Raw genomic sequence first — 43,611 nt, 5'->3', positions numbered from 1 at the left:
TGTCGTGGCGACGAAGGTCTCGATGGGGTCTTCGGACGCGGTGTCGAATGCCTCGACGGGTTCTTCGGTCGTGGCGACGAATGCCTCGATGGGTTCTTCGGTCGTGGTGTCGAAGGTCTCGACGGGTGCGTCTGTGGACGGCTCCCATGTCTCGGACTCTTCCGGAGCCACCATCTCCGGTTCCGGCGAACTCGCTGCCATCGCAGTGCCCGCTCCGAGGGCGGCGACGCCACCGGTCAGGGCCATGGCGATTGCAGCCGTGGAGGTCTCGTCCGCGGCCTGGTCCTCACTGTCCGATTCGGAAGGCGACTCGGAGGCCGTCTCGTCGGCGGTCACGGATTCGGGAATTTGGGGCGGCGCGACCGACGTTTCGGCAGTTTCCGGCTCGGGCTCTGCTTCCTTCGACTGTGCAACAACTGCGCGAATTCGGGCGAGCTTGTCGGCAATGCTCTCGACGGGCGCTTCGGGCTCGGGCGCGGCTTGCGCAACCGGCTCGGTGATCTCGGGTTCGATGATCTCGGGCTCGGCGACGGCCTCGCGGGGGGCTTCCTCGACCGGGGCTTCCGGAGCGACCTGTTCCTGGGTTTCCGCCGTTTCCGGCAGTTGCGTGGCGTCGGCGTCCGCTGCCTTGAGCGTGATGCCCTGATCGCTGACCCGCGCCTCGACCCGCCGGTGAATCTCTTTCTCTACGATTCGCTGCAGCATTTCTGCGTCTGGTGTCGGGGGTTCAGCGCCGAAGTAACGGTCGTCGGCAGCGAGGCCACGGAAGTACTCCGCAATTGCCTTCATCGTGCCAAAGGAATCGTCAAACCCTTCCAGCGTGCACGAAAACGTGCCGTAGGACACGGTCAGAATCTTGTTGGAGCCTACCATATCGATGCTCGCCTTCTTTCGCTACCTTTTGACCAGATTTACCATGTATTGGTTCCAGAATGAGAACGACCCCAAGGAATCAAGACGATCATTTCCGGGCAAAAATGTGTCATTTCCTTGAAAATCGAGATAATCGAGACATGTCAGGCATCATTGTTCGCAGTTCCCGTGGAATTACCTTGCTTGGCGGGGGGAAAGCTAGACCAGCAGAGCTTAGGGAGGCGTTAACGCTGGCCCCTGTTCTTGTTGCGGCCGATGGAGGCGCGGACTTCGCGCTCCGGCAGGACGTGGAACCGGAGGCCGTGATCGGAGACATGGACTCGCTGAGCGATGCCATTCGGGCTGCGCTCCCGGCCCGGAAGCTGCACAGGATCGCCGAACAGAACAGTACGGATTTCGACAAGGCGCTGCGGTCGGTCGAAGCTCCGCTCGTTCTTGGCGTGGGGTTCCTGGGGCGCAGGGTTGATCATCAACTCGCCAATTTCAACGTGCTCGCCCGCCGCTATGACAGGAATTGCATCCTGCTTGGCAAGCATGACGTGATTCTTGCCGCGCCAGCGCAGATTGAACTCGATCTCGCGCCGCGGGAGCGCGTTTCGCTCTTCCCGATGGCCGAGATGACCGGGCGATCGCAAGGGCTGCATTGGCCGATCGAAGGGCTGACCTTCCGTCCGGATGGGGTGACTGGCAGCTCGAACCGGGTGTCGGAGGGGCCGGTCAAGCTCGAGTTCGACTCACCGGGAATGCTGCTCATTCTTCCGAGGCGGGCGCTTACGGCGACCCTGGACGGGCTTGCGCGCGCAAGGCAATTCGCTCCCGCCAGATGATGTAAAGCCCGGCCGACATCACGACGCCGATCCCGACGAGCGCCAGCCCGTCGGGGAACTGGTCGAAGATCAGCCAGCCATAGAGCGCGGCGAAGGGGATCTCGGAATACTGGATCGGCGCCACCGTGGCCGCGGGCGCGAAGCGCAGCGACCAGGCCATGAGCAGGTGCGAGATCGTGGCGAGGAGTCCGAGCAGGGCCAGCAGGACGATCTCGCGGCGAGTCGGCTCGACAGGGTCGAGTTCGGCCCAGCCGGTGCCGTCGGCCAGCAGGATGACGGGGAAGAGCAGTGCTGTGCCCATGAGACCGGTCAACGCCTGCAAGGGGAGCGGGTCGACATGGCGGCCGAGCTGTCGGGTGACCAGCATGAAGCAGGAGAAGATCACCGCCACGAGCAACGGCAGGGCGGCGGGCCAGCCGACCTCGGCGAAGGAGGGCTGCATGACCATCAATGTGCCGGAGAAGCCGACCATGCAGGCCAGTAGACGGCGGATACCGACATGTTCGCCGAGGAAGAACCATCCCATCAGCAAGAGCAGGAAGGGCATGACATAGGCGATGGCGATGGCGTCGGCGAGCGGCAGGAAGCGCAACGCGAGTACCATGGCGCCGAAGCCGGCGACCTGCAGGACGCAGCGCAGCAGGATCATCAGGTAGATGCGTGGTGAATGGGCGAGGCTGTGTCCGGCGCGTCGGCAGAGCGGCCAGAGGATCAGCGCCTGCACGCCCGAGCGGACCAGCAGGACCTGTCCGAGCGGAATTGCCGCGCCGATGAGCTTGGCCATCGAATCGCCCAGCGGCGCGAAGGCACAAAAGCCGATCATGAGCAGGATGCCGAGGAGGGGGTTGTCGCGGGACATGGCGGGCACGCTATGCTTCGTCAGGAGGATTGGAAAGCGCTCTTCGGCGGGTCTCAGCAATTCGGGACATTGACAGCCAGCCCGCCAAGCGCGGTCTCCTTGTACTTGTCCGACATGTCCTGCCCGGTCTGGCGCATGGTCTCGATACAGGCGTCGAGCGGGACGAGATGGGTCCCGTCCCCGCGCAGGCTCAGCGAGGCTGCGCTCACCGCCTTGATCGCGCCCAACCCGTTGCGCTCGATACAAGGCACCTGCACGAGCCCCTTCACCGGGTCGCAGGTCATGCCAAGATGGTGCTCCAGTGCGATTTCGGCGGCGTTCTCGACCTGTTCGGGTGTGCCGCCCATCACCGCCGCCAACCCGGCCGCCGCCATGGCCGAGGCGCTGCCGACCTCTGCCTGGCACCCCGCTTCCGCGCCCGAGATCGAGGCATTGGTCTTCACCAGACCGCCAATCGCCGCCGCCGTGAGGAAGAATTCCGGCAGACGGGCGGTCGAGGCGCTCGGTACATGGTCCAGCCAGTATCTGATCACCGCCGGCAGAACGCCCGCCGCGCCATTGGTCGGCGCGGTAACAACCTGTCCGCCAGCGGCATTTTCCTCGTTCACGGCCATCGCATAGGTGAGGATCCAGTCATTGACGCTGTGCGGCGGGACGATGTTCATGCCCCGCTCCGCCATCAGCGCGGCGTGGATCGCTGGTGCGCGCCGCTTCACGTTCAGCCCGCCGGGCAGGATGCCCTCGCTGGCAAGCCCACGCTCGATACAGTCCGACATTACCTGCCAGAGCCGCGCGATCCCCTGTTCCAGCCCGGAATGCCCATGATGGGCGATCTCGTTGGCCCGCTTCATCTCGGCGATGCTCTTGCCGGAGGCGCGCGCCATCTCCAACATCTGCGCCGCGCTCCGGAATGGGTAGGGCACGGCGATCTGGGCCGCCGGTTCGACATCGCGGTCCAGTTCCGCCTCGGTCACCACAAAGCCGCCACCGATAGAGTAATAGGTCTCCTGCAGCAGCACGTCGCCCTGCGCGTCCTTTGCCACAAGCTTCATGCCGTTGGAATGGCCGGCCAGCGCGGGGCCGTAGTCGAAGATCAGGTCCAATTTCGGGTCGAAGGCGAGCGGGCCCAGCCCGTCCGGCGCCACATGATGGCTCTGCGAAATCTCCGCCAGCGCTGCCTCTGCCGCATCGGCGTCGTAGCTGGCCGGTTCGAAGCCCGCCAAGCCGAGGATAACCGCCCGGTCGGTGGCGTGGCCAACGCCAGTGAAGGCCAGTGAACCATGCAGAGAAGCGCCCAGCCCGTGAGCACGGAAGGGCGAGCGGCGCAGGGTTTCCAGGAAACGTGCCGCCGCAACCATCGGCCCGACCGTATGCGAGGAGGAGGGGCCGATCCCCAGCTTGAAGATGTCGAAAACGCTCAGAAACATGCCGGCTCCGGTCTGAATGTCCAACCGTTAGCGCTCATCCCGCTGGACCGACAGCCCCGAAACGACGCTTTCGGGTGCAAAGGCGCAATGGACATCAAGCGCTCTTGCACCTGCTCGGCCCGTGACCCTTCTGGTATCTGCATGTCCGGATGCCGGGCGGGGCCGATCGCGTGGCGCGCAAGACCGGATGCAACTATGCCGGGAAGGCCCTTACGAACCTGTCTGAATGGGCATATAAGCGGTGGAAACCAGTTGGAGTCTGTCCGTATGTCCATCGACCTTTCGCCCATCGACAAGGCCAAGTTCGTTGCCGCCCGTCGCGCCTGCGATTATGTCGAGAGCGGGATGCGCGTGGGGCTCGGGACCGGCTCAACGGCAGCCTGGATGGTGCGCTGCCTTGCCGAGCGGGTGCAGAATGAGCGCCTCGATATCGTCGGCGTTCCGACCTCCAGCCGCACGGCGGATCTCGCGCGCAGCCTCGGCATCCGCGTGGCCTCGCTGGACGAGGTGAAATGGCTCGACCTGACAATCGATGGCACCGACGAGTTCGACGCGAACCTGAACCTGATCAAGGGCGGCGGTGGCGCTTCGCTGCAGGAGAAGATCGTCGCGACGGCCTCGGACCGGATGGTGGTGATCGCCGATGTCGCCAAGGAGGTGAAGTCTCTGGGGGCCTTTCCGCTGCCGCTGGAAACGGTGCCTTTCGGTTGGCAGACGACCAAGGCGCTGATCGAAGAGACATTGGTCAACATGGACGTGCTGGGCCGCGAGGCGACGCTGCGGATGAATGACGACGTGCCCTATATCACCGATGAGGGTAACTACATCCTCGACCTGCATCTGCACCGGATCGGCAATCCGCGCCAGCTCAGCCTGGTGATGAACCAGATCCCCGGTGTGGTCGAAAACGGGCTCTTCATCGATATTTGCGACGCGGTGGTGATCGGGCATGGCGACGGGACGGTGGAAATCCGCGATATCAATGCGGGGCTGGTCTCGGAAGAACAGATCGACATCCTGGAAAGCGACAATATCTTCGCAGATCCGGACCAGTAAACGACGAACCATCGGCCGTGGTGAAATCCGATACTCTGAACTCGAAGGGCAGGCTGGCGGGTATAGCTTGACCTGCGGGTCTTGCGCGAAAGGCGGGTGGTTCGACCGTGCCGCGAGTTGCCTGGGTTTGGCGATGCCTTTCCTTTCGGTAACGCGGCTGTACAGCCGCGGATCTCAGTGAAATCGCTTTAGTGTTCACATGAGGCGAAGCCTGAAGCCGAATCCATGAGGCACTCGGGGAGGGCGACGCCCCATGAGTCCAAACAACCAAAGGTTGATTTGCGCCGGGACGTGCTTCAAGCTCGTACGACCAGCATTAAAGGATATTGCCATGAAGACTATTATCACGATCGCTGCCGCAGCTCTCAGTGCAGGTGCCGCCATGGCCGACGGTCATAGTGCAGATGATGTGCATTGGCACATCACCATGACGGTGAATGAAGGCAAGGCGGATGCCGTCCAACCCCTCCTGGATCGTATGGTTGCTGCAACGCAGGAGAACGAACCGGGTGCTCTTGTCTATGACTATATGGGCGATGGCGACCAGGTTCATATCTCAGAACGCTATGCGGACAATGCAGCGGCGATGACCCATATGGGGAATTTCGGTGCGAACTTCGCGGAGGAATTCATACAGACGTTTACGGTCAACTCGGTTGCCGTTTACGGACCGGCCGGCGACGATCTGAAAGAGGTTCTGGCGCCGTTTTCGCCAACATATATGCAGCAGATCAGCGGTTTCGCGCGGTAAGGCGACTAATCGGTTCCGGGAGCGGCCCTGACATGGAGCGAGCATCGCCCCTGCAACGCTCGGGCGCGCGGGATATTGTTTGTCGGAACTCCAGGGGCGGCAGATTCTATAGGGCGTGTTGCCGCCTGATCGTCGGGGTGCCGGAGTGTCTGCGCCCGGTCGCCTGCATCGATATTCTGTTGGTTTCATCTGCGCCAATGCGCAGGGTCTGACCCTTCGAAAAGCGTCATGGACGGCGTCACGCGAGGCTTCGGTCACCGAAATGCGACCGGGAGTGGCTCGTAACCCGGTCAACTGGCCCTATCTTGGGGTGGCGGCTCGCGGCGAGGCGCGCTAGGACTTCTTGGCAGATATCGAGGGCAGACCCATGGAATTCGACTTCGACCTCTTTGTGATTGGCGGTGGCTCCGGTGGCGTGCGCGCCGCGCGCGTGGCCGCTGGCGATGCCGGCGCAAAGGTGGGTCTTGCCGAGGAGAGCCGCATGGGCGGCACCTGCGTGATCCGGGGCTGTGTTCCCAAGAAGCTGATGGTTTTTGCCTCGGAATATGCCGAGGGCATGACGGAGGCCGCCGATTACGGCTGGGATGTCTCCATTGGTGGTTTCGACTGGCCGAAATTCCGCACCCGCCTGGAAGGCGAACTCGACCGGCTGGAAGGCGTCTACAACCGCCTGCTCGACGGGTCCGGCGTACAGGTCTTCGCGCAGCGCGCCACGGTCGCGGACCCGCACACCGTCCGCCTTGCCGACGGCACCGAATACACCGCCAAGCATATCCTCGTCGCCACCGGCGGCTGGCCGTCGCTGCCCGGCGTGGAAAACGAAGAACTTGGCATCACCTCCAACGAGGTTTTCCATCTCGACGCACTGCCCAAGCGGCTTCTTGTCGTGGGTGGCGGTTATATCGCCTGCGAGATGGCCTGTATCTTCAACGGGCTCGGCACGCAGGTGACACAGTTCTACCGCGGCCCGCAGATCCTGCGCGGTTTCGACGGGGAGGCGCGTGGGCATATCGCCGAGCACATGATCCGCCACGGCGTCGATATCCATTGCGGCACCAATATCGCGGCGATGAAAAAGGTCGAGGACGGGATCGAGGTCGCCGCGACCACCGGCGGCACGCAGGTCTTCGACCAGGTGCTCTTCGCCACTGGCCGGACGCCGAACTCCAAGGGGCTCGGGCTGGAAGAGGCCGGCGTCGAGATCGGACGGCGCGGCGAGGTGGTCGTGGACCAGTACAGCCAGACCTCCGTGCCTTCGATCTATGCTATTGGTGATGTGACCAACCGGGTCCAACTCACGCCGGTGGCGATTCGCGAGGGCATGGCCTTTGTCGAGACCGTCTTCAAGGGGAACCCGACCGCACCCGATCACGAGCTGATCCCCTCCGCGGTTTTCACCCAGCCGGAATATGGCACGGTGGGGCTGAGCGAGGAGGAAGCCCGCGACGCGGGGCCCATCGAGGTCTACTCGACCGCCTTCAAGCCGATGCACAAGAGCTTCATCGGCCGCGAGGACCGGGTGCTGATGAAGCTCATCGTCTGCGCCGACACCCGCAAGGTGCTGGGCGTGCATATTGTCGCCGATCATGCCGGCGAGATGATCCAGCTTGCCGGCGTTGCCGTGAAGATGGGCGCGACCAAAGAAGATTTTGACCGAACCGTTGCCGTTCACCCGACCATGTCGGAAGAGCTGGTGACCCTGAAAACACCGGTGCGCAAGGCTTGACCGGGCGGCCCTGGCGCTTGAAAACCGCGCCGGGACAACCATCTGGAAACTGACGCATCCCGCGAGACACGAGAGGGAAGAGAGTACATGGCAGGACATAGCGGCGGACCCTGGGGCGGTGGCTCCGGAGGGGACGGCCAGAATGGCGGCGGCAATCGCGGCAATAATGGCGGCGGCAAACGGCCCGGCGACGAGGGCAGCTCGATCCCCGATATCGACGAGGTGATCAAGAAGGGCCAGGACCAGCTGCGCGTCCTGATGGGTGGTCGTGGCGGCGGTGGGCCGCGCGACCCGCAAGGCGGTGGCGAGGGCGGACCGACCTTCTCGCGTGGTACGTTCGTCATTGGCGGTCTGGCCGCGGTCGTGCTCTGGGGCCTTGCCTCTTTCTATACGGTGAAGCCGGAAGAGCAGTCTGTGGAGTTGTTCCTCGGCGAGTTCTCCGCCATTGGCACTCCGGGCCTGAACTTCGCGCCCTGGCCGCTTGTTACGGCAGAGGTCATCAACGTGACCTCGGAGCGGACCGAAGATATCGGCGACGATTTCAACTCCCGCACCGAATCTGGCCTGATGCTGACCACGGATGCCAATATCGTCGATATCGACTTCCAGGTGGTCTGGAACATCGTCGACCCGGCCAAGTTCCTGTTCAACCTCGCCCAGGGGCCGGAGACGGTTCGCGCGGTGTCGGAATCGGCCATGCGGGAGATTATCGCGGCCTCCGAGCTTGCGCCGATCCTCAACCGGGACCGGGGCCTGATCGCCGAGACGGCGAAGACCTCGATCCAGGGCACGCTCGACACCTATGAATCCGGCATCAACATCGTCCGGGTCAACCTCGACAAGGCGGACCCGCCGCGCGAGGTGATCGACGCCTTCCGCGAAGTCCAGGCAGCCGAGCAGGAGCGCGACCGGCTGGAACGCCGTGCTGACGCCTATGCCAACACGGTTCTCGCCGGGGCGCGTGGTGAAGCCGCGCAGCTGCTGGAAGAGGCCGAGGGCTATCGGGCGCAGGTCGTGAACGAAGCCGAGGGTGATGCAAGCCGCTTCAGCGCGGTTCTGGCGGAATACGACAAGGCGCCGGAGGTGACGCGCAAGCGTCTCTACCTCGAGACGATGGAAAAGGTGCTGGGCGACGTGGACAAGGTGATCCTCGGCGAGACCGGCGGAGAGGGGCAGGGCGTTGTGCCATATCTGCCGCTGAACGAGCTGCGCAAGACGACGGAGGGCAACTGACATGAAACGTCTGACCTATCTTCTGCCCATCGGCATCGTGGCCGTGGCCGTGTTAATGGCCTCCATCTTCATCGTCGACGAACGTGAAAAGGCGCTGGTCCTCCAGTTCGGCCAGATCAAGCGGGTCAAGGAAGACCCCGGCCTCGCGTTCAAGATCCCGCTGATTCAGGAGGTCGTGTACTATGACGACCGGATCCTGGCGCTGGACACCGATACGATCGAAGTTACGCCGTCGGATGACCGTCGTCTGGTCGTGGACGCCTTCGCGCGGTATCGGATCGCGGATGTGGTCCAGTTCCGTCAGGCTGTCGGCGTGGGCGGGGTGGCTGCGGCCGAGACCCGGCTGAGCTCGATCCTCAACGCCCAGATCCGGGAGGTGCTCGGCGCCGACCAGGTGACCTCCGACACCATCCTGTCGGAAGATCGCCGGGGCTTGATGAACCGTATTCGGGATCAGGCCCAGGGCGAAGCGCGTTCGCTTGGCCTCAACGTGGTCGATGTGCGGCTCAAGCAGACCAACCTGCCCGAGCAGAACCTGAACGCCACTTTCGAGCGGATGCGTGCGGAACGTGAGCGGGAAGCGGCGGACGAGATCGCCCGCGGTAACGAAGCTGCGCAGCGTGTGCGTGCACAGGCTGACCGGACCGTGGTGGAGCTTGTCTCCGAGGCCCGAAAGGAAGCCGAGATCGTGCGCGGTGAAGCCGATGCGGAACGCAACGGGATCTATGCGCAGGCTTATGGTGCGGATCAGAACTTCTTCCAGTTCTACCGTTCGCTCTCTGCCTATGAGGAAGCGCTCAAGGGCGAAAACTCGAGCATGGTCATCGCACCGGACAGCGAGTTCTTCGAGTTCTTCAAGAGTTCGCAGCCGGGCGCGGCCGAGTGATGGAGACGATCCTTCTCGGGATCGGTATGGTATTTGTTTTGGAGGGGCTGGTGCTTGCACTGGCCCCTTCGCGTATCGACGAGATCCTGGAAATGCTGCGACAGATGTCGGTGGAGACGCGCCGGCTTCTTGGGCTGCTCGCGATCACGTCTGGGGCGATCCTGCTTTTGCTTGCGGGGTGGCTTGGCGGCTGACCGGAGCTTTGCGGACCTGCTCCTTCGTCGGCCGTGGCTGTGGCGAAAAGGGCGGCTTGCCGCCGAACAGGGTTCGAGCGGCGGTGGCGCCGCTTCGCGGCGGGTTTTTCAAAGGGGCCGTGAGCCGATTGAGGACGTTGGAGCGAAGCGCCGATCGGCCTGCAATCACAGCAACCTTGTCGGTGCAGTGACCGTGCCTTCCGTCCGTACAATCGCCCGATCGGCCCGTTGGCTCCCAACCTATCTTGAGTGTCTGACCCAGCTTGGGCTTGCGAAGTCGCTGACAGCCTGAGACACTTCTCCCAACGGCCGATCACGGAGCTGTGGCAAAGCCCGCGCGCTGTGTCACGGGCTCGTGACAGCTTGCGACGGGTCTTTGAATTGCGACTCCCGGCTGCATGAATTTCTATAGGTGCACAATCGCTGTGCGACGCTGCGCAGCTCCAGATCTTTGGCCCCTCGGAAAGACGGGCCGCAGGAAACAGAAGGAATATCGAGTGACCGTTCATACTCTCACCCTTCCCCGACAGGCCATCTCCGCAAGGCTGATCCCGGCCGTCGTGCTTGGCTTCGCACTGGTGCTGGCCCAGACACTCGGGGCGCAGGCGCGTGGCGCGCCGGAAAGCTTCGCCGATCTGGCAGACAAGATCAGCCCGTCGGTCGTCAATATCACCACCGCGACCACGGTCGCCACCGCTTCCGACCCGCATGGCGAGGGCGGCCCGATCGTGCCCGAGGGCTCGCCTTTCGAGGATTTCTTTCGTGACTTCATGGAGCGCAACGGGCCCGATGGCGCGCCGCAGCGCCCGCGCCGGTCCTCGGCGCTCGGCTCGGGCTTCGTGATTTCCGAGGACGGGTTCATCGTCACCAACAACCACGTCATCGCCGAAGCGGACGAGATCACCATCGAGTTCTTTTCCGGCGACGAACTGCCTGCCGAAGTGATCGGCACGGACCCCAAGACGGATCTCGCTCTCCTGAAGGTCGAGACCGACACGCCGCTGCCCTTCGTGCCCTGGGGCAATTCCGACAAGGCCCGGGTGGGCGACTGGGTCATGGCCATGGGCAACCCGCTGGGCCAGGGGTTTTCGGTCTCCGCCGGTATCGTCTCGGCCCGTGGTCGGGCGCTATCGGGCAGCTATGACGACTTCATCCAGACCGACGCCGCCATCAACCGGGGCAATTCCGGTGGTCCGCTTTTCAACATGGACGGCGAGGTGATCGGCATCAACACCGCGATCCTGTCGCCGAATGGCGGCTCCATCGGCATCGGATTCGCGATGTCCTCGCGCGTGGCCACCAACGTGATCGACCAGCTCAAGGAGTTCGGCGAGACCCGCCGCGGCTGGCTCGGTGTCCGAATTCAGGATGTGACTGACGACGTGGCCGATGCGATCGGGCTCGAAGAGGCCAAGGGCGCGCTTGTGACGGATGTGCCGGAAGGACCGGCGATGGAAGCGGGCGTGCTTGCGGGCGACGTGATCCTGAGCTTCGACGGGACGGATGTCGACGATACGCGCGAGCTGGTGCAGCAAGTCGGCAATGCCGAGGTCGGCAAGTCGGTTCGGCTGACTGTCTATCGCGACGGCAAGACCGAGACGGTCATGGTCACGCTTGGGCGCCGCGAGACCGCCGAGGGCGCCGTGCCTGCTGTTGCCACTCCCGAAGATATCGAAGAGCCGCAGGAATCCGAGGTGCTCGGCCTGACTCTGAGTCCGCTGACGCCCACCATCATCTCGGAGATGGATCTGGACGAGGGGATGACAGGCCTGCTGGTCAAGGAGGTCGACGAGTCGACCGAAGCCTTCGAAAAGGGCATGCGCGCCGGCGATATCATCACCCAGGTCGGCCAGGTCGACGTTGCGAGCATCGAGGATCTCGAAGCCCGCATCGAGGAGGTGACCGAGGCTGGACGTATGTCGATCCTGCTGCTGGTTCGCCGCGCCGGCGAACCGCGTTTCGTGGCGCTGACACTCGACAACTGACACAAACCTCTGGAAACAAGAACGGGCGCCGGAATATTCCGGCGCCCGTTTTGTTTTGTCACGGGTCTGGGGTGTGGGGATCAGTCACCCCGACCGTTGTTGGAAGACTGGATCGACTTCAGCTTGACCAGTTCGGACAGCGAATACTCGGTCGGATTGACGCCCAGAGATGCGGCAAGCTGGGCCTGCCCGGCCGACACACCGCTCTTGGTGGAGGTGGTGACCCCTTTCGTGACGCCACCTGACTCGCGGATGAAATTGGCAGCTGCCTGTTCGTCATCGGATTCGGCACTGCGCAGGGCGGCGACATCGGCCAGGCTGTAGCTGTCATCGACATCGACCGAGGCGGCGAATTGCGCCGGGCTGCCCACGGCCCCCTTCGTCACATCGCCAGAGAGGATTGCTCGTGCCGTGGCCTGCTCGTCATTCTCGAGTGCGCTGCGCAGGGCGATCAGCTCGGAGGTGCTGTAGACGCCCGGTTCGACGCCCAGCGAGCGGGCCAGTTGGTCGGAGGCAAGCGCGGGGCCGGCGAGGGTCAGGGCGAGGGCGGTGGTGAGGAGGATGCGGTTCATGATCAGGTCCTTTTCGTGTCTGGCTCGTTTCTGGTCCGTGGCGCTCGGTTGCGCCGTTGATGATGAACAGGTGGGGATGGTGCGGCGCTTGAAATACTCCTCAAAATGTCGGGGTTTCTGTGCATCCCGGCACATCACGCTTGAAGGAGCGGTCTTGTCTCCTGCGCGGGTCTCTCTGGGTCGGGTTTACTGGGGGGGCTGGCCTGTTCGGGCCGATCTGCCTGCGATCCGGGACCGTGTGAGGAGCGGTCGCCTCGCGGGACCCCACAGGCGCGTGAGTCCGTTTGAACGGGATCGTTGGGTTTTGGAACAAAAAAGGCCCGGTGCGCAGTGCACCGGGCCAGGTCTGCCAAGAGGACAGGGAGGCTGGAGATCGTCTGGTCAGCTTTCGTGTGCGTGCACGAGATCGGCACGGCTGTTGCTCATGGCGTCCAGACCGACGGATTTGCCGAGCTGGATCCGGTATTCCGGGGTGTCGCCGCTATTGGCGGCCGCCTGCGAGGTGATCGCGTTGATCCGGGTCGCGTCATCGTCATCCATCGCCCCCTTCAGCGCCACCAGTTCGGCGCGGCTGTAGTCGGAGGCGTCGACGCCGAGGCTCTTGGCCAGCTGGTCGGAGCTTGCGGAGGCGCCCTTGGTCGAGACGGTCGCAGCAGCGCCACCGCTTTCGAGCAGGAAGTTGATGCGGGCGGCGTCACCATCGTCATAGGCGGCCTTGAGTTGGGTCAGCTCGGAGGTCGAGAAGCCCTGGCCTTCAACGCCGAGCGTGTTGGCCAGCTGGTCACTGGCAAGCGCGGGAGCGGCGATGGCGAGTGTCAGGAGGGCGGAGGTGGCGAGAGCAAAGCGGTTCATGATGCGGTCCTTTCGAAGTGCTCGTTTAATCTCTGTCGGCGGGCTGTCCCGCCTTGGATGAGAGAGATGTGGGGTGTGTGCGAGTGCTTCAAAGACTGCGGGAATCGCCGGGTGATGTGTGATTATGCACAGGGTTTCGCCGACGGAATTCCGTCGGCGCTCCGTAAGGCGACGGTTTAGCGCTCGGAGCTGCTGCCTGGTATTGCGATGGCGACGAGGCCGAGTTGGCGTGCGGCGGTCAGAGACAGCACGGCGCTGTTGAGCCCCTGCGGCTGCTGGTAACGGCGGATGGCGCTGCGGGTTGCGCTGTCCAGACTGCCGGTGATCTCGCCGTCATAGACGCCGCGCGCCTTCAGGGCGCGTTGCAGGGAGGCGACCGTATCGGGGGTGAAACTGTCCGGGCAGGGGGTCTCGAACCAAAGCTCCTGCCGTTCCTCGACGATCTCCTGCCGGGTTTCTGTTGCGGTGACCGCGGGCTTCAGGAGCTTGCCGTCCGCGTCATAGCTGGCCGGGGTGACCACGGATTCCACGGTCACCGTTTGCAGGGTCGCCGGGGTCTCGTCGCGGCCCCAGCAGGTTCCGGGCGCGGCGTCTGGCGGGCCGTCAGCGCCGTGCGAGGCGATCTCGGCAGGTTCCTCCAGCCGGGCAATCTCCGGGATGCCGCTGCAGGCAGAGGTCACGAGCAGGGCAAGGAGCAGGGCGGCGCGGATCATGCGGGTCGGTCACTGTTTTCTGGTCGCGGGGAGCCTAGCCATCGCGGCGAAACGGGCAAGCCCTGCGGCGGCGGGTGGATGCGGTCGCGGCAGGATGTGGCCGATGCGACTCAACCCCACCTGCCCGTGTTCAAACCGGTGTCGACGTCGGTATCGAAGCCGGGGTCGAAATCGGGGCGGAGCAACTCGTCGAGCATGGGCGAGATATCCTCGACATGTTCGGCGATGACATGGACGATTTCCGCCTCGCGCTGGATGCGCCCGGTGACGCGGAGCAGGCGCCCAGCGATGACCGCGCGGCGGAAGCGCTCATAGGTCTTGGCCCAGACGACGATATTGCAGGTGCCGGTCTCGTCTTCCAGCGTCAGGAAGATCACGCCCTTGGCCGTACCCGGCCGTTGCCGGACCAGCACCAGTCCGGCCACGCAGACCCGCGCGCCGCCGGGCGGCAGGCCGAGTTGACTGGCCGTCAGGCAGGCGGGCGGGCGTGGCCAGCTGTCGGGCGGCGGGGTCGGGGCCGGGGGATAGACACTCATGGGAACAAATGTAGAACGAATTGCGGCCTCGTCCAAGCCCCGTTGGCACTGGCAAAGCCGGGTCGATTGGCCTATGTGAGCCTTTGAACGAGCCAACCGGCGACGGCAGCAAGAAGGAACGAGAGGCGTGCCCAAGATTACCTATGTCGAGTTTTCCGGGAAGGAACATGTTGTGGACGTGGCCAGCGGGCTGACCGTCATGGAAGGCGCGCGGGACAATGGCGTGCCGGGGATCGACGCCGATTGCGGCGGCGCCTGCGCCTGTTCGACCTGCCATGCCTATATCGACGAAGCCTGGGTGGAGAAGCTGCCCGGCGTGGAGGCGATGGAAGAGGACATGCTGGACTTCGCTTACGAGACCAAGCCGGGCCTGTCGCGCCTGACCTGCCAGATCAAGGTGAACGACGATATGGACGGCTTGATCGTCCGGCTTCCCGAGAAGCAGATCTGATCGATGCTCCGGATTGTCCTGATCGCAGCGGCCCTGCTGGCCGGCTCACCGGGTCTGGCGGCGGGCTGCGACGGGGCGATCCAGTCGGCGCGCTACGAGGGGCCAACGGGACAGTACCCGCATGGCGTCCTCGGCGATGCGCTGGAATGGGGCCAGCTGCGGATTGATTGCAGTGGCGGCGCGCAATTGGCCGAACTTCCCGAGGCGCTGGTCTTCGAGGATGTGGCGCCGCGCGTTGTGGATCTCGACGGGGACGGTGCGGCCGAGGTGATCGTGGTGGAAAGCCACCGGGACCGCGGGGCGCGGCTGGCGGTCTGGGGGCTAACCTCCGGAAAGCTGGACCGGCTGGCACAGACGCCGTTCATCGGCACGCGATTCCGCTGGCTGGCGCCGGTGGGGGCCGCGGATCTCGACGGGGACGGGGCGATGGAGATTGCCTATGTCGACCGACCGCATCTGGCGCGGATCCTGCGGGTCTGGCGCTACGAGGACGGTCAGTTGCGCGAGGTGGCTTCGGCGCCGGGTTTCACCAACCACCGGATCGGCGAGACCGAAATCTCCGGCGGGATGCGGGACTGTGACGGGCGGCCGGAGATGATTGTCGCGTCGGCGGACTGGTCGCGGGTGCTCGCGGTTTCCCTGTCTGGCCGGCAATTGGTCGAGCGGGATATCGGCCCGCATGAAGGCCCGGAGTCGTTCCGGGACGCGGTGTCCTGCCGATAGGCGGCAGGACCGGACAATACCGAAGAGCAGCTAGCGGAAAGTCGAGTTGAGTGCTTTGGGGCACGGGACAAGGCGTCGCCGCCGTGCCAGCGCCTGCCCGTTCCGGCGGGCTGGCGCTTCGTCGCCCGTGAGCAACGGCTTGATCTTTTTCGGACTTGGTTGGGATTACGTGCGGACCTCGAACGTTGCGGCGCCATCCCACGGGCAGGCGCTTGCACGGCTCGCGAAGGAGCCGCTTGCAACGGCATCGACTGACCGTGCTGTCCTCGATCAATCTGCCGGCCTTCAGAAGTCCACCGTGTCCAGTACGTCCAGCGCTTTGACCTCCACGTCCGGAAGTCCCTCCACGAGCGCCGCAGCAGATTGCTCAAGCAGCGGGAAGGTCTTGTAATGGCAGGGGATCACCGTCTTGAAGTCGAAGAACTTCCGGGCGGCGAAGGCGGCGCGCTTCATGTCCATGGTGAAATGCCCCCCGGCACAGAGGATGCCGATATCGGGCGCGTGCAACTCTGCCCAAAGGCCCATATCGGCTGTGACGTCGGTATCGCCCGAGAAATAGATGACATGCCCCTCGCCCGCGATCATGAACCCCGCCTCGCCTCCGGCGTAAACGGGCCCGGCGTCCGAGCCGAGCGAGGAGGAATGCACTGCGTTGACCATGGTCACGGCGACCGCGCCAAGCGCCACCGTGCCGCCCTTGTTAAAACCGATCGTGGCGACGCCCTCGCTGGCCTCCCAGTGACTCATCAGGTCGTAGATCCCGACCAGCGGCACGTCGAGTTCCCTTGAAAGCGCCAGCGCGTCGCCGGCATGGTCGCCATGGCCGTGACTCAGCAGGATATGGGTCGCGCCGGCGATGGCTTCGGCACGGCGACCCTCCGGAAAGACGGGGTTCCCGGTCAACCAGGGATCGACCAGCAGGACCTGGTCGGCAATCTCGATGCGGAAGCCGGAATGGCCGAGCCACGTGATCTTCATTTCGATTCTCCTCCGAAAAGAGCTAAGGCTTCGAAGAAAGCCTAGCCGGGGAGAGGCGAAATGGAAGGCCTCTTGCGCCAGGTTGACGGATATTGCGAGCGGACCGATTTCAGCTACTGGTCAGAGCCGGTCAACGCCGTCACCAATGTGGCCTTCCTCATCGCGGCCTGGCTGCTCTGGCGTCGGGTGCGCGGAGCGGAGCTGCCGCTTGCGACCGGGATGTGCGTCACACTGGCGGCGATCGGCATCGGGTCCTGGCTTTTCCACACCCATGCGACCATCTGGGGTGCAATCGCCGACACCACTCCCATCGCTGTCTTCATCCTGCTCTATATCTTCGCCGCCAATCGAGACTTTTGGACCATGCGGCTCCCCGTGGCCCTGCTCGCCACCGCTGGCTTCTTTCCGTTCGCCGCACTAACGATCCCGCTCTTTCAGCGGTTGCCCTTCTTCGAGATTTCGGCTGGGTACTGGCCCGTGCCGCTCCTGATCGCGCTCTATGCCGTCGGGTTGCGCAAGCGGGCGCCCGCAACGGCGCGTGGGCTCGCCATCGGGGCGGGGCTGCTCTGCTTGTCGCTCTTCTTTCGGTCCATCGATATGGGTGTCTGCGCCGCCGTCCCGCTGGGAACGCATTTCCTCTGGCATATCCTGAACGGGATCATGCTGGGCTGGATGATCGAGGTGTATCGGCGCCATGTGACGGCCCGGGCGAAACCGCTCAGTTCGTCTTGCGCTTCGGGGTGAAGGGAAGGGGCATCACCGGGACACCATCCTCGATCAGGCCGCGTGCCTCCTGCACATTGGCCTCGCCATGGATCGACCGTTCCGGCGCCTCGCCTTCGTGCATCGCCCGCGCCTCGCGCGCGAAGTCCCGGCCGACATAGTCGCTCTCTGTCTCGACCTTCTTGCGCAGCGTCTCAAGCGCCTTCTCGGCCTCGTTGGCCGGCTTGCTCAACGGTTTTTCCGGAGGGGTCTCGGCGCGGTTGTCGCTCGCTTTCACGGTTGGCGCCATCATCGCCTTGCCAACCTGGCCCGAGCCGCAGACCGCGCAGGTCACCATGCCCGAACCGCGCAGGGTTTCGAACGCATCCGCCGAGGCGAACCAGCTTTCGAACCGGTGACCGTCGGCACATATGAGACTGTATTTGATCATGCGCTTCAAATGTAACGTCTCGAGGGACGAATTCAAAGGGATCAGCGCGTCTGGCGCGGCTTGAAACTGCGCAGGATTTCCCGCAACTCCGGCTCGGCCACTTTCTTGCTCGCCTTTTTCAGGGAGAACCATTTGCGGCGGCGCTGCTTGCTTTCGCGATACTCCTTGGTCAGCGACTTCACCTTCAGCGGAAAGACCCAGACCGCACAGGGAATGTCCGGCCCCTGCCCATCTCCCAGCTTCGTGTAGGTATAGACGCCGATGCAGCGGTCTTCCGTCTTGCCGCGCACGCCGCCTTCTTCCCAGGCCTCGATGCCGGCCGCGCGATGGGGCGACACAGTCTCCATCGGCCAGCCCTTGGGGATGATCCAGCGCCTGCGCGTGCGCGATGTCACGAGGAGGACCTGCGGTTCGCCGCGCACGATCCGATAGCAGAGCGCACCATATTGCGTCCGCACGTCCTTGCCGAGCTTCAGTCCTTTCGGAAGTTTGATCGTTTCACCCAAATGCGCCTGCCTCTCCGGTCCTTCGCTGCTTGACCTGTTGTCATAAAAGTTCCACCTGTTGTACATCAGGTAGCAACTACACACAAATCGTTCAGTTTTTTGCTGATCTTTTGCACTTAATACGTGCCGCCTGAACGGGCAACTCCTTGCTGTTTCTCTGGGGCGACATCCCGCCGGAGGGCGACGTGCCCGCAGTGCCCGGACTTGACGCGCGAGATCCGTTCGGGAGGGTCCCGCGTAGAAATACGAGAAGATGTTCGTCCTGAGGGGGCACAGGTGACAGAACCGGAACAGGCGCGTTTCATCGGCGCGGAGATCTATCGCGGCTCCAGCTATGGCGCCTGGCATCCGCTCCGGGTTCCGCGTGTCTCGACTGTCATGGACCTTGCGCGGGCGCTGGGCTGGCTCTCGCCAGCGCAATACGTGACCTCGCCCAGAGCGAAGCCGGCCGCACTGTCGCTCTGGCACGCGCCCGACTACATCGCAGCGTTGCAACGCGCGGAATCCAAACAGGCGGTGACAGAAAACGAGCGGGACAGGTTTGGGCTCGGCACCCATTCCAACCCGGTTTTCCCGCAGGTCTATCGCCGCCCGGCCACCGCCGCCGGGGGCTCGCTTCTGGCCGGGGAACTGTTGGCAAAAGGTGGGGTGATCCACCATCCGGCGGGGGGGACGCATCACGGGCTGAAGGACCGGGCCAATGGCTTCTGCTATCTCAACGACCCGGTGCTGGGCATGCTGTCTTTACGCCGGGCCGGGATCCGGCGGATCGCCTATATCGACATCGATGCGCATCATCCCGACGGGGTCGAGACCGGCTTTGCCGGCGATCCGGAGGTGCTGATGATCTCGGTGCACGAGGAGCGGCGCTGGCCCTTTACCGGCGGGCTGGAGGAGGTGGCCGGCGGCGCTGCGGTCAACTTGCCGGTGCCGCGCGGCTTCAATGATAGCGAAATGGCGCTCGTGCGCGAGGCGTTGATCCTTCCGCTTGTGGAACGTTTCGCGCCGGAAGCCGTTGTGTTGCAATGCGGTGCCGATGCGGTGGTCGAGGATCCGCTGGCGCGGCTGTCGCTCTCGAACAATGCGCATTGGGAGATCGTCTCCGCGCTGCGCCCGCTCGCGCCGCGCTATCTCGTGCTGGGTGGCGGCGGGTATAACCCATGGTCGGTCGGGCGGCTCTGGACCGGAGTCTGGGCGGTTCTGAACGGGATCGAGATCCCGGATCGGCTGCCGCCTGAGGGCGAAGACCTGTTGCGGGCGTTGCGCTGGGAGGGCGACCGGCGGGGCAAGGCGCCGCCCGAACATTGGTTCACCACGCTGCGGGACCAGCCGCGCCCCGGTCCGGTGCGTGGAGAGATCCAAGAAAGACTGGCTTATCTGCGGCAGCGCGAAGGACTGCTCTGAGGCTCACGGACGAACACAATGCCGCGCATTTTATGCGTCTTCTTGTTCCGGGTCATTTGCGGGAAATCCGAACCGTGCCAAGCTCGATGCAATGAAGGGAGGCAAGCGGCGATGCTTTTCGAAATTGGCGGGCGGAAGACACCATGCGGCTGAACCGGCAGATTGCGGCCTGGTCGCGGCTGCGGCGGCGCAACCGGCACCGGCATTCCGCTGTCGCCTCGCATCGGCGCGGCCCGGTCACCCATGTGCTGATCCTGGACGGGACCCTGTCCACGCTCGATCCCGGCCGCGAGACCAATGCCGGGCGGACCTATCGCCTGCTGGCCGAGACGGGCGTGATTTCCCGGCAATCGCTCTTCTACGAGGCCGGTATCCAGTGGCGCGACTGGGCCAGTACGCGGGATGTTGCGTTGGGGCGCGGCATGAACCGCAAGATCCGTCGTGCCTATGGCTTCCTTGCCTCGCGTTACCGGCCGGGCGACCGAATCTATCTCTTCGGCTACTCGCGCGGCGCTTTCGCCGTGCGCTCGCTGGCGGGGGTGATCGACCGGATCGGGTTGGTGCGCGCGCCCAATGCGACGGTCCGCAATATCCAGCAGGCCTACCGCCACTATCAATGCGACCCGAACAGCGAGGCGGCCGCAACGTTCCGCAGGCGGATGTGCCACGCGGATACCTGTATCGAGATGGTTGGCGTCTGGGACACGGTCAAGGCGCTCGGGCTTCGTCTGCCGCTGCTCTGGCGGCTGACCGAGCCATCTCATGCCTTCCACAACCACGCGCTCGGTGCCCATATCCGCCACGGCTACCATGCGCTGGCGCATGACGAGACGCGCCTCGCCTTCGCGCCGGAGCTCTGGGAAACCCCGCCGGGGCGGACTGGCGGGGTCGAGCAACGCTGGTTCCCGGGCAGTCATGGCGATGTCGGCGGCCAGCTCGACGGCTTCGAGGCGGCGCGGCCGCGGGCCAACCTCTCGCTGGTCTGGATGCTGGAAAAGGCGGAAGCGGCGGGGCTGGAGCTTCCCTCGAACTGGCGCGAGCGTTTCCCCTGTGATGCCACGGCGCCCTCGGTCGGGTCCTATCGCGGCTGGGGCAAGCTGTTCTGGCTCCGTGCGCGCCGGCGCTATGGCTCCGATCCGTCGGAAAGCTTCCACCCGGCGATTGACCGCGATGCGGATCTCGCCCGGGCGGCAACCGCCAATGAGCATATCTCAACATCGCATTGAGCCGGTCGGCGCTTGCCTGGCACCAGTGTTAAAGGTGCGTTCCGCCGATCACGTTCTCTTAGAGGACGAGACGGAAGCAAGTAGCCCGCCGCCTGTGCCGTGTCCGGAGGCCGCCGCTCTAGCTCCGGAGCCTCCGGGCATTGGCGCGCGCCTCCGAGCGCAACGGCCCGACAGCTGCCCGCGTCACCGCGACCGGATCGCGTCCGGTCACGACGGCTTCTCCGGCGTCCTGCGCGGCGCGCGCAAAAGCCAGCGGCTTCTCGACGAGCATCCGCGTCGCTTCATGGGATGTCATTGTGCCCGTAAGCATCTGCCAGCCGCGCAACCAGATCACTTCTGACGCCGCGGCCCACATTTCCTGCTCTTCGATTGCCGCCTTCTGCCAGTTGGAGCTGGACTGGAAAAGGAACCCAAACCCGTACATTTTCTTGCCTCGGAAGTCGTTGTTCCGAAAGTGTTAACGACGAAGGATGAAAATTTCCTCAATGACGTTGAGTCACACGTCAATGGCGTCAGGCAAGGTTTCTTACAGGTGCGCGGGTGCCTCAGGCGACGTCTTGAAGGACGCGATGCGGGGCAACACCGAGCGCGTGGCAGATGTCATGCGTCAGGTGCGGCTTGTTGAGCGTGTAGAAATGCAGGTGGTCTGCGCCGCCTTCGGCCAGATCGGTGCAAAGCTCGGTGGCCACGGCGATGGCCAGCAACTCCTCGCGCTCGTCGCGCGCCGCCTGGGCGAAGGCGTCGTCGAGCCAGGTCGGGACCGTCGCGCCACAGCGCTCGGCGAAGCGCCGCGTGTTCGCCCAATGCTCGATGGGCAGGATGCCAGGCAGGATCGGCTTGTCGATCCCGGCTTTCACGCAGGCATCGCGGAACCGGAAGAACGTGTCGGCCTCGAAGAAGAACTGGGTGATCGCGGCGTCCGCCCCGGCATCGAACTTGCGCTTGAGCCAGTCGATATCGGCGTGATCGCTGGTGGCTTCGGGGTGGCGGTCCGGATAGGCGCCGACCCGGATGGTGAAATCGCCCGTCTCGCGCAGCGCCGAAATCAACTCGCAGCTATCGGCGAATCCTTCGGGATGCGGCTCGAATCGGTCTGCGCCTTTCGGCGGGTCGCCCCGCAGCGCGACGATCTCGGTGACACCCGCCTCGGCATAGCCGCGCGCGATCTCCAGCGTCTCGGCGCGGGTGGCGTCGACGCAGGTCAGGTGGGCGGCGACCTTGAGATCCGTGGTGCGGTGAATTGCGGAGACGGCTTCATGGGTTAGCCGACGCGTTGTTCCACCGGCGCCATAGGTCACGGAGACGAATTCCGGCTTCAGCGGTGCGAGCGCCTGCACGGTCTCATGCAGCCGAAAAGAGGCCTCCACGGAACGGGGCGGAAAGAATTCGAAAGAGACGGTCGGCGCGGTCATGACGATTTCGGGTCCTCTTGTGTCGGTTTTTGATCTCGCATATCTCGGCCGGTGAAGCAATTTCATAATTTTCACGAAGATCATGAGTCGCGCATGCATGTCGAGCTCCGCCACCTCCGTACCATCAAGGCGATCCACGAAGCGGGCGGCCTCGCCCGGGCAGCGGAAATCCTCAATATCACCCAATCCGCGCTGAGCCACCAGGTTAAGGGATTGGAAGAGCAGGCGGGGATGGAGCTTTTCGCACGGCGCTCCAAGCCGCTCAAGCTCTCGGCCGCCGGCTTGCGCATGTTGCGGACGGCGGAGCGGGTTCTGCCGGAGATGGTGGCGCTGGAGGAAGAGTTTCGCGGGCTGCGAAATGGCAAGTCGGGCCGGCTGCATATCGCCATCGAGTGTCACGCCTGTTTCGAATGGCTCTTCCCGGTGCTGGAGGAATTCCGCAAGGCCTGGCCGGATGTCGATGTCGATATCCGCCCCGGGCTTGCTTTCGGAGCGCTGCCAGCACTTTGGAAAGAGGAGGTCGATATCGTCATCTCCTCCGATCCCGAGAAGATTGACGGTGTCACGTTCAACCCTCTTTTCGACTACTCGCCGGTCTTCGTCGCATCCTCGCGGCACCCGCTGGCGGAACGCGCCTTTGTTGATGCGGAGGATTTCCGCAACGAGGTGCTGATCACCTACCCGGTCGAACGCAGCAAGCTCGACGTATTCAGCCAGCTTCTGATGCCGGCCCGGATCGAGCCACGAGGGGTACGTCAGGTCGAACTGACAGCGGTGATCCTGCTGCTGGTCGCGTCCAATCGCGGCGTCTCTGTGCTGCCGGACTGGGTTGTGCGCGAGGTACGCTACAATTCGGATTATGTGACCCGCCCGTTGACGAAGGCGGGGCTGACCCGGCGGCTCTATGCGGCAAGCCGGTCGGACGAGATCGAGAAGCCCTTCATGGCGCATTTCCTGCGCCTGGCGCGGACGGTTCCCGTGCGACTCCAACGCGAGAGCGCCTAAGAGGACTGGAAGCCGGTGGGTCTGAGCGCTGATCGGCATGGTTTGCGCTGTCCCCGCGGCGAAGGGCGGCAAGGTCCGCAAGCCCGCTCCGGCCAAAAGCGGCTCGACGACTTGCTGCACACGCATCCCGGGGGCTCGTGGCGGAGTTCTGCGCCAACTGGCGAACGCTCTTTCCATCCGCCAGCCTGACCGCTATATGCGCGGCTTGAACATCGAGGAGCCGGGCAGATGCAGGGCAGCGCAAATCTCAACGTCATGATCAAGGCCGCCCGCGCGGCAGGCCGCTCTCTGGTCAAGGATTTCCGCGAGGTGGAGAACCTTCAGGTCGGCTCGAAAGGGCCGGGCGATTTCGTTACGCGGGCAGATCTGCGCGCCGAGGAGATCATCCGCGAGGAGCTCACCAATGCCCGCCCCAATTACGGTTGGCTTGGCGAGGAAAGCGGCGAGGTCGAGGGCAAGGACCCCACCCGCCGTTGGATCGTCGATCCGCTCGACGGCACCACCAACTTCCTGCACGGCCTGCCCCACTGGGCTGTCTCCATCGCTCTGGAGCACAAGGGCGAGATCGTCTCCGGTGTCATCTTCGACGCCGCCAAGGACGAGATGTTCTTTGCCGAAAAAGGCACCGGGGCCTGGCTCAACAATGATCAGCGGATTCGTGTCTCCGGCCGGTCCCGCATGATCGAATCGGTCTTCGCGACCGGCATCCCCTGGGGCGCAAAGCGAACGCTTCCGGCGACCATGCAGGACCTCGCCAAGCTCATGCCGCAATGTGCGGGTGTGCGTCGCTGGGGCTCCGCCGGGCTCGACATGGCCTATGTCGCCGCCGGGCGCTACGAAGGCTATTGGGAGCGCGAAGTGAATGCCCATGACATCGCGGCCGGGATCGTGATCGTCCGGGAGGCGGGAGGCTTCGTCGAGCCGCTCTACACGGGACGCGAAATTTTTGCCGATCGCATGATCATCGCGGGCAACGGCGAAGTGTTCACAAAATTCGCCGAGACAATTCGCAGCCGTTAATCTGTCCATTTGGCGCCACAATCGATGGATAGTGTGGAGTCATGACACAGATTGCATTCCTCCGGCGGCTTGTTTCCCGCTTCCAGTCCGATGATCGCGGTGCGGTAACCGTCGACTGGGTAGTCATGACCGGTATCGTGGTTTCTCTTGCGCTTGGATCGATCCATATCTGGCGCAACAGCTCGCAGGATACGGCAGAGGCGATTGCCACGACGACGGCCGATTTCGAGATCAAGACATCGTTCTGACGAGTGTGAGATCCGGACAATGTCCGGACTTCAGTTGCGGTGGTCGCCACGGGACGAATTTCCGCGTGGGCGCCCAACTCTGGGTATGTTGCTTCGGCTATACTGTGCAGCCGGGTGCGGAGGTTTGCCGCGTGTTTCGCTCCAGAAGTCGGAACCGCCGACACGTAACCAGGTCGGAAACGCCAGAATGGCGCCAATCACGAATCCCCCTGCATGTGCCCAATAGGCGACGCCCGCCGCGTCGGGATCCGACATGACGCCGCCGACAAGCTGAATCCCGAACCAGAGCGCCAGCATTGCCCAGGCGGGAATCGAAAAGATTTTGAAAAAGATGATTACGATCAGCAAGATGTCCACACGCGCTCGTGGGAAAAGAAGCATGTAGCCGCCCATTACCCCGGCAATGGCGCCCGAGGCGCCGACTGTCGGTACAGAGGAGCCTTGCGAAAGCAGCACATGCACGAGCCCAGCCAGGATCCCGCTCAAAAGGTAGAACAGGGCAAAACGGGCATGTCCCATCTCGTCCTCAAGATTGTCGCCGAAGATCCACAGGAAGAGCATGTTGCCGAGCAGGTGCCAGATACCGGCATGCAGGAAAATCGAGGTCACAAAGCTCGACAGGCTCGGTCGTGCCGGGATCAGGGCGTATTTCTCATAGAGCGCGATCAGCGCGTGGGGCTGATCCATCAGGCTCCAATAGCTCAGGAATATCAATATGTTTGTCGCAATCAGCGCGAAGGTCACGTAAGGCGTGCGGCCCGAGGGATTGTGATCGCGGATTGGAAACATGAGGTCAGGCTATCGGCGCGGGGCGTTGGGTCAAGGGGGAAGGCGCGCCAGTCTCCCCTTGCCGCCAATGCGCGAACGTCCTAGGTCGAACGCGTCGCGGGCGTGGTGGAATGGTAGACACAAGCGACTTAAAATCGCTAGGGCCTGGCCCGTGCGGGTTCGACTCCCGCCGCCCGCACCAGCGCCATTTTGATCGACCTTTCGCAATGTCCAACATCCAGGACGAATTGCCTTCCGCAGATCGGAACCGCCGGAGCGAGCGCCCGGCCCGTGCCAAAATGATGTCGCGCACCCCCTTGATACCGGAGCAGTGGGCGACCTATCTCACATACACGAGAAACGGGCGCGAACGGCGTCGAAGGGAATATGGAATGCGCAACGCAGCCTCGATGCTGGGCGTGATCGGTGGGTTGCTCGCCATGATCGTTGGTTTCTTCGGATTCGGCTACACGGAACTGGTTCGGACCTACAGTGAAGTTGGAGACGCCCTGGGTCATGTGGAGCAGATGGACCTGATCCGGATCTCGAGCTTCCTCGCCCCACTTCTGGCAATCGCCGGTGGCGCGATGTCGAAGGCGCGCGCGCTTTGGGGCGGAGGGTTGATGCTCGCCTCCGGGGCGCTGATGTATCACGCCTTCGGTTTTGGCGTCTTCACCATGTTCCCGATCGGGTTCTGCGTCACGGGTGGTTTCCTCGCCCTGGCCGCGGGCAAACCGGACGAACCCAAGCCGCATTTCTGAGACAGAAAAGGGGCCCTTCACAGGCCCCTTTCAACTGTTGCGTTCCCGGTCTCAGGCCAGCGCCATTTCCGGCACGGTCTCCGGTACGATCAGCGTCGCGGCAGTCGCGGCAATGACCTCCTCAACCGTGACCCCCGGGCCCGTCTCGCGCAGCACGAGCCCGTCCTCGGTCGGTTCGATCACGGCCATTTCGGTCACGATCAGGCTGATGCGACGCGCCGCCGTCAGCGGCAATGTGCATTCCGGCATGATCTTCGGGTTGCCCTTTGCGGTATGCACCATGGCGACGACGACCTTCTTGGCACCGGCCACAAGGTCCATCGCGCCGCCCATGCCGGGGACCATCTTGCCCGGGACCATCCAGTTGGCCAGATAGCCGCGCTCATCGACCTGCAATCCGCCGAGGACAGTCATGTCGAGATGACCGCCCCGGATCAGGCCGAAGGACATGGCCGAGTCGATAGAGGCTGCGCCGGGCACGGCAGTGACGAAGCCGCCGCCGGCATCGGTGAGGTCGGGGTCTTCCATGCCTTCGGGCGGGCGGGCGCCGAGTCCGATCACGCCGTTTTCGGCCTGAAAGAAGATGTCGACATCCTCGGGCAGGAAATTGGCGACCATCGACGGCAGACCGATGCCGAGATTGACCAGCATGCCGTCGGTGATTTCAAGGGCGACGCGGCGGGCGATGACTTCCTTGGCGTTCATCTCAGTGCTCCCGTTCCAGAAGGTGGTCGACCAGGATGCCGGGCGTCTTGACCGCATCCGGCGGGATGGCGCCCACGGGCACGATCACATGCGGCTCGGCGATCACCGTGTCGGCGGCCAGCGCCATGACCGGGTTGAAGTTATGCGCCGTCAACGCGTATTCGAGGTTGCCCTTGTAGTCGGCCTGCTTGGCCGCAATCAGGGCGAAATCGCCACGGATAGGCTTTTCGAGCAGGAATTTCTTGCCGTCGACCTCGATGACTTGCTTGCCGTCCTCGACGGGCGTTCCAAGGCCGGTTGCGGTCAGCACGCCGCCCAGGCCGACACCGCCAGCGCGGATGCGCTCGACCAGCGTGCCCTGCGGCACCAACTCGACCTCCATCTCGCCGGCGATCATCTTGGCCTGGGTTTCGGGATTGAGGCCGATATGGCTGACAATGGCCTTCGCAACGAGGCCGGCGGTGACCAGCTTGCCGATGCCGTGACCCGGCATGGCCGTATCGTTGGCCACGACCGTAAAGCCGCCGACGCCGCGCTCCACAAGCGCATCGATCATTCTTTCCGGTGTTCCGACGGCCATGAAACCGCCGATGAGCAGGACCGACCCTTCCGGGATCAGCTCCGCTGCCGCTTCAAGTCGTGTGGCTGTCTTCATGTGTCCTTCCTCTGGCACTGATCCGTGCGCTGCTCCTATAGTACGTATTGCCGTCAATTGACGGAGGCATGTCAAGGTCATTTTGCAACCGGTTGCAAAAGTGGCGGGCAGGCGCGACAAGATGCGTAAGGGGGATGCTCGATGACTTTGCTTGCCGGGTTGAAGGTGGTGGAACTGGCGCGGATCCTTGCGGGGCCGTGGATCGGCCAGGCGCTGGCCGATCTAGGGGCGGAAGTGACCAAGGTGGAGGCGCCGGAGGGCGATGACACGCGCCGTTGGGGGCCGCCTTTCATCGAGCGGGACAGCGAGCGTTCGGCGGCCTATTTCCACGCGGCCAACCGAGGCAAGCGCTCGGTGGTGGCGGATTTCCGGACCGAGGCGGGGCGTGCCAAGGTGATGGATCTGGTGGCGGGGGCCGACATCCTGATCGAGAATTTCAAGCTTGGCGGGCTTGCGAAATACGGGCTCGACTACGACAGCCTGCGTGAGGTGAACCCGCGTCTTGTCTATTGCTCGATCACCGGATTCGGGCAGACGGGGCCCTATGCCAAGCGGGCGGGGTACGATTTCCTGATCCAGGGCATGAGCGGGCTGATGTCGGTGACCGGCGAGGCCGGCGGGCAGCCGCAGAAGGTCGGGGTTGCGGTCACGGACATCGTGACGGGGCTCTATGGAGCGGTGGGAATCCTGGCGGCCGTCGAGCAGCGGCACCGGACCGGGCGTGGGCAACATATCGACCTGTCCCTGCTCGACTGTGCGACGGCGATGATGGCGAACCAGGCGATGAATTTCCTCGCGACCGGCGAGGCACCGGGACGGCGCGGCAATGCCCATCCCAATATCGTACCCTATCAGGTCTTCCCGGTCTCGGATGGGCATGTGATCGTGGCGGTCGGCAATGACGGGCAATTCCGGCGCTTCTGCGAGGTGCTGGGGCAAGCGTCGCTGGCAGATCATCCGAGCTATGCCAGCAATGCGGCGCGGGTGGCGAACCGCACGGCACTGACCGGCTTTCTTGAGCCGCTGACGGGAGATCTCCCCTCGGCAGAGCTTCTGGGTCTGCTGGAAGCGGCGGGTGTGCCTGCGGGACCAATCAATGACATGGAGGCCGTGTTCGAGGACCCGCAGGTGGTGTCGCGCGGCCTCAGGATCGACCCGGAGGGCGTGCCGGGGGTGCGCGGGCCGTGGCGGTTTTCCGAGGCGGAGCTGTGCCTTGACAGCGCCGCGCCGCGGCTCGGTCAGGATGACAGGTGAACGCACGGTCTTCGCGACGCGTGTCTGCGGTTCAAACGAGACGTTTCGGCCCTTGCGAGGCCAAGACGCTTCAGAGGCGCGGCTTTGCCTGCATCAGGGGCAGGAAGTCCGCCATCTCCGGGCCGCGTTGCCGACCTGTCAGGGCCTTGCGGAGCGGCATGAACAGCCCTTTGCCCTTCCGCCCCGTCTCTGCCTTGACGGCGGCTGTCCAGCTTGACCACGTCGTCTGGTCAAATGGCAGTTCCGGCAGCATCGCGAGCGCCTGTTCGATGAACTCTGCATCTTCCGGGTCGATCAGAGGTTCGGCGCCGTTGTGCAACACGTCCCACCAGCCGGCCATGTCGGCGCGCGTGGTGATATTCGCCCGGACGACGTTCCAGAACGGCTCCGCAAGCTCGGAAGGAACGCCAAGCTCAGAGACCTCCCCGGCCACCGCGTCGAGCGGCAACTCGTGCAGGTACCGCGCAGTCAGCGGGTAGAGATCCTCCGCATCGAATTTCGTCGGCGCGGCGCCGAAGCGGGAAATGTCGAACCCTTCGATCAGCTCCGCATGCGAGCTGCGCAGCTCCACCGGATCGGAAGACCCCAGCCGCGCCATGAGCGACAGCAGTGCCAGCGGTTCCACGCCTTTCTCGCGCAGGTCGCGCAGCGCCAGCGTGCCAAGTCGTTTCGAGAGCGCCTCGCCCTGCGGACCGGTCAGCAGCGAGTGATGCGCGAAACGCGGCACGACGCCGCCAAGCGCCTCGATGATCTGGATCTGGGTCGCGGTGTTGGTAACGTGGTCCGAGCCGCGCACCACGTCGGTGATGCCCATCTCGGTGTCGTCCACAACGGAGGCGATCGTGTAGAGTACCTGACCGTCGCCGCGGATCAGCACCGGATCGGAGACGGAGGCCGCGTCGATGGAGATATCGCCGAGGATGCCGTCCACCCATTCGATCCGCTCATGTTCCAGCAGGAAGCGCCAGTGGCCCGGACGCTCTGCTCGCAGCGCGGCCTTCTCCTCGGCGGAAAGCGCCAGGCCGGCGCGGTCATAGACCGGCGGCTTGCCCATGTTGAGCTGCTTCTTGCGCTTGAGGTCGAGCTCGGTCGGGGTCTCGAAACACTCGTAGAAACGTCCCTTTTCGCGCAGCGTGTCCGCGGCGGCGGCATAGCGGTCCAGTCGCGAGGATTGCGTTTCGACCCGATCCCAGTCCAGCCCGAGCCATTCGAGATCTTCCTTGATCGCGTCGGCATATTCCGGTTTCGAGCGTTCCGGATCGGTGTCGTCCAGCCGCAGGATGAACTGTCCGCCGGCCTTGCGCGCGATCAGCCAGTTGAAGAGCGCAGTGCGCAGATTGCCCACATGCAGGTAACCGGTGGGCGAGGGGGCGAAGCGGGTAACGGTCATGTGTCGGATCTCCTGTTATGGGCGCTCTTCCACAGGGCGGCGTTCTTGTCCATACCAGACCCATGAATTCAACCTCGGAAAGCCCCTCTGGCGCCCAGACCGCTCCTGGCCTCGACGACATCCTCGTCCTTGCCGAAGCCGCCCGCACCGCCTTGCCGCCGCCCTTCGACGGGCCGGCCAATGCCGTTCTGCTGCGGGTCGAGGAGTTCGCGTCCGATGAGATCCTCGTCGAAATGGGACTGCAGGATGCGTTCGAGTTGACGGGCCTTTATGATGGAACCCCGCTCACCGAGCGCTCCGTCACCGATCCGCCGCAACAACCCGATACCGTCTGGCTCTTCCGACGGGCGATTCTCGATGAATGGGTCGCGCGTGGCGATGTCACCCTCGCCGATCTCGTCACCAATGTCGTGGTGCATGAATTCGCCCATCATTTCGGCTGGTCCGATTCCGATATCGCCAGAATTGATCGTTGGTGGGAATGATCGCGTTAAAAAAACGATAAAAAGTCTGGCTCAAGAAAAATTTACATTTTTTCCGTTGAAACGTGCCTGCGACAACCTATCCTCAGGAGCACTGGACACCTATGGGGATCAAAATGTCGATCAAGCTTTCTCGCCGTCAGGCCATTCTGAGCACCGCCAGCGCGCCGCTCCTGCTTTCCGCCACTTCCGCCCTTGCTTCCGATGAAGCGCCCAAGCCGCTGCCCCTTGGCAAGGCGCGTGGCTTCCGTATCGGGGAGCTTGAAGGCGCCACCCTGCTGGCCGGCACCACGCCGCGTCCCGATCCGCACACGATTTTCGGGTTGAACGTTCCGGCGGAAGAATTCGCCGAAGTGTCGGCTGCGAACTTCATTCCCACCGATTCCGCTCAGTTCTATTTCACGCCGACGGTCGTGAAGAGCGGCGACGAGGTCATCCTCTTCGATGCCGGTCTCAATGCGGCCGGGACCACGGCGGCGCTGGCCGAGGCCGGGATTTCGCCTGAGGACATCACCAAAGTCGTGATTACCCACATGCATGGCGACCATATCGGCGGCCTGATGAACGATGGGACGCCGACTTACGCCAATGCCATGTACGTAACCGGCCAGATCGAGTTCGATCACTGGGCCGCTGCCGGCAACGAGCGTTTCGACGGCATGGTGAAGCCGCTGGCCGAGAAGATGAGCTTCCTTGGCGATGGCGACGCGGTTGCGCCGGGCATCACCGCAATGGCCGCCTTCGGCCACACGCCGGGCCACATGACCTACATGCTGGACAGCGGCGGCAAGCAACTCCTGCTCGCGGCGGACCTGGCCAACCACTATGTCTGGTCGCTTGGCTACCCGGATTGGGAAGTGAAGTTCGACATGGACAAGACCGCCGCTGCGGGTACGCGCCGCAAGGTTCTTGGCATGCTCGCGGCTGACAGGGTGCCGATGGTCGGCTACCACATGCCCTTCCCGGGCAACGGCTATGTCGAGACTCGCGGCGACGGCTTCCGCTTCGTGCCCGTGAGCTACCAGCTCCTGTAATCCGTCCGGGCGGTCGTCTCGCTCGAGGCGAGTCGCTGCGACGCCGCAATTTTGACCTCTGTCCGGGGAATGCCGGGCGGAGGTCTTTTTGGGCTTCAGTGTCAATGCCTCACAATTGGGCAATCCATGCGTGAACTGCAGTTCCGGAATGCCGGGATTGCGGCCTGCGATGATTTCCCGCGCCTTCTTTGGTTGCAAAAGCGCTGTGAATGCGCAGTGTGCGCGCAAACATCGCCGAAACGAGGTCCATCCCCGTGCACGAAATCCTGACCATCACGCTCAACCCCGCCCTCGACATGAATACCGAGGCCGAGAAGGTTATCCCCGACGTAAAGCTGCGCTGTACCGAGCCGGCGGTGGATCCGGGTGGCGGCGGCATCAATGTGGCGCGCGCCATCAACCACATGGGCGGCAACGCCTCCGCCGTTGTTGCCATTGGTGGCCATAACGGCAACCGTCTGCTCGAACTGCTCATGGATGAGGGCATCGCGACGATGCCGATCCCGGCGCCGGGCGAGACCCGTGCCAGCGTCGTGGTGAACTGCAAGGACACCGGCGAGCAATACCGTTTCATGCTGCCTGGGCCGCCCTGGCAGGACGAACATGTGAAGAAGGCGATCCACACGACCGCCGCCCATGCGCCGAATGGCGGGCTGGTGATCCTGTCCGGCAGCCAGCCGCCGGGTGTTCCGCTCGATTTCGAGGAGCATCTCTCGGCCGCGATCAGGGAAGCCGGGGCACGTCTCATCGTCGACACGTCCGGCCCGGCGCTGCGCAAGATCGTCGAGGACCCCCAATCCCCGCCCTTCCTTCTGCGCGCCGATGACGAGGAAGCCGAAGGGCTGGCCGGTCGCAAGCTGGAGACCCCGGCAGACACCGCGGCCTATGCGCGCGAGCTGATCGCGAAGGGTGTTGCGGAGAATATCATCTTCGCCCGTGGTTCTGAAGGCTCCGTGCTGACGACGCCCGAAGGTTCCTGGCTGGCCACCGCCGCCAAGGTTGAGGTGGTCTCCAAGGTCGGTGCCGGCGACAGCTATGTCGGTGGCTTCACCCTCTGTCTCGCCCGTGGTAACTCAATCCAGGAAGCTGCCCGCTGGGGCGCGGCGGCTGCGTCGGCTGCGGTCACGACCGAAGCCACCCGTCTCTGCGTTGGTGAGGAGGTCGAACGCCTCCTGCCGCAGTGCAAGCTGATCGAGCTCTGAGGGAGGCCCTTATGGGCGTCACGATTTACCACAACGCGGCCTGCAGCAAGTCACGCGACGTGCTGCGGGTGATCAAGGCCGCTGGCTACGAGCCTGAGATTGTCCACTACATGAAGGTCGGCTGGGATCGCGAGGGGCTTGAAGCTCTGCTGGCGGAGGGCGACCTGTCCCCGCGCGACGTTCTGCGTCCCGAACGGGGCCCGGCGCGCGAGTTGGGCCTGCTCGAGGAGGGCGTGACCGACGGGCAGATCCTCGATGCGATGATCTTGCATCCTGTTCTGGTCGAGCGCCCGATCGTGCGGACGGAGAAGGGCGTTGCGCTGTGCCGTCCGGTGGGCAAGGTGCTTGACCTGCTGGAGAACTGGCCGGAAGGGCCATTTTCGCGCAGCAACGGCGTGCTGTTGATCGACGCGCAGGGATTGCCGGTTCCTGGCGTTTAGGGGACGCAGAGCGCTCGGACCTTCGGTCGCGCGTTGCTGCCCCGCCTTTGCCCGTCGCGCCGCCTCAGACCACCATCACTTGCAGATCGGCAAGTCCGTCGACGGCTGTTTCGGCAGCGAACGCCGCCACTTGTTTATGACCGGTTGAAGGGTCTTCTTGGGCCAGAATTTCGGCGCGCCAATGGCCTTCAGGCAGGTCGCGTTCCAGTAGAGCCCGGCCTGCGATAGGGACTTGCCTGACGTCACCGCCTTTGCGACCGCGTTGATATCGTCAGAGGCTGGATAAAGATACAGCGTCGTCGGGTTTCCTTCCACGAGGTCGAGGATTTCCCGGGAGGCGGATTGAGACCAGGTCGTGCAGCCATTGCTGCGGCCGCTGGTATAATCCACCAGCTTTCCATAGGGCACGTAGCCGTCCTTGTCGGCATGGGGACTGTCCGGGTTCGGGAAACGGCATTGCCATTTCAGGAACACCGCCGGGTGGCCGCCGATGGCCCGTTCCCGCGCGTTTCGGGTGTCGCCCTCGCCGTCATAGAGCAGAAAGGTGCGATGAAACGGCCGCCGCTTGCCTGACTGGCTGTAATAGCCCTTGAAGGAGGTCCGGGTTTCGGCCGTCACATAGGCGCCGCCCGCGGTCAGTTTCGATCCCTCCGCATTGGAGAAGTTCCGCGCGCATTGCCGTCCATTCGAGAAATCCGCGCGCTGCAGTTTTCGTCCGTTGCCATATCCGGACGAAACGGCGCGAAACGATTTCTGTGCTTCGCATATAATATAGAAGCGGCGCGCGGGCTTGCCGCTGCCGGTGGTGCTCGGGCGCGTCGCATCCATGGCAAGGTAGCAGGGGTTCGCAACCTGGCCCTTGCGGCGTTTCTGCTGGTAGAGCGCCCGCGCCCTGTGCAGGACCACCGGGGCGATCTGCCCGTCGTTCAGGCCGACATGCTTTTGCAGCCATGCCGGAACATCCGAGCTTTGCGCGCTCGCCTGCGCCGGGAAAGCGGCCAGAAAGCCAAGGATAATGGGAAGGGCAAGGGTGAGACGGGGTCGTTTCAACAGCAAAGGCTCATACTCCTGCGAGGCCATCCTCCGCGCAGCTATACCATGAATCGCGTGATCGGAGGGAGTTCCGTGATGATCTCGTTGATGGGTTCCATCGACAGGGGCGTCTGTAGCAACCGATCTGAGAATCGCCAATTTCTCCGACCAAGACGATGCTTGCGGAGGAAACGGAAAGAACGGAGGCAAGATTTTCGGCGAGCCGCGGCAGCCGCCCTGTCTCCTTACTGACCCAGCGATCTGCCGATCTTAGCTCGTGGGGCCGAAAGCCGCCGGGATCGGATAGGCATGGTGCAGGTCTGCCGGCGCACCTATGATTGGCGGGGGGCTGCGAGCAAAGGGAGCGGGCCATGCGGGACGGCGATCTGGACGAACGGGCGTTGACGCTTGAATTCTGGCGCGACCTGCTGCTGGTCCTGACATTGCTTGTCGTGGGGCTGGTCTATGGGGCGGGTTTCCTCTTGCCGCTCGCCTTTTCAGCCCTGATCTTCATCCTGCTGACGGCGGTGATCGATCGCGTCGCGGCTGTGAAGCTCGGCGGATGGACGGTGCCGCGCTGGCTCGCCCACATCGTGGGGATCGCTCTTGTCCTGCTTGGTGTTGTCGTCATCGGGTTGATCTTGTCGAGCCAGGCCGAGCAGGTCCGCGCCGCGATCCCACGCTACTCGGAACGATTCGAAGGGGTTATGACCTGGATCGTTTCCTTCATCGGCGAGGAGAACGCGGCGAACGCATTGGAGGCGTTGAGCGGCGTCGGTCTTTCCAGCTGGGCGCTCGGCGCGCTCGGCTCGGCGGGCGGGTTGCTCAGCGGTCTGTTCCTGGTGATGCTCTATGTTCCCTTCCTGATGGTCGAGCGCAAACCGCTCTCGCGCAAATTCGCCATGGCCGCACCGGACCCTGAAACCGGCGCCGAGATCCGCCGGCTCGTGCATTCGATCTCGCTCGGGCTGCAGCGCTATATCGGCATCAAGACCTTCGTCTCGGTGCTGACCGGCCTCTTCTCCTACGCGGTGATGAAACCGATGGGGCTCGATTTCGCCGAGACCTGGGCCGTGCTCGCCTTCGCACTCAACTTCATCCCCTCGATCGGATCGGTTCTCGGCGTGGTCTGTCCGGCCCTCGTGGCGCTGGTGCAGTTCGACACCATCAGCCCGTTTCTCGTCATTGTAATGGGCTGTGGCACGGTGCAATTCTTCATCGGCAATATCCTCGAGCCGGCCCTGACAGGCCGCTCGCTCAACATTTCGTCCTTCCTGGTCATCCTCGCGCTGACCTTTTGGACTGCGATCTGGGGTGTGGCCGGGGCACTGCTGTCGGTGCCGATCACGGTCTGCGCGCTGATCGTCTTCAGCCATATGCCGCGGCTGCGCTGGCTGGCGATCCTGATGTCGGGGGACGGAAAACTGGACGCACACGAAACAGGAGGACGGTGACAATGCCGACCAAGGCAGAATTGGAGGCTGAACTGACCTCCTTGCGCGAAGAGCTTTCGGCCGCCCGGGAGCGGCTGACGCAAACGGAGGAGGAGAGCGGCGACGCGCCGGGGGCGGCAGAGCGTCCGCTCGACTGGGCCGTGTCGCAGCTGGAGGGCAGCGAGGTTGACCGGCTCCTGAAAGAGTTTCTGGCCGAACTGGAAGATGTGCAGGCGAACAAGCCGCTCCTGAGCCTGTTTGGCGCCTTCCTGCTGGGCTACCTTCTTGGGAGGGGTGGGCGCGTATGAGCCGTCTCAGCCGGAATATCCAGATCATCCTGCGCTCCGAGCGTCTCATTCGCGGTCGGCAGGCCAGGGTCGCGCTCCGGCAAACGGGTTTTCTTGCGGTCGCCGCAGTGCTCGGAGCCATCGCGCTGGTCTTTCTCAATATCGCGGCCTACCAGGCGCTTGCGACGCTGATGCGACCATCCCTCGCCGCTCTGAGCCTTGCGGGGATCAATGTCGCCCTGGCGGGGATCCTGATCGCGGTGGCCTCACGCCTGAGTGCCGAGCGCGAGATCGAGGCCGTCAGTGAAGTGCGCGACATGGCCGTGGAGGATCTCGAACAGGAGATCCTGTCCGTGACCGGCGAGGCGCGAGAGTTGGCGCAAAATGTCCGCCGCATGGCCGAGAACCCGATCAGCACCGCCGGTCTGAGCGTCATGGCACCGCTCTTGAGCGCAATTCTGAAGAGTCTTCATCATTCGCCTGCCCAAAAGGGCAGGGATGAGGCAGCTGAGGAATAGCGCTCTGGTCCCTTGTTCGGGGTCTGATTCCGATGATTTCCGCTCAATTCTGAGGCATATGGTGCGTTTTCGCGCAAAGATTGTATGCATTCGCCTGCTTTGTGCCCAAAGCCTTGCAATCTTGCTGCCCATGATTTGCGCAAACTGCATCCCTCCCCTTTGATGCCCGGCGCAGGGGGCAACGTTCCCCAGCGTTACAAGGGCACGGGGTCCTCCCCCCGGGTCCGCTGCAATGAAAACCGGTGGTACGGCCTGACGGGCCATCGCCGCGCCGTCCCGGCGTGCGCGGACAGTTTCGTCATGCCTTTCACGGCCGCCGAGAACAGGGATTGAAACATGAACCTCCGTATGACCTCCGCGCTGGTTGGCGCTCTGGCCTTCGCGACCTCCGCCATGGCTGCCGATGACACGATCAAGGTGGGTGTGCTGCACTCGCTCTCCGGCACGATGGCCATCTCCGAGACGACGCTGAAGGACACGATGATGCTTCTCATCGAGGAGCAGAACGCCAAGGGCGGCATCCTCGGCAAGCAGCTCGAAGCCGTCGTCGTCGACCCCGCCTCCGACTGGCCGCTCTTCGCCGAGAAGGCGCGCGAGCTGCTGACCGTCGAAGAAGTGGACGTGATGTTCGGTTGCTGGACCTCGGTGTCGCGCAAGTCGGTGCTGCCGGTGATCGAAGAGCTGAACGGCCTCCTGTTCTATCCGGTTCAGTATGAGGGCGAGGAAAGCTCCAAGAACGTCTTCTACACCGGCGCCGCGCCGAACCAGCAGGCCATCCCGGCCACCGATTACTATCTCGAAGAACTGGGCGTCGAGAAATTCGCGCTGCTGGGCACCGACTATGTCTACCCGCGCACCACGAACAACATCCTTGAGAGCTACCTCAAGGAGAAGGGCATCCCGGAAGAGGATATCTTCGTCAACTACACCCCCTTCGGCCATTCCGACTGGTCCAAGATCGTGGCGGACGTTGTTGCCCTCGGCGCGGACGGCAAGAAGGTCGGCGTGATCTCGACCATCAATGGCGACGCCAATATCGGCTTCTACAAGGAGCTGGCCGCGGCTGGCATCTCCGCCGATGACATCCCCGTCGTTGCCTTCTCCGTGGGTGAGGAAGAGCTTTCCGGTCTCGACACCACCAACCTCGTCGGCCACCTCGCTGCCTGGAACTACTTCCAGTCCGCCGAAGCCGAATCCAACGACGCCTTCATCGAGGCCTGGAAGGCCAAGATGGGTGAAGATCGCGTAACCAACGACCCGATGGAAGCCACCTATATCGGCTTCAACATGTGGGCCAATGCGGTCGAGGCTGCCGGAACCACCGATGTCGACGCCGTCCGCACCGCCATGTGGGGTCAGGAATACCCGAACCTGACCGGCGGCACCGCCGTCATGGGCACCAACCATCACCTGTCCAAGCCGGTCCTGATCGGTGAGATCACCGAAGACGGCCAGTTCGACATCATCTCCGAGACCGAGGAAGTGCCGGGCGACGCCTGGACCGACTTCCTGCCGGAATCGGCGGTGCTGAAGTCCGACTGGCAGGAGCTCGACTGCGGTATGTACAACACCGACACCTCGTCCTGCGTCCAGATCAAGTCCAACTACTGATCTGACCTGACTTTCCGGGAGGGCGCGCCTTTGCGCCCTCCCACTCTTTCCTCGTGGCGCAGGCAAAAATGACAAGAATCCTATCGGCAGCCATTGCCGTCCTGATGCTTTGCGTCGGTGCGGCCTTGGCACAGCAAGAGGCGGACAGCCCCATCCAGGCGCTGCTGCAAGACCACCGCGCGCTTCTCGAGAAAAGCTCTCGCAAGACCATCCAGCCGGCGATTGATGCGCTGCGCGACAGTGGGTTGCCGGAAGCACAGGACGTGCTGGAGAAATGGCAGGCCAAGGAGCTCTGGCAACGCAAGGAGGACAAGCTCTTCTTCTTCGGCGAGAAGATCGACTCCAAGACCTACGCCCTTGCCGACATCGCCACCGGCGAAGCGCTGGGAGAATTCCTCAAGAAGGAGCTGAAACAGCTCAAGCCGAATTCCGGTGTGCGCTCGATGATCGGCGCGGCGCTGGTGCAGTTCCAGCTCATGGCCGACGACCCCGCCAAGCGCATCGAGGCGCTGGATGCGATCCAGCGCGACCCCGCGCCCGAGCATCTGACCGCCCTGCAAGGCGCGATCGAGAACGAGCCCGACCCGGAGATCCGCGCCCGCAAGGAGCGTCTCATCCGCCTGCTGACTATTCCCTACAGCGCCGATGAACCCGCCCGTATCGCCGCCATCGAGAGCTTCAAGGGCGATCTCGGCGTCGATGCCCGCGGGGCGCTCAACCCGCTGCTGGCCACAACCCGCAAGGCCGCCGAGAGCCTGCCCGAGGGCGTCAATATCGCGCGCGCGCTCAAGCCCGGAAGCGATGAATTGTCCGAGGCCGAGGCCTATGACCTCCTCGTTTCCAGCGATCTCGCCCCCGCCCGTATCTCCGCGGAAGACAAGCGCGCAGCCCTCCAGGCGAATATCGTCGAGGGCCGCGTCGGCGGTGTTTCCCTGGCCCAGCTCGACACTGAAGAGACCCGCGAGGAGGCCTATCGCGCGCTTGCCGCCGCCGGCACCGTTCCGGCGACCGCCACGGTCGACGAGATCGCCACCGCACTCGAAACCCACGTTTTCTTTGATCAATATGCCGAGGCCTCGCCAGCCCTCACCGGTGCTGCCACGACCACGCTCGCCTCGATCAATACCAGCGTCGGCGTGAACCAGGTCTTCGACTTGACGCTGGATGCGCTCTCGCTGGCCTCGATCTACTTCCTCGCCGCCATCGGACTGGCCATCACCTTCGGTGTCATGGGGGTCATCAACATGGCCCATGGCGAGTTCATCATGATGGGTGCGTATACAGGCTATGTCGTGCAACAGGTGATACCGGATTACACCATCTCGATCCTCGTTGCGCTGCCGCTCGCCTTTGCGGTCACCTTCGCGGCCGGGGTCGCAATGGAGCGTCTCGTTATCCGCTGGCTTTATAACCGCCCGCTGGAGACGCTGTTGGCGACTTTCGGCATCTCCATCGCGCTGCAACAGCTGGCCAAGAACATCTTCGGAACGCAGGCGCGCCCGCTGACCTCTCCGGCCTGGCTCGACGGTGCGCTGGTGCTCAATGATGTGGTCTCGATTTCCTATATCCGCATCGCGATCTTCGTCCTTGCGCTGATCTTCCTCGGGGTCTTCCTCTTCATCATGAAGCGGACCCGGCTCGGATTGGAGGTCCGCGCCGTGACCCAGAACCCGCGCATGGCGGGCTCGATGGGGATCAATCCGGACCGTATCAACATGCTGACCTTCGGTCTCGGCTCCGGCATTGCCGGCATCGCCGGGGTGGCTATCGGTCTCTATGCGAAGGTGACCTCCGAGCTTGGCTCCGACTATATCGTGCAGAGTTTCATGACGGTGGTTGTTGGCGGGGTTGGCAATATCTGGGGCACCCTGCTTGGGGCGACCATGATCGGCTTCCTGCAGAAGGGCATCGAGTGGCTGAACCCGTCCAACACGCTGGCCGCCCAGACCTACATGATCATCTTCATCATCATCTTCATCCAGTTCCGCCCAAGAGGCATCATCGCCCTCAAGGGCCGCGCGGCGGGAGATTGATCATGATTGCACGCCGTACGATCTGTCACAGCCCGGTCGCAAGGCCGGGCAGCGCCCGACCCTCCGCAATTTGCTTCAACCCGGGAGCCCGCCCATGAACCGCTCCTTCTTCGCCCGAAATCCCTCGGTGCTGATCTTCATCGCCATCCTCGCCCTCTTCACCCTCGCTGTGACCATCACCAGCGAGGCCGCAGGATCCGGCGCGCTCTCCACCTCCTTCATCAAGACGCTCGGCAAGACGCTCTGCCTCTGCCTCGTCGCCATCGCAATGGACCTGATCTGGGGCTATGCCGGCATCCTGAGCCTCGGCCACATGGCCTTCTTCGGGCTTGGCGGCTACATGATCGGCATGTGGCTGATGTACGCCCGCACCGAGATGATCGTGACGGCGTCCATGGCCAATGCGGAGATCCCGCCCACCGATCAGGAGATCATCGACGCCATCGGCACCCAGATTTTCGGCGTTGTCGGCTCCTCTGACTTCCCCGTCGTCTGGGCCTTCGCGGACAGCCTGTCACTCCAGCTCCTGATGGTCGTGCTTGTCCCCGGTTTGCTGGCGCTCGTCTTCGGCTGGCTCGCCTTCCGCTCCCGCGTCACCGGCGTCTATCTTTCGATCCTGACCCAGGCCATGACACTGGCGCTCGCGCTCTACCTCTTCCAGAACGATTCCGGCCTGCGCGGCAATAACGGCCTCTCCGGCCTACAGAACCTGCCCGGTGCCGATTCCATCCCTCAGGCGGATATCTCACTGTGGTTCTTCTGGGCCAGCGCGCTCGCCCTCGGGTTTGGCTATCTGCTGGCTGCCTGGATCACGTCCGGCAAGTTCGGCTCCGTCATCCGCGGCATCCGCGACGACGAAGCGCGTGTCCGGTTCCTCGGCTACTCTGTCGAAGGCTACAAGCTCTTCGTCTTCACCCTGACAGCCGTCATCGCCGCCATCGCGGGCGCGCTCTACTACCCGCAAGCCGGCATCATCAACCCGGCCGAGATTGCCCCCATCGCCTCGATTTACCTTGCGGTCTGGGTCGCCATCGGCGGGCGCGGGCGGCTCTACGGCGCGGTGATCGGCGCGGCCTTCGTCTCGCTGCTCTCGACCTGGTTCACCGGTGGACAGGTCCCCTCCATCCCGCTCGGTTTCTACACCATTGACTGGGTTGACTGGTGGCAGGTGCTTCTGGGCATCTCCTTCGTCCTCGTCACGCTCTTCGCTCCCAAGGGGATTGGCGGCCTCGTCGATCTCTTCACCGGCCGGACCCCGCCCGCCCGTCATGGCGCCGATCTGGGTCCCGATTCCGGCAGCTTGCAGGAACAGGAGGCCGAACAATGAGCACGCTTCTCGAGGTTTCCGGCGTCTCCGTCTCGTTCGACGGCTTCAAGGCGATCAACAATCTCAGCTTCTCCATCGGCAACGCGGAGCTGCGCGCGATCATCGGCCCGAACGGTGCGGGCAAGACCACCTTCATGGACATCGTCACCGGCAAGACCCGGCCCGACGAGGGCACCGTTCGTTGGGGCGAGCTGAGCCACTCGCTGCTGAAGATGAACGAAAGCCAGATCGCGCGGGCCGGCGTCGGTCGCAAGTTCCAGCGCCCGACAGTTTTCGAGGACCAGTCGGTCTACGACAACCTTGCCATGGCGCTGAAAAAGGACCGGGCGCCCTGGTCGGTGCTCTTCTTCCGGCCCGCCCCTGAAGACAAAACGCGGATCGAGGAGCTTGCCGCCGAGATCGGCCTCTCCGAGCAGCTCCACCGCAAGTCCGGCGAGCTGTCTCACGGCCAGAAACAGTGGCTGGAGATCGGCATGTTGCTGGCGCAGGAACCGCGGCTGTTGCTGGTCGACGAACCCGCCGCCGGCATGACGCTGGCGGAGCGCGAACACACGACGGACCTTCTGAAAGAAGCGGCAAAGACCCGCGCCGTGGTCGTCGTCGAGCATGACATGGAATTCGTCCGCCGGCTGGAATGCAAGGTGACCGTGCTGCATGAGGGCTCGGTCCTCGCCGAGGGCAGCCTCGACCACGTAACCAAGAATCAGGACGTCATCGACGTTTATCTGGGGCGCTAGACAATGCTGAAAACCCAAGGCCTTACACTTCATTACGGCGGCAGCCAGATCCTCCACGGCATCGATATCGAGGCTGCGGCCGGCGAAGTCACCTGCGTGATGGGCACCAATGGCGTCGGCAAGACCTCGCTGCTCAAGGCTATCTCCGGGACCCATCCGCGTTCCGGCGGCGTGATCTCGCTCGACGGTGAGGATCTCGGCCGTCTGCCGGCGCATGCATTGGCCCGCAAGGGCATCGGCTATGTGCCGCAGGGTCGGGACATCTTCCCGCTCCTGACCGTGCGCGAGAACCTGGAGACAGCCTATGCCTGCCTGCCCACATCCGAGCACCACATCCCCGATGAAGTCTTCGAGCTCTTCCCGATCCTGAAAGACTTCCTCGGCCGGCGTGGCGGAGACCTCTCGGGCGGCCAGCAGCAGCAGCTCGCCATCGGTCGGGCGATGATGACGAAACCGAAGCTCCTCCTGCTCGACGAGCCGACCGAAGGCATTCAGCCCAATATCATCCAGCAGATTGGCCGCGTGATCGAATACCTGCGTGACCGTGGCGATATGGCGATCGTGCTGGTCGAACAGTATTTCGAATTCGCCTATGGGCTGGCCGACCGTTTTACCGTGCTCAAGCGCGGCGAGGTCTCGATGTCGGGTTCGAAGGCCGAGCTTTCCAAGGAAGATCTGAAAGGCGCCGTCTCTGTCTAGGCCGGAGCGTCTCCTGAGGTCTCGTCGGGGTTGGGCCGTTTCCACTGGACATGCGGCGCGGGGGCAACTTGCCTCGCACAGGTGATTGTGCCACATCATCGGCGACGCTTCCGGACCGACAGGTTGAACACATGAGCAGCTTCGCTTCCCGCCGCACCACGATGGTCGACGCCCAGATCCGCCCGGCGGATGTGACCAAGTATCCCGTCCTCGATGCCCTTCAGGATGTACCGCGCGAGCTCTACGTGCCGGACAGCCAGAGGGATGCCGCCTATGCCGGCACCAATCTGCCGCTGGTGCCCGGTCGCGTTGTCCTCGAGCCTCGCACGCTTGCAAAGATGCTGGACACTCTCGACATCCAGCCCGATGAAATGGTGCTCGATATTGGCTCAGGACTTGGCTATTCCGCCGCCGTCATTGCGCGGCTCGCCGAAGCTGTCATCGCTTTGGAAGAAGATGAAGGCCTTGCCAGCGAAGCCGAGGCGACGCTTTCGTCCGAGGCGGTCGACAATGTCGCCGTGGTCACCGGACCTCTGGCCGACGGTGCCGCCAAGCACAGCCCTTACGACGTGATCGTTCTCCAGGGCGGCGTCGTCGAACTACCTTCTGCCATCGAGGACCAGCTCA

Annotated in this window: 47 protein-coding genes, 1 tRNA gene and 1 pseudogene (1 of these 49 cut by a window edge); 32 read left to right on the top strand and 17 right to left on the bottom strand. The window is 63.7% G+C overall.

All coding sequences use genetic code 11. The features are described from left to right. A pseudogene (locus R3X27_RS17950) lies at window positions 1-873 on the bottom strand (chemotaxis protein CheA); the annotation flags it as partial. 59 nt (window positions 874-932) lie between these two features. On the opposite strand from R3X27_RS17950, the gene R3X27_RS17945 reads away from it, so the two are divergent. After that, window positions 933-1,700 carry a thiamine diphosphokinase gene (locus R3X27_RS17945; protein ID WP_317710249.1) on the top strand — a complete coding sequence of 256 codons (768 nt, stop codon included), beginning with the start codon at window positions 933-935 and terminating at the stop codon, window positions 1,698-1,700. Here R3X27_RS17945 and R3X27_RS17940 read toward each other — a convergent pair. Together R3X27_RS17940 and R3X27_RS17935 are read right to left on the bottom strand one after the other, a co-directional pair. Beyond that, a complete protein-coding gene (locus tag R3X27_RS17940) occupies window positions 1,645-2,559 on the bottom strand; it encodes a DMT family transporter (RefSeq protein ID WP_317710255.1) in 915 nt (304 codons plus the stop codon). The two genes, R3X27_RS17945 and R3X27_RS17940, sit on opposite strands and share 56 nt — an antisense overlap. 53 nt (window positions 2,560-2,612) lie before the next feature. Next, window positions 2,613-3,986, bottom strand: coding sequence for an L-serine ammonia-lyase (locus R3X27_RS17935; RefSeq protein WP_317710248.1), 1,374 nt, complete (start codon window positions 3,984-3,986; stop codon window positions 2,613-2,615). A gap of 267 nt (window positions 3,987-4,253) precedes the next feature. Here R3X27_RS17935 and rpiA point away from each other — a divergent pair, with 267 nt between their 5' ends. The 7 genes from rpiA to R3X27_RS17900 all read left to right on the top strand — a co-directional run bounded on the left by rpiA (window position 4,254) and on the right by R3X27_RS17900 (window position 11,817). Then, window positions 4,254-5,042, top strand: coding sequence for a ribose-5-phosphate isomerase RpiA (gene rpiA / locus R3X27_RS17930; protein ID WP_317710247.1), 789 nt, complete (start codon window positions 4,254-4,256; stop codon window positions 5,040-5,042). 331 nt (window positions 5,043-5,373) lie between these two features. After that, window positions 5,374-5,793: a putative quinol monooxygenase gene (locus R3X27_RS17925; RefSeq protein ID WP_317710246.1), complete on the top strand. Its 420-nt coding sequence runs from the start codon at window positions 5,374-5,376 to the stop codon at window positions 5,791-5,793. Window positions 5,794-6,160: 367 nt separating this feature from the next. Beyond that, the gene (gor, locus tag R3X27_RS17920; protein WP_317710245.1) at window positions 6,161-7,519 is read left to right on the top strand and encodes a glutathione-disulfide reductase; all 1,359 of its coding nucleotides are present in this window, start codon (window positions 6,161-6,163) and stop codon (window positions 7,517-7,519) included. A gap of 87 nt (window positions 7,520-7,606) precedes the next feature. Further along, window positions 7,607-8,752, top strand: coding sequence for an FtsH protease activity modulator HflK (gene hflK, locus R3X27_RS17915; RefSeq protein ID WP_317710244.1), 1,146 nt, complete (start codon window positions 7,607-7,609; stop codon window positions 8,750-8,752). A gap of 1 nt (window position 8,753) precedes the next feature. Then, window positions 8,754-9,638 (top strand): protease modulator HflC, encoded by an 885-nt coding sequence (locus tag R3X27_RS17910; RefSeq protein ID WP_317710243.1) that lies wholly within the window; start codon window positions 8,754-8,756, stop codon window positions 9,636-9,638. Beyond that, window positions 9,638-9,832, top strand: coding sequence for a DUF2065 domain-containing protein (locus R3X27_RS17905; RefSeq protein ID WP_317710254.1), 195 nt, complete (start codon window positions 9,638-9,640; stop codon window positions 9,830-9,832). Before R3X27_RS17910 ends, R3X27_RS17905 begins: the two co-directional genes overlap by 1 nt. A 497-nt stretch (window positions 9,833-10,329) precedes the next feature. Then, window positions 10,330-11,817 (top strand): DegQ family serine endoprotease, encoded by a 1,488-nt coding sequence (locus tag R3X27_RS17900; RefSeq protein ID WP_317710242.1) that lies wholly within the window; start codon window positions 10,330-10,332, stop codon window positions 11,815-11,817. Window positions 11,818-11,897: 80 nt separating this feature from the next. Here the strand turns inward: R3X27_RS17900 and R3X27_RS17895 are convergent, their stop codons facing one another. The 4 genes from R3X27_RS17895 to R3X27_RS17880 form a co-directional block, all read right to left on the bottom strand. Continuing rightward, window positions 11,898-12,389 (bottom strand): hypothetical protein, encoded by a 492-nt coding sequence (locus tag R3X27_RS17895; protein WP_317710241.1) that lies wholly within the window; start codon window positions 12,387-12,389, stop codon window positions 11,898-11,900. A 381-nt stretch (window positions 12,390-12,770) separates the two neighbouring features. Next, window positions 12,771-13,241 carry a hypothetical protein gene (locus R3X27_RS17890; protein ID WP_317710240.1) on the bottom strand — a complete coding sequence of 157 codons (471 nt, stop codon included), beginning with the start codon at window positions 13,239-13,241 and terminating at the stop codon, window positions 12,771-12,773. Window positions 13,242-13,417: 176 nt separating this feature from the next. Continuing rightward, a complete protein-coding gene (locus tag R3X27_RS17885; RefSeq protein ID WP_317710239.1) occupies window positions 13,418-13,954 on the bottom strand; it encodes a peptidoglycan-binding domain-containing protein in 537 nt (178 codons plus the stop codon). Between the two features lie 110 nt (window positions 13,955-14,064). Continuing rightward, entirely contained in the window at window positions 14,065-14,490 is a 426-nt protein-coding gene (locus R3X27_RS17880; RefSeq protein WP_317710238.1) for an OB-fold nucleic acid binding domain-containing protein, read from the bottom strand. Between the two features lie 127 nt (window positions 14,491-14,617). Here R3X27_RS17880 and R3X27_RS17875 point away from each other — a divergent pair, with 127 nt between their 5' ends. Both R3X27_RS17875 and R3X27_RS17870 read left to right on the top strand, forming a co-directional pair. Then, window positions 14,618-14,941, top strand: coding sequence for a 2Fe-2S iron-sulfur cluster-binding protein (locus R3X27_RS17875; RefSeq protein WP_317710237.1), 324 nt, complete (start codon window positions 14,618-14,620; stop codon window positions 14,939-14,941). Between the two features lie 3 nt (window positions 14,942-14,944). Further along, entirely contained in the window at window positions 14,945-15,664 is a 720-nt protein-coding gene (locus R3X27_RS17870; protein ID WP_317710236.1) for a VCBS repeat-containing protein, read from the top strand. 285 nt (window positions 15,665-15,949) lie between these two features. On the opposite strand, the gene R3X27_RS17865 is transcribed toward R3X27_RS17870, so the two are convergent. Further along, on the bottom strand, window positions 15,950-16,642 hold the full coding sequence (locus R3X27_RS17865; RefSeq protein ID WP_317710235.1) for a metal-dependent hydrolase: 693 nt from the start codon (window positions 16,640-16,642) through the stop codon (window positions 15,950-15,952). A 60-nt stretch (window positions 16,643-16,702) separates the two neighbouring features. On the opposite strand from R3X27_RS17865, the gene R3X27_RS17860 reads away from it, so the two are divergent. Beyond that, window positions 16,703-17,386, top strand: a complete 684-nt coding sequence (locus tag R3X27_RS17860; RefSeq protein ID WP_317710234.1) for a ceramidase domain-containing protein — start codon at window positions 16,703-16,705, stop codon at window positions 17,384-17,386. Here the strand turns inward: R3X27_RS17860 and R3X27_RS17855 are convergent. Continuing rightward, complete coding sequence (locus R3X27_RS17855) at window positions 17,361-17,795, bottom strand: DUF1178 family protein (protein WP_317710233.1); 435 nt, start codon at window positions 17,793-17,795, stop codon at window positions 17,361-17,363. The two genes, R3X27_RS17860 and R3X27_RS17855, sit on opposite strands and share 26 nt — an antisense overlap. Before the next feature lie 41 nt (window positions 17,796-17,836). Then, complete coding sequence (locus R3X27_RS17850) at window positions 17,837-18,301, bottom strand: NUDIX hydrolase (RefSeq protein ID WP_317710232.1); 465 nt, start codon at window positions 18,299-18,301, stop codon at window positions 17,837-17,839. Between the two features lie 276 nt (window positions 18,302-18,577). On the opposite strand from R3X27_RS17850, the gene R3X27_RS17845 reads away from it, so the two are divergent. Beyond that, on the top strand, window positions 18,578-19,705 hold the full coding sequence (locus R3X27_RS17845) for an acetoin utilization protein AcuC (RefSeq protein ID WP_317710231.1): 1,128 nt from the start codon (window positions 18,578-18,580) through the stop codon (window positions 19,703-19,705). Between the two features lie 143 nt (window positions 19,706-19,848). Continuing rightward, window positions 19,849-20,931 carry a DUF2235 domain-containing protein gene (locus R3X27_RS17840; RefSeq protein ID WP_317710230.1) on the top strand — a complete coding sequence of 361 codons (1,083 nt, stop codon included), beginning with the start codon at window positions 19,849-19,851 and terminating at the stop codon, window positions 20,929-20,931. Window positions 20,932-21,049: 118 nt separating this feature from the next. On the opposite strand, the gene R3X27_RS17835 is transcribed toward R3X27_RS17840, so the two are convergent. Both R3X27_RS17835 and metF read right to left on the bottom strand, forming a co-directional pair. Then, window positions 21,050-21,355: an antifreeze protein gene (locus R3X27_RS17835; RefSeq protein WP_317710229.1), complete on the bottom strand. Its 306-nt coding sequence runs from the start codon at window positions 21,353-21,355 to the stop codon at window positions 21,050-21,052. 121 nt (window positions 21,356-21,476) lie between these two features. Continuing rightward, window positions 21,477-22,343, bottom strand: a complete 867-nt coding sequence (gene metF, locus R3X27_RS17830; protein WP_317710228.1) for a methylenetetrahydrofolate reductase [NAD(P)H] — start codon at window positions 22,341-22,343, stop codon at window positions 21,477-21,479. 93 nt (window positions 22,344-22,436) lie between these two features. Here metF and R3X27_RS17825 point away from each other — a divergent pair, with 93 nt between their 5' ends. From R3X27_RS17825 to R3X27_RS17815, 3 genes are all read left to right on the top strand, one after another. Further along, window positions 22,437-23,348 (top strand): LysR family transcriptional regulator, encoded by a 912-nt coding sequence (locus R3X27_RS17825; RefSeq protein ID WP_317710227.1) that lies wholly within the window; start codon window positions 22,437-22,439, stop codon window positions 23,346-23,348. Window positions 23,349-23,576: 228 nt separating this feature from the next. Continuing rightward, complete coding sequence (locus R3X27_RS17820) at window positions 23,577-24,368, top strand: inositol monophosphatase family protein (protein WP_317710226.1); 792 nt, start codon at window positions 23,577-23,579, stop codon at window positions 24,366-24,368. 41 nt (window positions 24,369-24,409) lie between these two features. Next, complete coding sequence (locus R3X27_RS17815; protein WP_317710225.1) at window positions 24,410-24,616, top strand: hypothetical protein; 207 nt, start codon at window positions 24,410-24,412, stop codon at window positions 24,614-24,616. A gap of 30 nt (window positions 24,617-24,646) precedes the next feature. Here R3X27_RS17815 and R3X27_RS17810 read toward each other — a convergent pair whose 3' ends face one another. After that, the gene (locus tag R3X27_RS17810; RefSeq protein WP_317710224.1) at window positions 24,647-25,405 is read right to left on the bottom strand and encodes a rhomboid family intramembrane serine protease; all 759 of its coding nucleotides are present in this window, start codon (window positions 25,403-25,405) and stop codon (window positions 24,647-24,649) included. 96 nt (window positions 25,406-25,501) lie between these two features. Here R3X27_RS17810 and R3X27_RS17805 point away from each other — a divergent pair. Further along, a tRNA-Leu gene (locus R3X27_RS17805) sits at window positions 25,502-25,586 on the top strand. A 190-nt stretch (window positions 25,587-25,776) separates the two neighbouring features. Further along, a complete protein-coding gene (locus R3X27_RS17800; RefSeq protein ID WP_317710223.1) occupies window positions 25,777-26,145 on the top strand; it encodes a hypothetical protein in 369 nt (122 codons plus the stop codon). A gap of 51 nt (window positions 26,146-26,196) precedes the next feature. Here the strand turns inward: R3X27_RS17800 and R3X27_RS17795 are convergent, their stop codons facing one another. Both R3X27_RS17795 and R3X27_RS17790 read right to left on the bottom strand, forming a co-directional pair. Then, window positions 26,197-26,850 (bottom strand): 3-oxoacid CoA-transferase subunit B, encoded by a 654-nt coding sequence (locus R3X27_RS17795; protein ID WP_317710222.1) that lies wholly within the window; start codon window positions 26,848-26,850, stop codon window positions 26,197-26,199. 1 nt (window position 26,851) lies between these two features. Continuing rightward, a complete protein-coding gene (locus R3X27_RS17790) occupies window positions 26,852-27,505 on the bottom strand; it encodes a 3-oxoacid CoA-transferase subunit A (RefSeq protein ID WP_317710221.1) in 654 nt (217 codons plus the stop codon). 141 nt (window positions 27,506-27,646) lie between these two features. Between R3X27_RS17790 and R3X27_RS17785 the strand changes: the two genes are divergently transcribed. Beyond that, a complete protein-coding gene (locus R3X27_RS17785; protein WP_317710220.1) occupies window positions 27,647-28,759 on the top strand; it encodes a CaiB/BaiF CoA-transferase family protein in 1,113 nt (370 codons plus the stop codon). Window positions 28,760-28,829: 70 nt separating this feature from the next. Here the strand turns inward: R3X27_RS17785 and gltX are convergent, their stop codons facing one another. Beyond that, complete coding sequence (gene gltX / locus R3X27_RS17780; protein WP_317710219.1) at window positions 28,830-30,149, bottom strand: glutamate--tRNA ligase; 1,320 nt, start codon at window positions 30,147-30,149, stop codon at window positions 28,830-28,832. A 62-nt stretch (window positions 30,150-30,211) separates the two neighbouring features. Between gltX and R3X27_RS17775 the strand changes: the two genes are divergently transcribed. The 4 genes from R3X27_RS17775 to R3X27_RS17760 all read left to right on the top strand — a co-directional run bounded on the left by R3X27_RS17775 (window position 30,212) and on the right by R3X27_RS17760 (window position 33,307). Then, on the top strand, window positions 30,212-30,634 hold the full coding sequence (locus R3X27_RS17775; protein ID WP_317710218.1) for a metallopeptidase family protein: 423 nt from the start codon (window positions 30,212-30,214) through the stop codon (window positions 30,632-30,634). A gap of 113 nt (window positions 30,635-30,747) precedes the next feature. Then, window positions 30,748-31,665, top strand: a complete 918-nt coding sequence (locus R3X27_RS17770) for an MBL fold metallo-hydrolase (protein WP_317710217.1) — start codon at window positions 30,748-30,750, stop codon at window positions 31,663-31,665. A gap of 254 nt (window positions 31,666-31,919) precedes the next feature. Continuing rightward, window positions 31,920-32,867: a 1-phosphofructokinase family hexose kinase gene (locus R3X27_RS17765; protein WP_317710216.1), complete on the top strand. Its 948-nt coding sequence runs from the start codon at window positions 31,920-31,922 to the stop codon at window positions 32,865-32,867. 11 nt (window positions 32,868-32,878) lie between these two features. Beyond that, on the top strand, window positions 32,879-33,307 hold the full coding sequence (locus R3X27_RS17760) for an arsenate reductase family protein (protein WP_317710215.1): 429 nt from the start codon (window positions 32,879-32,881) through the stop codon (window positions 33,305-33,307). A 75-nt stretch (window positions 33,308-33,382) separates the two neighbouring features. Here R3X27_RS17760 and R3X27_RS17755 read toward each other — a convergent pair whose 3' ends face one another. Beyond that, window positions 33,383-34,357: a hypothetical protein gene (locus tag R3X27_RS17755; RefSeq protein WP_317710214.1), complete on the bottom strand. Its 975-nt coding sequence runs from the start codon at window positions 34,355-34,357 to the stop codon at window positions 33,383-33,385. A 353-nt stretch (window positions 34,358-34,710) separates the two neighbouring features. Here R3X27_RS17755 and R3X27_RS17750 point away from each other — a divergent pair, with 353 nt between their 5' ends. The 9 genes from R3X27_RS17750 to R3X27_RS17710 form a co-directional block, all read left to right on the top strand. Beyond that, window positions 34,711-35,793: an AI-2E family transporter gene (locus R3X27_RS17750; protein WP_317710213.1), complete on the top strand. Its 1,083-nt coding sequence runs from the start codon at window positions 34,711-34,713 to the stop codon at window positions 35,791-35,793. Between the two features lie 2 nt (window positions 35,794-35,795). Continuing rightward, window positions 35,796-36,080, top strand: coding sequence for a hypothetical protein (locus R3X27_RS17745; RefSeq protein WP_317710212.1), 285 nt, complete (start codon window positions 35,796-35,798; stop codon window positions 36,078-36,080). Further along, window positions 36,077-36,577 (top strand): phage holin family protein, encoded by a 501-nt coding sequence (locus R3X27_RS17740; protein WP_317710211.1) that lies wholly within the window; start codon window positions 36,077-36,079, stop codon window positions 36,575-36,577. The genes R3X27_RS17745 and R3X27_RS17740 overlap by 4 nt, the downstream gene beginning before the upstream one ends. A 348-nt stretch (window positions 36,578-36,925) precedes the next feature. After that, complete coding sequence (gene urtA / locus R3X27_RS17735; RefSeq protein WP_411572512.1) at window positions 36,926-38,188, top strand: urea ABC transporter substrate-binding protein; 1,263 nt, start codon at window positions 36,926-36,928, stop codon at window positions 38,186-38,188. A 68-nt stretch (window positions 38,189-38,256) separates the two neighbouring features. Then, a complete protein-coding gene (gene urtB / locus R3X27_RS17730; RefSeq protein WP_411572511.1) occupies window positions 38,257-40,221 on the top strand; it encodes an urea ABC transporter permease subunit UrtB in 1,965 nt (654 codons plus the stop codon). Window positions 40,222-40,315: 94 nt separating this feature from the next. Next, window positions 40,316-41,548: an urea ABC transporter permease subunit UrtC gene (urtC, locus tag R3X27_RS17725; RefSeq protein WP_317710209.1), complete on the top strand. Its 1,233-nt coding sequence runs from the start codon at window positions 40,316-40,318 to the stop codon at window positions 41,546-41,548. After that, the gene (gene urtD / locus R3X27_RS17720) at window positions 41,545-42,285 is read left to right on the top strand and encodes an urea ABC transporter ATP-binding protein UrtD (RefSeq protein WP_317710208.1); all 741 of its coding nucleotides are present in this window, start codon (window positions 41,545-41,547) and stop codon (window positions 42,283-42,285) included. The genes urtC and urtD overlap by 4 nt, the downstream gene beginning before the upstream one ends. A gap of 3 nt (window positions 42,286-42,288) precedes the next feature. Continuing rightward, a complete protein-coding gene (gene urtE, locus R3X27_RS17715) occupies window positions 42,289-42,984 on the top strand; it encodes an urea ABC transporter ATP-binding subunit UrtE (protein WP_317710207.1) in 696 nt (231 codons plus the stop codon). 131 nt (window positions 42,985-43,115) lie between these two features. Next, window positions 43,116-43,611: the 5' portion of a protein-L-isoaspartate O-methyltransferase gene (locus R3X27_RS17710; RefSeq protein ID WP_317710206.1), read on the top strand. Its footprint extends 158 nt past the window's final position; the window shows 496 of its 654 coding nt (coding positions 1-496); the start codon lies at window positions 43,116-43,118; the stop codon falls past the right edge of the window.

The sequence above is a fragment of the Tropicimonas sp. TH_r6 genome, assembly GCF_033101155.1.
In the GTDB taxonomy this organism is placed as follows: Bacteria; Pseudomonadota; Alphaproteobacteria; order Rhodobacterales; family Rhodobacteraceae; genus Tropicimonas.
The sequence above is the reverse complement of the archived record's forward strand: the minus strand, read 5'-3'. Positions and strand labels throughout refer to the sequence as shown.

Excerpts from the sequence above, each read along its gene's own strand:
- R3X27_RS17870 (WP_317710236.1), top strand. The coding sequence starts at position 14,945 with ATGCTCCGGATTGTCCTGATCGCAGCGGCCCTGCTGGCCGGCTCACCG.
- R3X27_RS17840 (WP_317710230.1), top strand. The coding sequence starts at position 19,849 with ATGCGGCTGAACCGGCAGATTGCGGCCTGGTCGCGGCTGCGGCGGCGC.
- R3X27_RS17895 (WP_317710241.1), bottom strand. The coding sequence starts at position 12,389 with ATGAACCGCATCCTCCTCACCACCGCCCTCGCCCTGACCCTCGCCGGC.
- R3X27_RS17790 (WP_317710221.1), bottom strand. The coding sequence starts at position 27,505 with ATGAAGACAGCCACACGACTTGAAGCGGCAGCGGAGCTGATCCCGGAA.
- hflK (WP_317710244.1), top strand. The coding sequence starts at position 7,607 with ATGGCAGGACATAGCGGCGGACCCTGGGGCGGTGGCTCCGGAGGGGAC.
- R3X27_RS17905 (WP_317710254.1), top strand. The coding sequence starts at position 9,638 with ATGGAGACGATCCTTCTCGGGATCGGTATGGTATTTGTTTTGGAGGGG.
- R3X27_RS17740 (WP_317710211.1), top strand. The coding sequence starts at position 36,077 with ATGAGCCGTCTCAGCCGGAATATCCAGATCATCCTGCGCTCCGAGCGT.
- R3X27_RS17945 (WP_317710249.1), top strand. The coding sequence starts at position 933 with ATGAGAACGACCCCAAGGAATCAAGACGATCATTTCCGGGCAAAAATG.
- rpiA (WP_317710247.1), top strand. The coding sequence starts at position 4,254 with ATGTCCATCGACCTTTCGCCCATCGACAAGGCCAAGTTCGTTGCCGCC.
- R3X27_RS17775 (WP_317710218.1), top strand. The coding sequence starts at position 30,212 with ATGAATTCAACCTCGGAAAGCCCCTCTGGCGCCCAGACCGCTCCTGGC.
- R3X27_RS17885 (WP_317710239.1), bottom strand. The coding sequence starts at position 13,954 with ATGATCCGCGCCGCCCTGCTCCTTGCCCTGCTCGTGACCTCTGCCTGC.
- metF (WP_317710228.1), bottom strand. The coding sequence starts at position 22,343 with ATGACCGCGCCGACCGTCTCTTTCGAATTCTTTCCGCCCCGTTCCGTG.
- R3X27_RS17860 (WP_317710234.1), top strand. The coding sequence starts at position 16,703 with ATGGAAGGCCTCTTGCGCCAGGTTGACGGATATTGCGAGCGGACCGAT.
- R3X27_RS17815 (WP_317710225.1), top strand. The coding sequence starts at position 24,410 with ATGACACAGATTGCATTCCTCCGGCGGCTTGTTTCCCGCTTCCAGTCC.
- R3X27_RS17750 (WP_317710213.1), top strand. The coding sequence starts at position 34,711 with ATGCGGGACGGCGATCTGGACGAACGGGCGTTGACGCTTGAATTCTGG.
- R3X27_RS17880 (WP_317710238.1), bottom strand. The coding sequence starts at position 14,490 with ATGAGTGTCTATCCCCCGGCCCCGACCCCGCCGCCCGACAGCTGGCCA.
- R3X27_RS17825 (WP_317710227.1), top strand. The coding sequence starts at position 22,437 with ATGCATGTCGAGCTCCGCCACCTCCGTACCATCAAGGCGATCCACGAA.
- urtA (WP_411572512.1), top strand. The coding sequence starts at position 36,926 with ATGACCTCCGCGCTGGTTGGCGCTCTGGCCTTCGCGACCTCCGCCATG.
- urtE (WP_317710207.1), top strand. The coding sequence starts at position 42,289 with ATGCTGAAAACCCAAGGCCTTACACTTCATTACGGCGGCAGCCAGATC.
- urtC (WP_317710209.1), top strand. The coding sequence starts at position 40,316 with ATGAACCGCTCCTTCTTCGCCCGAAATCCCTCGGTGCTGATCTTCATC.
- R3X27_RS17795 (WP_317710222.1), bottom strand. The coding sequence starts at position 26,850 with ATGAACGCCAAGGAAGTCATCGCCCGCCGCGTCGCCCTTGAAATCACC.
- R3X27_RS17910 (WP_317710243.1), top strand. The coding sequence starts at position 8,754 with ATGAAACGTCTGACCTATCTTCTGCCCATCGGCATCGTGGCCGTGGCC.
- R3X27_RS17835 (WP_317710229.1), bottom strand. The coding sequence starts at position 21,355 with ATGTACGGGTTTGGGTTCCTTTTCCAGTCCAGCTCCAACTGGCAGAAG.
- R3X27_RS17940 (WP_317710255.1), bottom strand. The coding sequence starts at position 2,559 with ATGTCCCGCGACAACCCCCTCCTCGGCATCCTGCTCATGATCGGCTTT.
- R3X27_RS17865 (WP_317710235.1), bottom strand. The coding sequence starts at position 16,642 with ATGAAGATCACGTGGCTCGGCCATTCCGGCTTCCGCATCGAGATTGCC.
- gltX (WP_317710219.1), bottom strand. The coding sequence starts at position 30,149 with ATGACCGTTACCCGCTTCGCCCCCTCGCCCACCGGTTACCTGCATGTG.
- R3X27_RS17820 (WP_317710226.1), top strand. The coding sequence starts at position 23,577 with ATGCAGGGCAGCGCAAATCTCAACGTCATGATCAAGGCCGCCCGCGCG.
- R3X27_RS17935 (WP_317710248.1), bottom strand. The coding sequence starts at position 3,986 with ATGTTTCTGAGCGTTTTCGACATCTTCAAGCTGGGGATCGGCCCCTCC.
- R3X27_RS17925 (WP_317710246.1), top strand. The coding sequence starts at position 5,374 with ATGAAGACTATTATCACGATCGCTGCCGCAGCTCTCAGTGCAGGTGCC.
- gor (WP_317710245.1), top strand. The coding sequence starts at position 6,161 with ATGGAATTCGACTTCGACCTCTTTGTGATTGGCGGTGGCTCCGGTGGC.
- R3X27_RS17745 (WP_317710212.1), top strand. The coding sequence starts at position 35,796 with ATGCCGACCAAGGCAGAATTGGAGGCTGAACTGACCTCCTTGCGCGAA.
- R3X27_RS17810 (WP_317710224.1), bottom strand. The coding sequence starts at position 25,405 with ATGTTTCCAATCCGCGATCACAATCCCTCGGGCCGCACGCCTTACGTG.
- R3X27_RS17760 (WP_317710215.1), top strand. The coding sequence starts at position 32,879 with ATGGGCGTCACGATTTACCACAACGCGGCCTGCAGCAAGTCACGCGAC.
- R3X27_RS17800 (WP_317710223.1), top strand. The coding sequence starts at position 25,777 with ATGCGCAACGCAGCCTCGATGCTGGGCGTGATCGGTGGGTTGCTCGCC.
- urtB (WP_411572511.1), top strand. The coding sequence starts at position 38,257 with ATGACAAGAATCCTATCGGCAGCCATTGCCGTCCTGATGCTTTGCGTC.
- R3X27_RS17785 (WP_317710220.1), top strand. The coding sequence starts at position 27,647 with ATGACTTTGCTTGCCGGGTTGAAGGTGGTGGAACTGGCGCGGATCCTT.
- R3X27_RS17770 (WP_317710217.1), top strand. The coding sequence starts at position 30,748 with ATGTCGATCAAGCTTTCTCGCCGTCAGGCCATTCTGAGCACCGCCAGC.
- R3X27_RS17855 (WP_317710233.1), bottom strand. The coding sequence starts at position 17,795 with ATGATCAAATACAGTCTCATATGTGCCGACGGTCACCGGTTCGAAAGC.
- R3X27_RS17890 (WP_317710240.1), bottom strand. The coding sequence starts at position 13,241 with ATGAACCGCTTTGCTCTCGCCACCTCCGCCCTCCTGACACTCGCCATC.
- urtD (WP_317710208.1), top strand. The coding sequence starts at position 41,545 with ATGAGCACGCTTCTCGAGGTTTCCGGCGTCTCCGTCTCGTTCGACGGC.